Annotated in this window: 46 protein-coding genes and 5 pseudogenes (1 of these 51 running past the window's edge); 42 read left to right on the forward strand and 9 right to left on the reverse strand. The window is 32.5% G+C overall.

What is annotated here, in order from left to right; genetic code table 11:
* From CIW83_RS16495 to CIW83_RS16595, 27 genes and pseudogenes are all read left to right on the forward strand, one after another.
* A pseudogene (locus CIW83_RS16495) lies at nucleotides 1–152 on the forward strand (MOSC domain-containing protein); the annotation flags it as partial.
* A 491-nt stretch (nucleotides 153–643) separates the two neighbouring features.
* Nucleotides 644–2377, forward strand: coding sequence for a sigma 54-interacting transcriptional regulator (locus tag CIW83_RS16500; protein ID WP_201259963.1), 1734 nt, complete (start codon nucleotides 644–646; stop codon nucleotides 2375–2377).
* Between the two features lie 446 nt (nucleotides 2378–2823).
* Entirely contained in the window at nucleotides 2824–4035 is a 1212-nt protein-coding gene (gene dpaL, locus CIW83_RS16505) for a diaminopropionate ammonia-lyase (protein ID WP_094903195.1), read from the forward strand.
* Between the two features lie 29 nt (nucleotides 4036–4064).
* Complete coding sequence (locus tag CIW83_RS16510) at nucleotides 4065–5012, forward strand: YgeY family selenium metabolism-linked hydrolase (protein WP_201259964.1); 948 nt, start codon at nucleotides 4065–4067, stop codon at nucleotides 5010–5012.
* A 12-nt stretch (nucleotides 5013–5024) separates the two neighbouring features.
* The gene (locus CIW83_RS24970; RefSeq protein ID WP_201259976.1) at nucleotides 5025–5258 is read left to right on the forward strand and encodes a M20/M25/M40 family metallo-hydrolase; all 234 of its coding nucleotides are present in this window, start codon (nucleotides 5025–5027) and stop codon (nucleotides 5256–5258) included.
* Between the two features lie 55 nt (nucleotides 5259–5313).
* Entirely contained in the window at nucleotides 5314–6720 is a 1407-nt protein-coding gene (locus CIW83_RS16515; protein WP_094903197.1) for an amidohydrolase family protein, read from the forward strand.
* Nucleotides 6721–6931: 211 nt separating this feature from the next.
* Entirely contained in the window at nucleotides 6932–8290 is a 1359-nt protein-coding gene (locus tag CIW83_RS16520) for a uracil-xanthine permease family protein (RefSeq protein WP_094903199.1), read from the forward strand.
* Nucleotides 8291–8425: 135 nt separating this feature from the next.
* The gene (locus CIW83_RS16525; protein WP_094903201.1) at nucleotides 8426–8896 is read left to right on the forward strand and encodes a (2Fe-2S)-binding protein; all 471 of its coding nucleotides are present in this window, start codon (nucleotides 8426–8428) and stop codon (nucleotides 8894–8896) included.
* A 2-nt stretch (nucleotides 8897–8898) separates the two neighbouring features.
* Nucleotides 8899–11127, forward strand: coding sequence for a xanthine dehydrogenase family protein molybdopterin-binding subunit (locus CIW83_RS16530; protein ID WP_094903203.1), 2229 nt, complete (start codon nucleotides 8899–8901; stop codon nucleotides 11125–11127).
* Nucleotides 11128–11130: 3 nt separating this feature from the next.
* Complete coding sequence (locus CIW83_RS16535) at nucleotides 11131–11805, forward strand: flavodoxin family protein (RefSeq protein ID WP_094903205.1); 675 nt, start codon at nucleotides 11131–11133, stop codon at nucleotides 11803–11805.
* Nucleotides 11806–11982: 177 nt separating this feature from the next.
* A complete protein-coding gene (locus CIW83_RS16540; RefSeq protein ID WP_094903207.1) occupies nucleotides 11983–13338 on the forward strand; it encodes a uracil-xanthine permease family protein in 1356 nt (451 codons plus the stop codon).
* Between the two features lie 193 nt (nucleotides 13339–13531).
* Nucleotides 13532–14686, forward strand: coding sequence for a uracil-xanthine permease family protein (locus CIW83_RS16545; protein WP_201259965.1), 1155 nt, complete (start codon nucleotides 13532–13534; stop codon nucleotides 14684–14686).
* 59 nt (nucleotides 14687–14745) lie between these two features.
* A complete protein-coding gene (locus CIW83_RS23200) occupies nucleotides 14746–14904 on the forward strand; it encodes a hypothetical protein (protein ID WP_201259966.1) in 159 nt (52 codons plus the stop codon).
* 36 nt (nucleotides 14905–14940) lie between these two features.
* The gene (locus CIW83_RS23900) at nucleotides 14941–15102 is read left to right on the forward strand and encodes a 2Fe-2S iron-sulfur cluster-binding protein (RefSeq protein ID WP_235601382.1); all 162 of its coding nucleotides are present in this window, start codon (nucleotides 14941–14943) and stop codon (nucleotides 15100–15102) included.
* On the forward strand, nucleotides 15084–15395 hold the full coding sequence (locus CIW83_RS16550; RefSeq protein ID WP_235601383.1) for a (2Fe-2S)-binding protein: 312 nt from the start codon (nucleotides 15084–15086) through the stop codon (nucleotides 15393–15395). The genes CIW83_RS23900 and CIW83_RS16550 overlap by 19 nt, the downstream gene beginning before the upstream one ends.
* Before the next feature lie 17 nt (nucleotides 15396–15412).
* Complete coding sequence (locus tag CIW83_RS16555) at nucleotides 15413–16195, forward strand: FAD binding domain-containing protein (protein WP_094903209.1); 783 nt, start codon at nucleotides 15413–15415, stop codon at nucleotides 16193–16195.
* Nucleotides 16188–16568 (forward strand): annotated as a pseudogene (locus tag CIW83_RS24975) (aldehyde oxidase); the annotation flags it as partial. The gene CIW83_RS16555 and the pseudogene CIW83_RS24975, both read left to right, overlap by 8 nt.
* 18 nt (nucleotides 16569–16586) lie before the next feature.
* A pseudogene (locus CIW83_RS23905) lies at nucleotides 16587–18499 on the forward strand (xanthine dehydrogenase family protein molybdopterin-binding subunit).
* Between the two features lie 421 nt (nucleotides 18500–18920).
* A pseudogene (locus CIW83_RS24980) lies at nucleotides 18921–19289 on the forward strand (aldehyde oxidase); the annotation flags it as partial.
* Nucleotides 19281–21211: pseudogene (locus CIW83_RS16565) on the forward strand (xanthine dehydrogenase family protein molybdopterin-binding subunit). The pseudogenes CIW83_RS24980 and CIW83_RS16565, both read left to right, overlap by 9 nt.
* Before the next feature lie 10 nt (nucleotides 21212–21221).
* On the forward strand, nucleotides 21222–22532 hold the full coding sequence (locus tag CIW83_RS16570) for an amidohydrolase family protein (RefSeq protein WP_094903211.1): 1311 nt from the start codon (nucleotides 21222–21224) through the stop codon (nucleotides 22530–22532).
* 29 nt (nucleotides 22533–22561) lie between these two features.
* On the forward strand, nucleotides 22562–23644 hold the full coding sequence (locus tag CIW83_RS16575; protein WP_094903213.1) for a 4Fe-4S binding protein: 1083 nt from the start codon (nucleotides 22562–22564) through the stop codon (nucleotides 23642–23644).
* 18 nt (nucleotides 23645–23662) lie between these two features.
* Complete coding sequence (locus CIW83_RS16580; RefSeq protein ID WP_094903215.1) at nucleotides 23663–25243, forward strand: amidohydrolase family protein; 1581 nt, start codon at nucleotides 23663–23665, stop codon at nucleotides 25241–25243.
* A gap of 4 nt (nucleotides 25244–25247) precedes the next feature.
* On the forward strand, nucleotides 25248–26129 hold the full coding sequence (locus CIW83_RS23220) for an amidohydrolase family protein (RefSeq protein ID WP_201259970.1): 882 nt from the start codon (nucleotides 25248–25250) through the stop codon (nucleotides 26127–26129).
* Complete coding sequence (locus CIW83_RS23225) at nucleotides 26105–26641, forward strand: amidohydrolase family protein (RefSeq protein ID WP_201259971.1); 537 nt, start codon at nucleotides 26105–26107, stop codon at nucleotides 26639–26641. Before CIW83_RS23220 ends, CIW83_RS23225 begins: the two co-directional genes overlap by 25 nt.
* 29 nt (nucleotides 26642–26670) lie before the next feature.
* The gene (gene yqeB / locus CIW83_RS16590; protein ID WP_094903218.1) at nucleotides 26671–27552 is read left to right on the forward strand and encodes a selenium-dependent molybdenum cofactor biosynthesis protein YqeB; all 882 of its coding nucleotides are present in this window, start codon (nucleotides 26671–26673) and stop codon (nucleotides 27550–27552) included.
* A complete protein-coding gene (locus CIW83_RS16595; protein WP_094903220.1) occupies nucleotides 27473–28276 on the forward strand; it encodes an XdhC family protein in 804 nt (267 codons plus the stop codon). The genes yqeB and CIW83_RS16595 overlap by 80 nt, the downstream gene beginning before the upstream one ends.
* 42 nt (nucleotides 28277–28318) lie before the next feature.
* Here CIW83_RS16595 and murF read toward each other — a convergent pair whose 3' ends face one another.
* Both murF and CIW83_RS16605 read right to left on the reverse strand, forming a co-directional pair.
* Nucleotides 28319–29695: a UDP-N-acetylmuramoyl-tripeptide--D-alanyl-D-alanine ligase gene (gene murF, locus CIW83_RS16600; protein ID WP_094903222.1), complete on the reverse strand. Its 1377-nt coding sequence runs from the start codon at nucleotides 29693–29695 to the stop codon at nucleotides 28319–28321.
* Nucleotides 29696–29700: 5 nt separating this feature from the next.
* Complete coding sequence (locus tag CIW83_RS16605) at nucleotides 29701–30774, reverse strand: D-alanine--D-alanine ligase (protein WP_094903224.1); 1074 nt, start codon at nucleotides 30772–30774, stop codon at nucleotides 29701–29703.
* A gap of 275 nt (nucleotides 30775–31049) precedes the next feature.
* Here CIW83_RS16605 and CIW83_RS16610 point away from each other — a divergent pair, with 275 nt between their 5' ends.
* From CIW83_RS16610 to CIW83_RS16640, 8 genes are all read left to right on the forward strand, one after another.
* Nucleotides 31050–32444: a sigma-54-dependent Fis family transcriptional regulator gene (locus CIW83_RS16610; protein WP_094903226.1), complete on the forward strand. Its 1395-nt coding sequence runs from the start codon at nucleotides 31050–31052 to the stop codon at nucleotides 32442–32444.
* A 192-nt stretch (nucleotides 32445–32636) separates the two neighbouring features.
* The gene (locus CIW83_RS16615; RefSeq protein ID WP_094903228.1) at nucleotides 32637–34715 is read left to right on the forward strand and encodes a methyl-accepting chemotaxis protein; all 2079 of its coding nucleotides are present in this window, start codon (nucleotides 32637–32639) and stop codon (nucleotides 34713–34715) included.
* A gap of 309 nt (nucleotides 34716–35024) precedes the next feature.
* Nucleotides 35025–36263 carry a M20 family metallo-hydrolase gene (locus CIW83_RS16620; protein WP_094903230.1) on the forward strand — a complete coding sequence of 413 codons (1239 nt, stop codon included), beginning with the start codon at nucleotides 35025–35027 and terminating at the stop codon, nucleotides 36261–36263.
* Between the two features lie 77 nt (nucleotides 36264–36340).
* Entirely contained in the window at nucleotides 36341–36826 is a 486-nt protein-coding gene (locus CIW83_RS16625) for a DUF1097 domain-containing protein (protein WP_094903232.1), read from the forward strand.
* 85 nt (nucleotides 36827–36911) lie between these two features.
* Nucleotides 36912–37448: a hypothetical protein gene (locus CIW83_RS23910; RefSeq protein WP_235601384.1), complete on the forward strand. Its 537-nt coding sequence runs from the start codon at nucleotides 36912–36914 to the stop codon at nucleotides 37446–37448.
* The gene (locus CIW83_RS23915; protein WP_235601387.1) at nucleotides 37415–38311 is read left to right on the forward strand and encodes an amidohydrolase family protein; all 897 of its coding nucleotides are present in this window, start codon (nucleotides 37415–37417) and stop codon (nucleotides 38309–38311) included. The genes CIW83_RS23910 and CIW83_RS23915 overlap by 34 nt, the downstream gene beginning before the upstream one ends.
* Nucleotides 38312–38502: 191 nt before the next feature.
* On the forward strand, nucleotides 38503–39651 hold the full coding sequence (locus tag CIW83_RS16635; RefSeq protein ID WP_094903234.1) for a double-cubane-cluster-containing anaerobic reductase: 1149 nt from the start codon (nucleotides 38503–38505) through the stop codon (nucleotides 39649–39651).
* 88 nt (nucleotides 39652–39739) lie between these two features.
* Nucleotides 39740–40702: an LCP family protein gene (locus CIW83_RS16640; RefSeq protein ID WP_094903236.1), complete on the forward strand. Its 963-nt coding sequence runs from the start codon at nucleotides 39740–39742 to the stop codon at nucleotides 40700–40702.
* Between the two features lie 52 nt (nucleotides 40703–40754).
* Here CIW83_RS16640 and CIW83_RS16645 read toward each other — a convergent pair whose 3' ends face one another.
* From CIW83_RS16645 to CIW83_RS16655, 4 genes are all read right to left on the reverse strand, one after another.
* Entirely contained in the window at nucleotides 40755–42524 is a 1770-nt protein-coding gene (locus CIW83_RS16645) for a M3 family oligoendopeptidase (RefSeq protein WP_094903238.1), read from the reverse strand.
* Nucleotides 42525–42667: 143 nt separating this feature from the next.
* Nucleotides 42668–44224, reverse strand: coding sequence for an ABC-F family ATP-binding cassette domain-containing protein (locus CIW83_RS16650; RefSeq protein WP_094903240.1), 1557 nt, complete (start codon nucleotides 44222–44224; stop codon nucleotides 42668–42670).
* Between the two features lie 267 nt (nucleotides 44225–44491).
* Nucleotides 44492–44656, reverse strand: coding sequence for a C_GCAxxG_C_C family protein (locus tag CIW83_RS22005; protein WP_143598578.1), 165 nt, complete (start codon nucleotides 44654–44656; stop codon nucleotides 44492–44494).
* 81 nt (nucleotides 44657–44737) lie between these two features.
* Complete coding sequence (locus tag CIW83_RS16655) at nucleotides 44738–46501, reverse strand: HD domain-containing phosphohydrolase (RefSeq protein ID WP_094903242.1); 1764 nt, start codon at nucleotides 46499–46501, stop codon at nucleotides 44738–44740.
* 229 nt (nucleotides 46502–46730) lie between these two features.
* Between CIW83_RS16655 and CIW83_RS16660 the strand changes: the two genes are divergently transcribed.
* The gene (locus CIW83_RS16660) at nucleotides 46731–48368 is read left to right on the forward strand and encodes a DEAD/DEAH box helicase (RefSeq protein WP_094903244.1); all 1638 of its coding nucleotides are present in this window, start codon (nucleotides 46731–46733) and stop codon (nucleotides 48366–48368) included.
* Nucleotides 48369–48659: 291 nt separating this feature from the next.
* Here the strand turns inward: CIW83_RS16660 and CIW83_RS16665 are convergent, their stop codons facing one another.
* Nucleotides 48660–49043 carry a helix-turn-helix domain-containing protein gene (locus CIW83_RS16665; RefSeq protein ID WP_094903246.1) on the reverse strand — a complete coding sequence of 128 codons (384 nt, stop codon included), beginning with the start codon at nucleotides 49041–49043 and terminating at the stop codon, nucleotides 48660–48662.
* Nucleotides 49044–49363: 320 nt separating this feature from the next.
* Here CIW83_RS16665 and CIW83_RS16670 point away from each other — a divergent pair, with 320 nt between their 5' ends.
* Nucleotides 49364–51445 carry an EAL domain-containing protein gene (locus tag CIW83_RS16670; protein ID WP_094903248.1) on the forward strand — a complete coding sequence of 694 codons (2082 nt, stop codon included), beginning with the start codon at nucleotides 49364–49366 and terminating at the stop codon, nucleotides 51443–51445.
* A 63-nt stretch (nucleotides 51446–51508) separates the two neighbouring features.
* Here the strand turns inward: CIW83_RS16670 and CIW83_RS16675 are convergent, their stop codons facing one another.
* A complete protein-coding gene (locus CIW83_RS16675) occupies nucleotides 51509–52141 on the reverse strand; it encodes a glycerol-3-phosphate acyltransferase (protein WP_158220154.1) in 633 nt (210 codons plus the stop codon).
* Between the two features lie 175 nt (nucleotides 52142–52316).
* Between CIW83_RS16675 and CIW83_RS24490 the strand changes: the two genes are divergently transcribed.
* The 3 genes from CIW83_RS24490 to CIW83_RS16685 are packed head-to-tail and all read left to right on the forward strand — an operon-like array spanning nucleotide 52317 to nucleotide 55639.
* Complete coding sequence (locus CIW83_RS24490) at nucleotides 52317–52775, forward strand: low specificity L-threonine aldolase (protein WP_201259972.1); 459 nt, start codon at nucleotides 52317–52319, stop codon at nucleotides 52773–52775.
* Nucleotides 52762–53346 carry a low specificity L-threonine aldolase gene (locus CIW83_RS24495; protein ID WP_201259973.1) on the forward strand — a complete coding sequence of 195 codons (585 nt, stop codon included), beginning with the start codon at nucleotides 52762–52764 and terminating at the stop codon, nucleotides 53344–53346. The genes CIW83_RS24490 and CIW83_RS24495 overlap by 14 nt, the downstream gene beginning before the upstream one ends.
* A 37-nt stretch (nucleotides 53347–53383) precedes the next feature.
* Complete coding sequence (locus CIW83_RS16685; RefSeq protein WP_158220155.1) at nucleotides 53384–55639, forward strand: EAL domain-containing protein; 2256 nt, start codon at nucleotides 53384–53386, stop codon at nucleotides 55637–55639.
* 9 nt (nucleotides 55640–55648) lie between these two features.
* Here the strand turns inward: CIW83_RS16685 and CIW83_RS16690 are convergent, their stop codons facing one another.
* On the reverse strand, nucleotides 55649–56416 hold the full coding sequence (locus tag CIW83_RS16690) for a hypothetical protein (RefSeq protein WP_094903254.1): 768 nt from the start codon (nucleotides 56414–56416) through the stop codon (nucleotides 55649–55651).
* A gap of 246 nt (nucleotides 56417–56662) precedes the next feature.
* Between CIW83_RS16690 and CIW83_RS16695 the strand changes: the two genes are divergently transcribed.
* Both CIW83_RS16695 and CIW83_RS24500 read left to right on the forward strand, forming a co-directional pair.
* Nucleotides 56663–56878, forward strand: coding sequence for a heavy-metal-associated domain-containing protein (locus CIW83_RS16695; RefSeq protein ID WP_094903256.1), 216 nt, complete (start codon nucleotides 56663–56665; stop codon nucleotides 56876–56878).
* 28 nt (nucleotides 56879–56906) lie between these two features.
* Nucleotides 56907–57671, forward strand: the 5' portion of a protein-coding gene (locus CIW83_RS24500) for a cation-translocating P-type ATPase (RefSeq protein WP_201259974.1). 60 nt of this gene lie beyond the right edge of the window; only the first 765 of its 825 coding nucleotides appear in the window; its start codon is at nucleotides 56907–56909; its stop codon lies beyond the right edge, outside the window.

Here is a 57671-nt window from a genome sequence, read left to right on the forward strand (position 1 = left end):
TTCAAGAAGTAACCCAAATAGGTAAGGAATGTCATACGGGATGTGCAATATCTCAGAAGGTTGGCAAATGTGTAATGCCAAAGGAAGGAATATTTACTAAGGTTCTAAAAGGTGGAATCATAAAAGAGGGAGATATAATAGAAGTTATATAGATTTATGCAATATATCTCTAGAAAAGGTAAAAAGTAATATCTTTGTACTCAGCAATATAAAGAGCAAAGAGAACAAGCGAACAATATAATGATAGCTGGTAAGATACACTTTCCAAAGGTTCTATGGATTTATTTCATTCTTTAGAACTCTGAAAATATCTATAATCGTAAAAACAAGGATTATCCAAATATAAATTTAGAAGAGTACAAGATATAGTATATATAATAATCGAGATGTCATATTAAGAGACAGTGAACTTTGTATATTTGCAATATTTTAACTTGAGTTATTAGATTATATAGATATATAATAGGGTAGTGAGACACATGCATACTAATGAGACATTATAAATAAATCCTAGAATTAATAGTATGGGAGAATATAAATAGTATATTATAGTATAAAACAGGCTCCTTAGGGAGCCTGAATATTTATCCTAGCAGTCGATTTAATACAATCCATATAATATCCTATTATTGGAGGAGATAAAGTGATATCTTTATTAGAAAAAATTCAAGAGGATGTAAAAAAATATGCTGAAATAATATCCAATGCAATAAAAGTAGATGTAGAAATTGTAGATATAAATATGCGAAGGGTTGCAGGGACTGGAATATTTAAGGAGCAAATTGGTGAAGTAAATAAAGGATCTGTATATAAGAAGGTAATAGAAACTGGAAGGTCTCAAATAATAAAGAATCCACGTGAACATGAGATATGTATAGAATGTATACAAAAAGATAGCTGTATAGAGAAACTTGAAATATCCACACCACTTATTTATGAAGAAGAAATTATAGGAGTAATAGGCTTGATTTGCTCTACTAATGAACAAAAACAACGGATATTAGGTGATCTAGATTCCCAAATGCAGTTTTTATACCAAATAAGTGATTTTATATGCTCTAAGGTATATCAATATAATGAATCTATGATGCAAGAAGAGAGAATGGATGTGCTCAAGAAAATATTGAATAATATAGATAAAGGTGTAATTGCATTAGATGCTGAAAACAAAATAACTATAATTAACAATAATGCTATGAGAGAACTAAAGTTATCTTCCACTGATTTAGATAAAAGGGTAGATCTAATAGATAAAGATGAATACATAATGGGGGGAGAACTTTATGAACTTAAGATAAGTAGGAGAAGCTTCTTTCTCGTAGGAAATATTATACCTATACATTCAATATCGAAAGAATATGCAACAGTATTTATTTTTAACAATATGAACAAGATAAGCTCTGATATATATAAAATAACGACAAGTGAAAGAAGATTAGATATAGACGATATCATAGGTGAGTCGAAAGCTATGAAAATGTTAAAGCAAAAAATAAAGAGAATAGCTCCTACACAGTCAACAGTTCTAATAAGCGGGGAAAGTGGTACAGGAAAAGAATTAGTGGCTAGGGCAATACATGATTTAAGTGATAGACGGCATAAGCCCTTTGTAGCGGTGAATTGCAGTGCAATTACCGAAACTTTAATTGAATCTGAATTATTTGGATATGTAAAAGGAGCATTTACTGGTGCTAATGCAAATGGAAAAATAGGTAAATTTGAACTTGCCAATGGTGGAGTCATACTCTTAGACGAAATAGGGGATATGCCTTTATATATGCAGGTTAAGCTTCTAAGAGTATTGCAGGAGCGAACAGTAACTAGAATAGGATCAAATCAGCCTATTGATCTTGATATAAGGGTTATTGCGGCTACAAATTTGGATTTAGAAGAGCAAATCAGAGAAAATAAATTTAGAGAGGATTTATATTATAGATTAAATGTAATTCCTATAGAAGTACCGCCTCTTAGAAACAGAGAAGGGGATATAGAATTAATAATTGATAAGCTAATTGATAAATATAATGTTCTCTTTGATAAATATGTCAGAGGCTTAGATGAAGAATGCAGAGATATTTTATTGAATTATCCTTGGCCTGGAAATGTACGAGAACTTCAAAATACTATTGAGTTTATGATAAATATTTCAGATGATAGAGAAATCCTAACAACGAAAATGCTTCCAAAAAACATTTTAAATAGTAAAGATATAATAATTAGTCAGAATAAAGAAGATATAAAAACATTGGCTGAAATAGAGATGGAGCATATACAAAGAGCCTTGGATACATTTGGGAGAAGTACAGAAAGTAAGAAGCTGGCTGCGGAAAAATTAGGTATAGGAGTGGCCACTTTATATAGAAAGCTTAAAGAATGATTATCAAATTGATAATTATTATAAATATATATGTATAATTGGTGCAATACAAAGCTAAAAAAATTATCAAAACGATAAATTGATTTATCATTTTGATAATTGAACTATTTTATTCATGTATTAATTATACTAACCAATAATTAAAATTAATATTGCATATATTGAGGAAGATATTGCAAATACTGGATTTCTTACTAGTTTTATTATAAAGATATTAAGATATTAAATTTATTATTAGTTAAAAATATAAATAAAAAGTTGCTGATATTTATCAGCAACTTTTTATTTTGCGTTTTTTAAAAAGATAAAAAAATATCAAAGTGTGTAATTTAAGAGGTTATATATAAAAAATGATTATTTGCACTCTATAATAAATACAAAATGGCATAAAAGTTGCAAATTATAAATATGACAGAAAATATAATTTTGAAGGGAGATAGAATCATATGAGTCAAGTTATAAAGTGGAAGGAGAATATGCTTCCAAAGACTGATATAAAGGGATGTATTAAAATTTTAAATAAAGAAGAAATTGAAAAAGCAAGAACTTTTCATGAAAGTTTTAGTCAATATTCCAAAACACCATTACAAAACCTTGAAGAATTAGCAAAGGATATAGGACTTGGAGGAATTTATTTAAAGGATGAATCATATCGATTTGGATTAAATGCATTTAAGGTTCTTGGAGGTTCTTTTGCCATGGCACAGTATATGGCTAAAAAACTTGGAAAAGACATATCAGAGTTGGGATATAGAAATTTAATATCCCAAGAGATAAAAGAGGCTTTAGGTGATATGATATTTGTAACTGCTACTGATGGAAATCATGGCAGAGGTGTAGCATGGACAGCAAATCAATTAAAGCAAAAATCAGTAGTATATATGCCAAAGGGATCATCTGGTGCTAGGGTTGAGAATATTCAAAAAGAAGGCGCTACTGTTAGTGTAGAAGATATGAACTATGATGACTGTGTAAGATTAGCTGCTAAATATGCCGAAGAAAACAACGGAGTAGTAGTTCAGGATACAGCATGGGATGGATATGAGGATATTCCTACATGGATTATGCAAGGATATGGAACCATGGCATTAGAAGCAGTAGAGCAATTAGAGGAACTGGGAGTGACTAGACCTACTCATATATTTATACAAGCAGGAGTGGGATCTTTAGCTGCAGGAGTTCAAGGTGTGTTTGCAAATATTTACGAAGATCGTTGTCCAATCACAACTATAGTAGAAGCCAATATTGCAGATTGTCTTTATAAATCAGCAGTAGCAGGAGATGGAAATGCTGTAGCTGTTGGTGGTGATTTACAAACCATAATGGCAGGTCTAGCTTGTGGAGAGGCCAATACAATAGGATGGGAAATACTTAAAAATCATAGTTCAATGTTTGTATCATGTCCTGATTGGGTGGCAGCCAATGGAATGAGAATATTAGGTAATCCATTGAAAGAAGACCCTTATATAATATCGGGAGAATCTGGTGCAGTAACTACTGGATTATTGGTAGAAATTATGAAAAATGATGATTATAAACAATTAAGAGAAAGATTAAATCTTAATAAAGATTCTAGAGTCTTATTGTTCAGTACTGAAGGAGATACAGATCCTGATAAATATAGAAGTGTTGTATGGTTTGGAGAATGCACAAGGTAATAAAAATTAAATAAATTAAGGAGGAAAAAATGATAAGCCAAGCAAGAAAGGAAAAGTTAATAAAAATATGTCAAGAACTAATAAGATGCCCTAGTGTTTCAGGGCAGGAAGAAAAGGTAGCAGAAGCAATAAAGAAAAACTTTCAGGAATTAGGATATGATGAATGCTATATCGACAGTTATGGAAATGTAATAGGACATATCAAGGGCAATGGAAATGGTAAAGGGAAAGCTATTCTCTTTGACGGGCATATAGATACTGTTCCAGTAACAGATGAATTAAAATGGACATTTGCACCATTTTCTGGAGAAATTTCAGAAGGAAGAATATATGGTCGTGGAGCTTCTGATATGAAGGGACAGGTTAGTGCCATGATGGCTGCCGCAGCTTATTTTGCAGAAGATACTGGAAAAGATTTTAATGGAGACATTTATATTGCTGGTGTTGTTCATGAAGAAATATTTGAAGGAGTAGCTGCAAGGAAGATAAGTGATGCTATAAGTCCAGATTATGTAGTTATAGGGGAATCCTCAGAATTGAATTTAAAGATTGGGCAAAGAGGCAGAGCTGAAATCATAATAGAAGTATTTGGTAAACCAGCACATTCAGCTAATCCAGAGAAAGGTATTAATTCAGTATATAAAATGGCAAAGATAATAGACAAAATTCAGGGACTTAAACCAACAGTCCACAAAGAATTGGGAGAAGGAATACTTGTACTTACAGATATTAAATCATCTCCATATCCTGGAGCATCAGTAGTACCAGAATATTGTAAGGCTACTTTTGATAGAAGATTATTAGTGGGAGAGACTAAAGAGTCAGTATTAGCTCCGATTCAAAAGTTGCTAGATGAAATGATGAAAGAAGACTCTGAATTGAATGCAAAGGTTTCCTATGCAGTAGGAGCAGAAGTTTGTTATACAGGAGAAACAATAACAGGAGAAAGGTTCTTCCCTGGTTGGTTATTTGATTAGGATGATGAATTCATTCAAGCAGCATACAAAGGACTGAAGGAAGCGGGAATCGATTCAAAAATTACTCATTATTCTTTCTGTACCAATGGCAGCCATTATGCAGGAGAAAAGGGAATAAGAACAATTGGATTTGGACCATCTCAGGAAAACTTAGCTCATACAATCGATGAATATATAGAGATTGATCAATTGGAAAAGGGTGCTAGAGGATATTATGGGATATTGAAATCTGTATTTGGCAAGTAAAAGATTTATGTGTCTACCGAATAGTTAAAAAGCTAGAATATAGGAGGAATATATAATGATGGATATATTGATAAAAAACGCCACCATAGTAACTGTTAATAAGGAAAGAGAAGTATTCTTCGACGGAGCAATAGCTATAAAAGATGATAAAATCGCCGCAGTAGGAAATACAAAGGATATTTTAAAAGAATATAGCGATGCTAAAAAGGTAATAGATGCGGAAGGTAAGGTTATTTTCCCAGGATTTATAAATACTCACAATCACCTATTCCAAACTTTACTCAAAGGTCTGGGAGACGACATGGTTTTAAAGGATTGGTTAGCTACAATGACATTTCCAGCAGCAAAGTTCATAACAAGGGAGGATACATACTATGCAGCAATGCAAGGGTGTATAGAAGGATTGCGTAGTGGAATCACTACTATGGTAGATTATATGTATCCCCATAACAGAGAAAATCTTTGTGACGGAATAATAGATGCATTTAAAGAACTAGGTATAAGAGGAATTCTTGGCAGAGGATGCATGAATACAGGTACTCAATTCGGTGTTCCTACAGAAATAATGCAGGATGTAGAAACTGTAGAAAAAGATGTAAGAAGATTATTTGAAGAGCATCATAATTCGGAAAACGGAAGAATTAAAATATGGGTAGCACCTGCTGCTATGTGGTCAAATACAAAGGAAATGCTTCAAATGTTATGGAAAGTAACTAACGAGTATAATTCTCATTTTACAGTTCACATTTCAGAAACACCTTTTGACAGAGAAGCAACTGAAGAATTACATGGGAAAGTTGATATTGAATTGTTAGAGGAATTGGGAATAGTTGGACCAAATGTAGTGATGGTACATTGCGTATATTTAACTGAAGAAGATATGGAGCTTACTAAAAAATATGATATGAAGGTTTCACATAATACTGCCAGTAATATGTATCTATCATCAGGGGTAGCACCAGTGCCTCAGATGTTAAAAAAGGGTATAACTGTAAGTTTGGGAGTTGACGGAGCAGCTAGTAATAACTCTCAAGATATGATTGAACTTATGAAGCTTACGGCACTTCAACATAAAGTAGCTAACTTAGACCCAGTGGCAATATCGGCAGAAAAGGTACTTGAATTAGCTACTATAGACGGTGCAAGAGCTATAGGAATGGAAAACGAGATAGGTTCTTTGGAAGTAGGTAAAAAAGCGGATTTATTAATATTCAATCCTTTATTAAATCCAAAGGCAATACCCCTTCATAATCCTGTATCTACATTGGTTTATTCTTCATCAATGCAAAATATTGAGGGAGTAATAGTGGACGGAAATATCATTATGGAAGATAGTAAGATATTAACAGTTGGGGATGAAAAGGCAGTTCTTAGGAAAGTACAAGAAATAGCAGACAACCTATGTGAAAGAGGTCATATAACAAATAAAGGCCCTGGACATAAGTGGAACAGCTTATATTAATTAGAAAGAATGAAAGTATCTTAATACCTAAACTTCAATATTTAATATAGATAATAAAAGCGTGATTAGAGAGTTACTTAAATCGTTTCATAAGGTAAAAGTTAAAATAGGGAAAGATACCTTTCCCTGTTCTACCCTAAGATTTATTTTAAAGTAATTTAAAATATATAAGAACACTAAAACTTACAAAGATTATGAGGGGGAAAATTTTATGAGAGACAGAAGTAATACATCAAAGTTTGATATTGACGGAATTCCATCCCTAAGAGAAGCAGTACCTTTAGGATTGCAGCATCTCTTGGCAATGATAGTTGGAAATATGGTTCCGGCAATATTAATTGCAGGTATTGTAGGGCTTTCAGGTTCTATGGCAACTATGTTAATTCAGGGTTCTATGCTAGTCGCAGGCATTGCAACTCTTATTCAATTATATCCGATTCCTCTGTTTGGGGGATATAAAACAGGTTCAAGGTTACCGGTTATAATGGGAGCGAATTATGTATTTCTAGGCGCTTGTCTATCAGTTGTAGGGCAGCATGGAATAGCAGCTTTAGTTGGTGCACAAATCATAGGTGCTATAGCAATGATATTTTTCGGAGTAGTTTCAAAGAAGTTTAGAAGATTTTTTACACCGGTAGTATCAGGAACTGTAGTTACTTGTATGGGACTTGGACTATTTCCTACAGCTGTTAAGAACTTAGCAGGCGGACAAGGTTCAGCAACTTTTGGTGATCCTATTAACTTTTTAGTAGGGATTATTGTAGCCGTCATTATAGTAATGTTAATGAAATTCGGAAAAGGATTATTAAAAGATATAGCAATTTTAGTAGGCATTTTAGTAGGATATATAATTACATTGGCTTTTAATATGGTAGACTTTACAGCGGTTAGTGGTGCTGCTTGGTTTGCATTACCTCAGCCATTAGCTTTTGGAGTAGAGTTTAGACCAGATGTAATTATAACTTTCATATTGATTTATATAATTGCCATAGCTGATATAATGGGGGCCTATACAGTAGCAACCATAGGAGGCTTAGGCAGAGAAGTAACAGACGAGGAGCTATCATCAGGAGTAATAGGGATAGGTATAGGTTCTGTTATATCATCCTTATTTAGTTCTATTCCCGTTGGGGCGTTTAGTCAAAATGCTGCTATAATAGCCATGAATAAAGTTGTAAGTAGATTCGTTGTAGCAATTGGAACTATAGTATTGATTTTAGCAGGTGTATCACCAAAATTAGGAGCATTAATCACTACTATTCCTTCTGCAGTAATAGGAGGAGCTACCCTTGTAATATTTTCTCAAATAGCGATGGCTGGTGTAGGAATATTATCAATTGATCTTACAAATGACAATAAAATAATAGCTGGTGTAGCTATAGCTACTAGTATAGGATTGACATCTGTACCTGGTATTCTTAGCAGCTTTCCAGCTATGGTTCAAACTTTAATAGGAGATTCATCAGTAGTATTGGGAGCAATAATAGCATTTATCTTGCAAATGGTTTTTAATATAAAATCTAAAGTTGAATGTGAAAATTCAGATAAGTCTGCAGAGCTACAGCCATAAAGAAGAGAGACATATGCGGAACAGTATATATTAAAAGAATAAAATCAGTAAGTGGAAGATTGGTTAACAGAAATAAAAGAAATCAAATTTTATATATTGTCTCTAAATGGAGTAGGCTTTAAGGAGGTTACGTGTGTGTTAGTAAAATTAGATATAAATAATTTTTTATATGAATTAGAAATAGAACCAAATGAAACCTTGATAAATGTATTACGTGAAAAGTTAGATTTAACAGGAGCAAAACGAGGATGTAACTCCAATAACTGCGGTGCTTGTAAAGTTTTAATCGATGGAAAAGCCTTTAAATCCTGTAGTACCTTAGCTAAAAATGTAGAAAATAAAAAAATATATACTATAGAAGGATTTGCATCATCAGATGGGAAACTTCACCCTATACAAGAAGCTTTTATAGAAGCGGGAGCTGTACAATGTGGTTATTGTACCCCAGGGATGATTATAACAACTCAGGATTTATTGAATAAAAACAGTTCTCCAACTGAGGAAGAAATAAGAGAAGCTTTTAAGGATAATCTTTGTCGTTGCACAGGATATGTAAAAATTATTAAAGCAGTAAAATTATCCGCTAAGAAATTAGGGGGTGAATAAATATGAGTAAAGAAAAGATAATAGGTAATTGTTATCCTGTTAAGGATGCTAATCTAAAGGTAACAGGTCAACTTAAGTATGTTGGTGATATGAAACTCCCTAATATGCTATATGGAAAAATGCTTTTAAGTCCAGTAGCCCACGCTAATATAAAGAGTATAGATATATCTGAAGCATTAAAGGTTCCCGGAGTGAGAGCAATAGCTACTTGCTTTAACACTCCTCAAACTAAATATAATAGTGCCTTAAGATTTTATGAGCATGATATACCAAATACAGAGGTAGTATTTCCACAAACAGTAAGATTTGTAGGAGATAGGGTAGCAGCAGTAGCAGCAGAAACTGAAAAGGCAGCTAAGGAAGCCATAAAACTAATAAAAGTTGAATATGAAGAATTGCCAGTAATACTTGATGTAGAGGAAGCTATAAAAGAAGAAGCAATTCATATTCACTCTTGCGGAAATAAAGTGATAGAGATGAGAGCTGATGCTGGTGATGTAGATAAGGCTTTTAAAGAATGTGACAGAATATTTGAAGATAGATATGAAGTACCCCCAATACATCATGGAGCAATAGAAACTCATGTAGCCATAGCTCAATATGATTATACAGATAAACTTACACTATGGGCACCGACTCAAAACACCTTTGCATTTAGAATACTTTTGTCTCAAATAATGAATATTCCATTACATAAGGTAAGAGTAATAAGACCGACCATAGGTGGAGCATTTGGTGGCAAGCTTGAAATGACTATAGAGCCAGTGGCAGCAATATTGTCTAAGATGACAAGGCGACCTGTAAAACTTGTGTTAGATAGAACTGAAACTATTATATCTACGAGAGCTCGTCATGGTGCAGTAGTTTATATAAAAACAGGAGTAGAAGAAGATGGAACTATATTAGCCCAAGACATTAAAATGTATACCAATACAGGAGCTTACGCATCTAGTGCATTAAATGTTATGGGTGCCCTTAGCCATAAGATATATAAGGTATATAAGATACCTAATATGAGATTTAGGGGGATTCCTGTATATACAAATACTATTACGGCAGGAGCTATGAGGGGATATGGTTCTCCGCAGGTATTTATGGCACAGCAAACTCAATTAGGGAAAATATCAAGGGAATTAAATATTGATTTAGTAGAATTACAAAAGAGAAATGCTGTTGAACCAAGTGGAGTAGATCAAAGATTTAATTCACCTTTGGGAAATCCAAGAGTATTAGATTGTATTGAAAAAGGAAGAGAACTATTTAAATGGGATGAAAAGAAAAAAGCAATAGGTGCAGAGGACAACTGGGTCAAAGGTATAGGTATGGCCATAGGAGCCCATGGAAACGGAGTATTTGGAGCTCATAGAGATGTTATAACTTTAATTTTAAAATTGAATGAAGATGGAACATTAACTCTCATTACAGGAACCCATGACATGGGGAACGGAACTGTTACAATGCAAACTCAAATGATTGCAGAAGTTCTTGGTATAACTCCTGATAAAGTAGAAACCTTTGAAACAGATACAGATGCTTGTGCTTGGAACTTAGGTGATTATGCCAGCAGAGGTGTATTTGTAGAAGGTGCTGCTGCTAAAAAAACTGCAGAGAAGCTTAAACAACTGATAATATCTGATGCTATGGAATTACTCGAAGTTGAGGAAGAATTAGAGCTTATAGATGGATTTGTTGTAAGCAAGTCTAATCCAGAAAAAAAAGTGTCATTATCTGATATTGCAGTAAATAGCCAAAGAGTAAAGAATAAAGAACTTACTGTAATAGAAGATTATGCATCTCCAGCAGGACTTACATCCTATGGAGCCCACTTTGCAGAAGTTTTAGTTAATAAGGAAACAAGAGAGATAAAGGTTATAGATTTTGTAGCAGTACATGATGTAGGCAGAGTGATAAACCCTATGTCTCTAGAAGGACAACTTGAAGGTGGTATTCAAATGGGATTAGGATATGCATTAAGCGAAGGTTATGTATTTGACGAAAAAGGAAAACCATTGAATAACAATTTCTCCACTTATAAGATGTTTAGAGCTACAGATATGCCAAAAATTACAACATTTTTTATAGAAGAATTAGAAGAAAAGGGTCCATATGGAGCAAAGAGTATTGGAGAATGTGCAGTAGTCCCAGTAGCACCTGCGATCTGTAATGCAGTGGCTGATGCTCTTAATATTGATATAAATCAATTGCCTATAAAAATCAAGAGAGGTGTATAGCTTATGATTAAGATATTAGGAATTAGTGGAAGTCCGAGACATGGAGCCACTGAATATGCAGTTCAAGAGGCACTAAGGGCTGCTAAGGAAACAGTAACAGAAATTGAAACCGAGTATTGGAGTGTAAGAGGTAAAAAGATAGGACCTTGTGTTCATTGTGATGCTTGTATTAGAAATAAGACTATGTGTATTATAAAAGATGATTTACAAGAATTAGAATCTAAAATTTTGGAGGCAGATGCTTTTATCATAGGCTCACCAGTATATGATATGAATATAACAGCTCAGCTAACAGCAATATTCAATAGACTCCGTCCGATTTATTTGGTACATGCTGGAAAACTGCAAAATAAAGTAGGAGCAGCTATTACTACAGGGGGAACTAGATATGGGGGGCAAGAAATGGCTAAACTCCCTATAATAAACTTCTATCTAATGCATGAAATGCTCGTGACAGGTGGTTTAGGTGGATGCTATATCGGAGGAACTATCTGGAGTAAAGATGCAAAGGATCAAGGAGCGGAAGAAGATACAGTTGGAATGGATACCATAAAAAGATTAGGTAAAGGTGTGGCTGAGGCAGTAATGGTTTCTAAACATGGACTAGAAGCATGGAACTCACAAAAAGAAACATTAGGTCTTATAGCTGATGATAAATCACCATTAAGAGATCATTAATCAAAAAAAGTTTCGATATATCAATGATTTTGCGACATTAGAATAATTTTAGAAAAAGAGGTAAATTAAAAATACAGACTGAATAAAATGCGAAATCCATAAACAACAATATTTTAAATCACTAAAGAGAAAGACCGATAGGTAATGAGATAAAATATAATCTATGGAGGGACATTTATGTTGAAAAAGAGAAACAAAAGCAAAAGCATTTCACCTTTCGATATCAATGGAGTGCCACCTATTACCAAAGCATTGCCTTTATCATTACAGCATATTTTAGCAATGATAGTTGGAACAGTGACTGTGCCAATAATTATTGCAGGAGTAACAGGTGCAAGTCCTCAAGAAAAAACATTACTTGTTCAGGCAGCTCTAATAGTTGCTGGACTGGCAACACTATTGCAAATTTATCCTATTGGAAATCTAGGCTCTAGATTACCAATTATATTTGGTGTTGGATTTACTTATGTACCTACACTAACGGCAATAGGCTCAGAATATGGCTTATCAGGCATTTTTGGAGCACAATTAGTAGGAGGTATTTTTACTATATTAATAGGTATAACGATTAGAAAATATATAAAATATTTTCCACCTCTTGTAACAGGAACGGTAGTTACCACAATTGGTTTATCATTATATCCTATAGCCATAAATTATATGGCTGGCGGAATTAACGCTCCAGATTATGGCTCACCATCTAATTGGGCTATAGCTTTATTGACATTAGTTGTAGTAATTATTTGCAGTCAATTTGGAAAGGGATATTTAAAATCAGCTTCAATGATAGTAGGAATTGCTGCAGGATACATTGCATCTTTAGCCCTTAATAAGGTTAATTTTGCTCCTATTGCAGAGGCAGCATTTATTTCTATACCAAAAATAAATAATTTTTCAATGTCATTTCATACTCCAGCCATAGTCAGTATGTTAGTCCTGGCATTAGTAAATGCGTTGCAAACCATAGGAGATTTGTCAGCAACTACTATGGGGGGAATGAATAGGAAGATTACTGAGGATGAATTATCAAGAGGAATTGTAGGTAGTGGAATAGTCACAGCAGCAGGTGTATTGATTGGAGGATTACCCCCATCTTCATATAGTCAAAATGTCGGATTATTAGCTATGAATAAAGTTATCAGTAGGTTTGTAATCGGTATTGCAGGTATATTTATGCTATTAGCAGGTTTTGTACCAAAATTTGGTGCATTAATGACAACCATTCCTACATCTGTACTTGGTGGAGCAACAGTAAGTATATTTGGAATGATAACTATGACTGGATTTAAATTAATAATCCAAGAAGAACTTACTGCAAGAAATGTTACTATAGTTGGACTTGCTTTAGCTATGGGAATGGGAGTTACTACAGTGCCTCAATGTTTAGATCAGTTCCCTGAAATTATATCAATGATATTTGGCAAATCACCTATAGTAATAGCTACAATGGTTGCATTTATACTAAATATTATATTACCGAACAAAACATTACAAGATGAAGAAAATGAGAGAATACAAATGGATGCCAATTAATTATGTTAGAAGTCTGCTCGATACAGAGGTCAGGATAAATGAATATAACAATAACAGTAAATGCAGAAAGTTGGCATTAGATGCTAAAATTTATTAGATACATTTAAAGGTTTACTTAAATCGTTTCATAAAATTTAATATAATTTAGATTTCCAAAATGAGTTATAAACTAATAAACGGAGGAGGAAATTTTATGAGAGACAGGAGTAATACGTCAAAATTTCACTTGGATGGAATTCCACCATTAAGGGAGGCATTTCCATTAGGACTGCAACATGTTATAGCAATGTTTGTTCCAAATCTAGTACCTATGATGCTCGTTTCACAGGCTGCAGGATTAGATCATTTTCATACAACACTATTAATACAATGTGCTATGATAGGAGCTGCAATAGGAACACTATTGCAAGAGTATCCGATTTCATTAGGAAAGGAATATAGAATAGGATCAAAATTACCAGTTATGTTAGGATTAACTTATGTTTTTATGCCAACTTGTATTGCAGTGGCAGGACAACATGGTATGGCCACAATATTTGGAGCTCAAATAGTAGCAGGATTAATATCAATTATTTTTGGTGTAGTCTTTAAGAAGGTTAGAAAATATTTTCCACCAGTGGTAACTGGAACAGTAGTATTGTCTTTAGGACTTTCTGTGTTTAGCTTAGCCATAAACAATATAGCTGGAGGAGCTAGTTCGGCCACCTATGGATCATATCAAAATTGGATTGTAGGTATGACTGTTGTAGTTATTGTATTGTTCTTACAACAGTGGGGTAAAGGCTTACTTAAGGATTCTGCCATATTAGTAGGCATGTTGGCAGGCTATATTGTTGCCTTTGGGTTTAATATGATAGACTTTTCACCAATAGCTGAGGCAGCTTGGTTTGCCTTTCCAAAACCATTAGCTTTTGGGCTGGATTTTAGGCTAGATGTAATTGTAATGTTTGTTTTATTGTATTTTATCGTATCGGTTCAGATAGTAGGAGACTTCTCGGTTTCAGCAATGGGCGGACTTGGAAGAGAAGCAACAGATGAGGAGCTTACTGGCGGGATAATAGGAAATAGTTTTTCAAGTGCCGTAACGGCTTTATTAAATAACTTTCCAACGGCTACGTATAGCCAAAACTCTGGGTTAGTTGCATTAAATAAAGTAGTGAGTAGATATGTCTTAGGTGTAGGGGCAGTGATATTGCTTATAGCCGGTCTTTGTCCTAAAGTGGGAGCAGCTTTTTCCACGATTCCTAATCCGGTGGTTGGAGGAGGAACTCTTGTAGTATTCTCAATGATAGCTATGTCAGGAATAAGTCTTGTAAATATGCAAGAATTTGGTGCTAGATCTAACTGATAGTTGGAATATCGTTAGCATTTGGGCTTGGTGTAGTCAATGCTAAAGAGTCTATAGCTATGTTTCCGGAAACATTTAAGCTATTATTTGGTCAATCTAGCGTAGTATTAGCTACAACTATTGCAGTTATATTAAATCTTATATTCCCTAAGGAAAAGGAAGATGCAATTGAAGTAAGGGATAAAAGTAGCAAAAAGAGTATAGAGGTTTTATCTTAGAATGATTTTATATCTAATATATAGAGGTGAGAATGTATGAATATAACAATAACAGTAAATGGCAGAAAGTTAGCACTAGATGTTAGTCCAGACGAAGTTTTATTAGATACATTAAGAGCCAATGGTTGTTTAAGCGTACAGAGAGGCTGTGATACAAGCTCCTGTGGATTATGTGCAGTATGGTTGATAATCAAGTAGTATTGTCTTGTACTTATCTTACTGTAAGAGCAGCAAATAAAAATATAACAACATTAGAAGGAGTGCAGAAAGAGGCCAAGGAATTTGCAGATTTTCTTGCAGATGAAGGAGCGGACCAATGCGGATATTGTGCACCTGGATTTATAATGACAGTTCTTGCAATGAGTAAAGAATTAAATAAACCTAGCGAAGAGGAAATAAATCATTATCTAAATGGTAATCTTTGTAGATGTACAGGATATAAAGGACAAATTAGAGCTATAAATAAGTATTTGGAATTCAAAAGTAAGTAGGGAGAGGGGGAGAGAAAATGATTACCATAAAGGAATATGTGGCACCTGTAAGTTTAGAAGAAGCATATAAAATTTTAATGTCTGGGAAGACAAACTTAATTCTAGGTGGTTTTGGATTTATTAAGATGGGCTCGAGGGCTGTAAATAAGGCTATAGATTTATGTAATTTGTCTTTAGATTATATTACAGAAACTACAGATGAGATATTAATTGGAGCTGAAACATCATTAAGAACTTTAGAAATTAATGAGATAATTAGAAACTACTGCGGCGGAGCAATTAGTGAAGGTGTTTCAAATATTGTAGGAGTACAGTTTAGAAATATGGCTAAGGTTGGAGCAAGCGTATTTTCTAGATATGGGTTTTCCGATTTATTACCATCCCTATTGGTTTTAGATGCAAAGGTAAGGCTTTATAAAGGTGGAATAATGGATTTAGAGGAATTTTTAGAAAAGGACTTTGAAAGAGATATATTAGTAGAAGTAATACTACCAAAAAAGAAAGGCATGGCAGTATATGACTGCATCAGGAAATCAACTGGAGATTTTCCGATTATAAACGGAGCAATATTTAGGGGAGAAGATGGTCAATATAAGATAGCCATTGGTTCAAGACCTCAAAGAGCTAAATTAGCTGTAAAGGCTGCAAAAGCATTAGAAGATGGTGAAAATATTGAAACAGTTGTAGATATCATACCTGAAGAACTGCATTTTGGAACTAATGTTAGAGGAAGTAAAGAATACAGAGAAGATATGAGCAAAGCCTTAGTGAGCAGAATGTACTGTAAGGTAGGTGCTTAATTTGATAAATAAGAGTGTAAGGAAAAAAGATAGTGAATCTTTATTAAGTGGTAAACCGGTATATATGGAAGATATGATTTTTCATAAAGATGTATTAACACTGAAGGCTTTGAGAAGTCCATATGCCTTTGCAAGAATTAAAAGTATAGATGTGGAAAATGCAAAAAAGGTAAAAGGTGTTATAGATGTATATACTTATAAAGATGTTCCTTACAATAGATTCACAGAGTGCTGTGAGTCCTATATGGAGGCATCGCCTTATGATAGATGCTTATTAGAACCATTGCTTAGATATGTAGGAGATGAGGTTGCCATAATCGCAGCTGAAACTGAGAAGGCTGCTGAGAAGGCATTAAAATTAATAAAGGTTGATTATGAGGTTTTAGAACCTATATTAGATCCAAGGAAATCCCAGGGTCATAGTTCTATAATACACCCTGAGGAAGATATTTTCTGCTCTTTCCCCTATGGGCATGATCATCTGAAAAATATAGTTTCTGAATTTAGTCTTTGCAAGGGTGATGTTGATGAGGAGTTTAAAAGCTGTGATGTAATAATAGAGAGAACATACAGTACTCAAGCTCAATCGCATTGTATGCTAGAGACCCATAGAGCTTATTCCTATATTGATGCTAATGGAAGGATAGTAATCATTTCTCCGACTCAGACCCCATATCATATGAGAAGACAGGTTTGTAGAGCTATAGGCATTCCTGCATCAAAGGTGAGACTTATAAAACCTAGAGTAGGAGGAGGGTTTGGGGGAAAGAAAATAGCACTAGTAGAACCATTTGCAGCCTTTGTTACATGGAAAACAGGAAGACCCTGTAAATTTATATATACAAGAAATGAAACATTTATTGCAACCAATACTAGACATCCGATTATATTCGATGTGAAAATAGGAGCAGATAAGAATGGAAATATTAGGCTATTGAAATGCATGCCCTAAATAATGCAGGTGCCTATGGTGGAGATTCAGTTATAATTACAATGGAGGCAGGACAAAATTCGCTGCCAATCTACAATAAAGTTCCTGCAATTAAATATATTGGTAAAACAGTATATACTAATTTGCAGCCGGGAGGTGCATTGAGAGGCTATGGTGCGACTCAAGGAACCTTTGCTTTAGACTCAGCAGTAAATGAACTGTCAGCAGCCCTTAATATGAATCCTACAGAAATAAAACTTAAAAACTCTATTCGTGCTGGGGAAGTTGGAGGAATAATTAATAATACTATTAGAAGTTTTAATATAGAAGCTTGCATAGAAAGAGGAAAAGAGCTGATATGCTGGAATGAAAAATTTCCAAGGAGGGAAACTGGAAATAATAAAGTCAGAGGTATAGGTATGGCTTTGGGTACACATATTTCTGGAGTGGCTGGTATAGATAAGTCGGGAGTCAGTATTAGACTAGTTGAAGATGGGACTTATATGATGTTAACTAGCTCAGGCGATACGGGAACAGGGTCAGACACAATATTATCCCAGATTGCGGCAGAAGCATTAAATACAAATGTAGATAATATACAAATATATGCAGGAGATACTGATGCATGCCCTTATGACTCAGGAGCATTTGCTTCTTCTACAACATATGTCTCAGGCAATGCTGTTATTAGAGCAGCAAAGGAAATGGAAATCTTAATTTTAAAGGCAGCAGAGAAAAAGTTAAACATACCCGCTGTTACCTTGGAACTAAAAGAAGACAGAGTTTGTCTAAGAGGAAATGAAGATATATTTGTAACATTAAAAACATTAGGGGAAGACTCTCAAGCAGGATCGAATTATCCTATTTTAATGGCTAATGCAAGCTCAGGTATAACTGAAAGTCCAAGACCTATAATGGCGGGCTTTGTTGAAGTTGAAGTTGATAAGACTACAGGTGAAGTAAAAGTTCTGGATTATGTAGCAGTTATTGACTGTGGAACTGTTATAAATCCTGCATTAGCAAGAGTTCAAGCTGAAGGTGGATTAACGCAAGGTATAGGTATGGCAATGTTTGAGGAGGTAATTCATTCCGACACAGGAAAACTTGTTACTAATAGCTTTATGAACTATAATGTTCCTGTTAGAAAAGACATAGGAAATATAAAAGTAGAATTTCAGCCTCAATATGAGCCAACGGGACCTTTTGGTGCAAAGTCTCTTGGGGAAATAGTAACTCACACTCCTTCACCTGCAATAGCTAATGCCATTTATAATGCAGTAGGAGTACAAGTAAGAGATTTACCAATAACACCTGAGAAGGTTTATAGAGCAATGAAGGAAAAGGAAGGTATTGTAAAACAAGAGTTGATATAGGTTTAGCTAAAAAATTTTACGATGGTTAGCAAACCCTGATAAGTAAGTATTGGTCAATAGCCAAGAAACACAGATTAATTTTATTAATCTGTATAAGTTGAACAAATAGGTATTATTAGACTTTATTGAATGATAGGCTGGGGGTTCTTTGTATTCGAAGGACTCGTAGGTTTAGTATGTATATAGATAAAATCTATATCATAAAACTGAAAGGAGATATCATTATGAAAGAAAAATCTAATTATGTGTTTGAGAGGACAATTGTTTCATCGAAAAAGTACATTTTAATGCAGTCCGAATCTTGTACTTGAAATAAGTGTCAGAGTGCAACTAGAACTTAACTATTTTTAAATATAGGGTTTATATTATAATCCTTTCATTATATTTAAGAATAGAAATTATAATAAGATGGGTGATTATAATGATAGGTAAAGGAATAAGAAAGACAGATAGTGAAGCACTTCTAAGTGGAAAGCCTGTTTATACAGATGATCTGATTTTCCATAAAGATGTTTTAACAATAAAACTTTTGAGAAGCCCCTATGCGTTTGCTAAGATAAAAAATATAAATGTAGATATTGCCAAAAAAGTACCGGGAGTAGTAGATATATATACTTATAAAGATGTACCGCAAACAAGATATTCAGAATGTGGTGAATCATTACCAGAGGCTTCTCCTTATGACAGATTAATTCTAGAAGAAGTCGTAAGATATGTAGGAGATGAAGTGGCTATAATAGTTGCAGAGGATGAAAAAGCGGCTGAAAAAGCAAAGAAATTAATAAAGGTAGAATATGAAGTATTTGAACCCTTATTAGACCCAGAAAAATCTGAAAATAGTAGGATTAGAATCCATGAAGATAATAGTATCATTTCCCCCTTTGACTTTGGATATGATAATACGAGAAATATAGTATCCCAATTTAATTATGGACATGGAGATGTGGAGGAAGAATTTAAAGATTGTGAAGTTATAATAGAAAGAACTTATCAAACACAGGCACAATCTCATTGTATGATGGAAACCCTTAGAGCTTATTCTTATCTCGATGAAAGAGGCAGAGTAACTATTATATCAGCAAACCAATCTGTTTATCATATGAGAAGACAAGCAGCCAGAGCAATAGGTCTTCCCATATCAAAGGTTAGAGTTATAAAACCTAGAATAGGAGGAGGCTTTGGCGGAAAGAATGTAGCATCACAGAACCTTTTGTAGCCTTTGCCACATTAAAAACAGGAAGACCATGCAAATTAATATTAAGCAGAAAAGAAACTTTTAGTTCAACCAGTGTTCGTCATCCCATAAAAGTAAGTGTGAAAATAGGTTCTGATAAAGAAGGAAATATAAAAGCTATTCATATGAAAGCTTTAAATAATACAGGAGCATATGGGTCCAATGGGCCAGCTGTAACCATGGAGGTAGGACAAAATTCGTTGCCTTTATATGCCAAAGTACCTGCCATAAAATTTGAGGGAAAAACTGTTTATACAAATATGGTAGCATCAGGAGCTTTAAGAGGATATGGTGCAACTCAAGGAAGCTTTGCTATGGATTCAGCTATAAATGAGCTAGCAATCGAACTGGGAATGGATCCTATAGGACTTAAACTAAAAAATACCATAAGAAAAGGTGCTGTAGGAGGAATTATTCCCCAATCTATTAAGAGTTTCAATATAGAGAAATGTATAGAAAGAGGAAAAGAACTAATAGGATGGGATGAAAAGTATCCTAGAAAAGAAGTATCACCTAACAAGGTTAGGGGAATAGGTATGGCTACAGCTATTCATAGCTCAGGGATTTCGGAAATAGATGCTGCTTCTGTACTGATGAGATTAGAAGAAGATGGAACATACAGACTATTCACTGCTTCTTCAGATTTAGGTACGGGCTCAGATACCATACTTTGTCAAATAGCAGCCCATGCCTTAAATACGGATATGGATGGAGTAAATATTCATGTCGGAGATACTGATGCTTGTCCTTATGATACTGGAGCATATGCTTCATCTACTACTTATGTAACTGGAAATGCAGTAGTTAGAGCAGCAGAAAAATTGAAATTAAAGATAATAGACAAGGCATCTAAAAAGCTTAATATGCCCAGTATAGACTTGGTTCTTGAAAAGGACAGAGTAAGACATAGAGAAGATGAAAGTATGTTTATACTTCTAAGAACAATAGGTGAAGAAGCTGTAGTAGGTCATGATGCAGAGGTTTTAATGGCAGATGCTACCTATGGAAGTAAATATACCCCAAAACCCTTTCTAGCAGGATTTGCAGAGGTAGAGGTAGATACATTTACAGGAGAAGTGGAACTTGTTAATTATGTAGTAGTAGCAGACTGTGGAACAGTAATTAATCCAGCTTTAGCAAAGATTCAGCTAGAAGGCGGATTGACTCAAGGTATAGGCTTGGCAATGTTCGAGGATGTTAAATATACTAGTGAAGGAAAATTAATAACAGACAGCTTCCTTCAATATAATGTTCCTGCTAAAAAAGATGTAGGGAATATAACTGTAGAATTCCAATCAGATTATGAGCCAACAGGTCCTTTTGGTGCCAAATCCATTGCGGAATCTGCAGTACACACGCCACCACCAGCAATAGCCAATGCTATTTATAATGCTGTAGGCGTGTATATAAGATATCTGCCTATAACTTCTGAAAAAGTTTATAATGGTATAAAAGAATTAAGAAACCAAAATAGCTAGGAGGATATTAATGTTAATTATAAAGGGAAAATATTTAATATCTTCATCAGAAGATATATATATAGATCATTCCTTAGTAGTAGAAGGAGAAAATGTAATAGATATATTATCAAATAGTGAAGCTGAAAAAAAGTATCCTAATGTAAAGGTAGTAGATAAATCTGATTCAATTATAATGCCAGGATTTATAAATGCTCATATGCATCAATATGGTATTCTTTCAAGGGGCATACCTGCCAATGTGGAATTTAAAGATTTTGAAGGATTTCTTTGGGATTATTGGTGGCCTTTTATAGAAAATAGAATTGGATTAAAAGAAGTAAAAGCAACTACTAAGGCTTCAGTGATGGAGCTTATAGAGTCAGGTGTCATAGGATTCTGTGATACATTAGAAGCGCCAAAGACTGAAGAGGGTACTTTAATAGAGCAAGGAAAAATTCTTGAAGAAATAGGAATGAAGGCAGTTCTTTCCTTGGAAAGCTGTGAAAGAATAAGTTATGATAACGGAATTAAATGTTTAGAAGAAAATGAATCACTAATACACTGGAGCAGAGAAAACAGTAAAAATATTAGTGGAATCATGTGTACTCATACTACCTTTACCTGTTCAGATAAATTCCTAAAATTGGCTCAGGATAAGGCAAAAGAGATAAATGTGCCATGGCAGTTTCATTTATCTGAGAGTATTTATGAAGTAAACCATTGTCTAAAGGATTATGGAAGAAGACCTGTTAATTATTTAGATGATTTAGGGTTATTAGATAATAATGTTTTAGCATCTCAATGTGTTAAGGTAAATGAAAATGAAATTAATATTTTGAAGGAAAAGGGTGTTAAGGTAGTTCATATGCCTTTAAGTAACTGTGAAGTTGGAGGTGGTTTTGCACCTATTCCAGAACTGTTAAAGGCTGGAGTAGAAGTAGCCCTTGGAACTGATGGTTATATAAATGATTTCTTTACTGTAATAAAAGCAGCGTTTTTATTACACAAGGCTAGTAAGGAGGACGCATCTGTTATGCCAGCTAGTACAGTATTTAGAATGGCTACTGAATATGGAGCTAAGGCATTGGGATGGAATGATACTGGAAGATTAATGGTAGGTAATAGAGCAGACTTTATAATCATGGAGGATGAATTCAAAACCCCTGTTACCTTAGACAATATATTTGACCAAATAGTAGTTCATGGACAAAAGGAATTTATTCATAGTGTTTATATAAATGGAAAATCCGTATTAGAAGATGGAAAGTTAAAGGTCATAAACAAGGAAGAAGTTTCTAGGGAGATGAGAGCTGTAGCGGAAGAATTTTGGAAATTTTAAAGACCACTTAAATATTAGGAGGAAAATATATGTATAATTTGCTAGGAGTTCAACTAAAATCACCGATTATCATAGGCTCAGGCCCTTTATCATATAGTGCGGAAGGTATGAGAATATTATCTGATGCAGGAGCGGGTGCAGTGGTTACAAAGACCATTAGAAAAGAAAGGGCAATAAATCCAGCTCCTCACATGGTAAGAAGCACAAATAATTCTCTTATAAATAATGAAAAATGGACTGATTTTGAGCCGGAAAGATGGATAAATGAAGAACTTCCAAAGTTAAAGAAAATGGGAGTTATAACCATAGCATCTGTTGGCCATACATTGGAGGAAAGCAGTGAATTAGTAGAAAAGGTAGAAAAGGCAGGAGCAGATATAATCGAATTGGTTTCCTATGACTATACTGATCTTATTCCTATGGTTAAGGATACTAAAAATAGAGTGAATATTCCAGTAATAGCAAAGCTTCCACCTATGATTGAAAACATAGGAGATTTCTGTAAAGAATTAGAAGAAGCAGGAGTAGATGCTATTACTGCATGTGACTCAGTAGGACCGGCTTTTAGAATTGATATAGAAACTGGAAGACCATTATTAGGAGGTAATGGTCTTGGATGGTTAACTGGTGAAGTTATAAAGCCAATTACTTTACACAAAATCTATGAGATTAGAAAGAAAGTAAAAGTTCCTATAATCGGTTTAGGAGGATGTATGAGTGGTGCTGATGCTATAGAAATGGTAATGGCGGGAGCTAACTTTATCGGAGTTTGTACAGCGCCTATATTAAGAGGAGAAAGCGTCATAGGGAAGATATTTAATGATTTCAAAGCCTACCTTGAAAGACTTGGATATAATTCAATAGAAGAAGCTTGTGGTGTAGTTCATCAACATATGGGTGATGTAAATGAAAGAATAAAGTTTGAATTTATGTATAATGAAGAGAAATGTACTAGATGTAGTCTTTGTGTAAAGGTATGTGCATATAAAGCAAGAACTTTAAATGAGACCATGGAATTAGATGAAGAAGAATGCAGATACTGCGGACTTTGTGTTTCTGTATGTCCTACTAAGGCTCTTGAGGTTTCAGAATTACAGAAAGCGAATAACTAATATAAAGCTGGTGAGTAAATGAAAATCTTAATTAAAAATGGATTAATAGTAGATGGGAACCTAAATAAACCATTTATTGGAGATGTTTTAATAGTAGATAATAGGATTAAAAAAGTTGGAACTATAGATGAAGAGGCTGACAAAATAATTGATGCCAAGGAGAGAGTAATCTCTCCTGGCTTCATAGATACCCATAGCCATTCAGATCTTGCTATACTTGTAAATCCATATAATGAAATAAAAATAAGACAAGGTATAACCACTGAGATATTAGGACAAGATGGACGATCAATGGCTCCCCTTCCAAAGAAATATATAAAGGAGTGGAGAAAAATCAACGCTGCTTTTAATGGAGATAGTGATGATATAGACTGGAACTATGAGACTACGGAAAACTATCTAAATATGTTGGAAGAAAAAGGCGTAGGACTAAATCAAGGTTATTTAATTCCCCACGGAAATATTAGACTTGAAGTCATGGGACTAGAAAATAAAAAGGCAGATCCTAGTGATTTAGAGAAAATGAGAGAAATTATAAGTAGAGAAATGAAAGGGGGAGCACTTGGACTCTCTACTGGTCTTATTTATTCTCCTTGTGTTTATGGTAGTACAGAAGAACTAATAGAAATATGTAAAGTAGTAGCTGAATTTGATGGAATATTTGCAGTTCATCAAAGATCAGAAGCAGATACTATTATTGAATCTATGAAAGAAGTAATAAGAATAGGGAGAGAATCAGGGGTTAAAATACATTTTTCTCATTTTAAAGTATGTGGGAAAAATAATTGGAAGTATTTAGATGAAGCATTTGGATTATTAGAAGAAGCTAAAAAGGAAGGTCTTAGGGTTTCCTTTGATCAATATCCCTATGTAGCAGGAAGTACTAGTCTAGGAGTTATACTGCCGCCTTGGGTTTACGAAGGCGGAACGGAAAAGCTATTGGAGAGATTAGAAGTCGAGGAGAATAGGAAAAGAATTATAAAAGATATAGAAACAGGAATTCCAGGATGGGATAATTTTGTTGACTTTGCAGGATTAGACCAGATATTTATTACTTCAGTGAATAAGGAAGAAAATAAGTCTTTATTAGGTAAGAATCTTATTGAATTAGGAAAGATAAAGGGTAAAGACCCTTATAATGCTACCTTTGATCTCATTTATGATGAAGGAAATTCTGTAGACATGGTTGATTTCTATGGTCTGGAAGAACATGTTGCAAAGATATTAAAAAGACCAGAGCATAATGTTTGTACTGATGGTATGCCATCTGATAATCCTCATCCAAGATTATATGGTTCTTTTCCAAGGGTATTAGGCAGATATGTAAGGGAAGAAAAGGTTCTTTCTTTAGAAGAAGCCATATATAAAATGACTAATAAGCCAGCAGAAACCATAAAAATTTCCGATAGGGGACAAATAAAGGAAGGATACTTTGCAGATATTGTAATCTTTGATTTTGAAAAAATAATAGATAAGGGAACTTATACAGAGCCAAAGCAATATTCAGAAGGTATAGACTACGTTATAATCAATGGCAATATAGTTATAGAGGAAGGGAAGTATAATAGGATTTTAGCTGGAAGTATATTAAGGGGTTGAAGTTATGGGAATTGTAATAACTAATGGAAAAATAGTGAGCTCAGAGGGGATATTAGAAAAAGATGTTCGTATAGTCAAGGAAAAAATAGTAGAAATAGGATTAAATATAGCTAAGGATGAAGATGAAATAATTGATGCTAAAGGATATTATATAATGCCTGGGGCTATAGATGTTCATACTCATTTTGATTGTGAAGCAGGAGGAATAGTTGCAGATGATTTTAGAACTGGAACTAAGGCAGCTATTATGGGCGGAACTACTACTATTATAGATTTTGCTGAACAAATTAAAGGCGGTACTTTAAGACATGCTTTAGATACTTGGAATGAAAAAGCGAGAAATAAGACCTATACAGATTACAGCTACCATATGACTATATCAGATTGGAATGATAGGACAAGCCAAGAGATGGCCGAAATGGTCAGTGAAGGCATAACCTCCTTCAAGATGTTTTTTGCATATAAAGATTTGCAAGTAGACGATGGTTCTATATATTTAGCATTGAAAAGAGCTAAGGAACTGGGAGTAATAATAGGATTTCATTGTGAAAATGGTGATTTAATAGAAAGGCTTAGAGAAGAAGCCATACTCGAAGAAAATATAGAGCCAATTTATCATATGCTGACAAGACCTCCATCTCTTGAAAAAGAAGCCGTATCAAGATTGATTACTATAGCGGAAATAATAGATATACCTGTCTATATAGTCCATTTAAGTTCTAAAGAAGGCTATGATGAAATAAAGAGGGGGAGAGATAGGGGGAATAAGATAATAGCTGAGACTTGTACTCAGTATCTTCTATTAAATAAGGACTGTTATATACTAAAGGGGAGGATAAGTTTGAAGGAGCAAAATATGTATTGTCTCCTCCTCTTAGAGATATAGAAAGCAGCAAAACATTATGGAATGGATTAAGAGAGGGAGAAATCCAAATAGTGGCAACGGATCATTGTGCCTTTAACTATAAGGGACAAAAAGAATTAGGATTAGAGGACTTTACTAAGATTCCAAACGGAGGTCCCGGTGTAGAGAATAGATTTAAACTTATATACACCTATGGAGTGAAGGAAAATAGAATAGGAATGGAAAAGTTAGTTGAAATTATTTCCGAAAATCCTGCAAGGGTATTTGGATTATATCCTAAGAAGGGAATTATAAAAGAGGGAAGTGATGCTGATATTGTAATATTTAATCCAGAACATGTTTCCCTAATAGAAGCAGAAAATCAAGTTCAAAATGTTGATTATAATTTATATGAGGGCTTCACCCAATATGGAAAATTCGAATATATTTTTTTAAGAGGAAAAATGTTGGTAAGGGATGAGAAACTCATAGTATCTAAACCAATTGGTAAATATCAGAGAAGAAATAGGTTCTGCTTGAATAGCAGATGGTAGCATACTTAGAATATTAGAAGGTGATTGATATGAAAAATCTAATAGTCATAAGAGGTGGCGGAGATTTAGCTACAGGAATAGCCCATAGATTATTTAGAGTAGGCTATAAAGTTGTAATTATAGAAGTAGAGCAACCTTTGGCAATTAGGAGAACCGTTGCATTTTGTGAAGCTGTATATAGCGGAGAAATAATAGTCGAAGGAGTTAAAGCCGTTTTTTCTAGATGTATAGATGATATTAAGCAAGTTCTTAGGGATGGTAATATTCCAGTATATATAGATAAAGAAGGAGATGTAATAGGAGAGTTAAAGCCTTTGGCTGTAGTTGATGCTATTATAGCTAAGAAAAATCTTGGAACTAAGATGGATATGGCACCTATAACCATTGGAGTAGGTCCGGGATTTGAGGCAGGTGTAGATGTGAATTTAGTGATTGAAAGCAACAGAGGACATAATTTAGGCAGGGTTATATATAGTGGAAGTGCAGAAAAAAATACAGGTATTCCGGGAGAAACAATGGGGTATAGGGAAGAAAGGATAATTAGAGCATCAGATAATGGAATAATAAGGTCTTTTTTTAACATTGGAGATATGGTAAGAGATGGAGATGTAGTTTGTAGAGTAGGAAATATAGATGTAAAGGCTCAGATATCAGGTATACTTAGAGGAATGATAAAAGAGGGAATGTCTGTTTATAAGGGATTGAAGATAGGGGATATTGATCCTAGAGGGATAAGAGATTATGCTTTTACTATTTCTGATAAGGCTAGAGCTATTGGTGGTGGAGTTTTAGAAGGAATACAATATTTACAGATGGAAAGGAGGGCTAATTATGGCAGATTTATCTGTAATGAGAAAAGCCTTAGTGGATATAGAGAATGGAGAAGAGTTAGCTATAGCCACCATTACTAGGGCTGAAGGGTCTGCACCTAGAAGGGAAGGAGCTATAATGGCCGTTTTAGAGGATGGCAGTATCCATGGAACCATTGGTGGAGGAGCTCTAGAAAAAAGAGTTATAGAATTATCCCTTGAAGCTATAAAAGAAGGAACTAGCTATAGTATAAATCTTCCTTTGCATACAGAAGGTTTAAATATGATATGCGGAGGAGAAGTGGATATTTTTATAGATGTCTATAAAAGAAAACCAAAACTTTTAATAGTCGGAGGAGGTCATGTAGGGTATTCTATATATCAATTTGCTGGTTTATTAAACTTCGATATAGTAATTTTTGAAGACCGAGAAGAATTTTTATCGGCAGAAAGATTTTCATTGGCTCATGAATTGGTTTTGGGTAATATAAAGGAGAAATTACAGCAATATCCTATAGATAGAGATACTTACATAGTAATAGTTACAAGGGGTCATGCTTATGATGAGGAAGCTTTAGAGGCTGTAGTCAATAGTGATGCTAGATATATTGGTGCTATGGGTTCTAAGAAAAAAGTAATGACCATGATAAGAAATTTGAAGGAAAAGGGAATATCTGAAGAAAACTTAAATAGAGTATATGCTCCTATAGGTATTAAAATATCTGATGGAAGTCCAGAAGCTATAGCGTTAAGTATATTATCTGAAATTCAGCTAGTAAGAAACGATGGAGCCCTTATGCATATGAAGGATGCTTTAAAAAAATAAGATAACTTCCGCTTTTATGGGTTATATAAAAGCGGAAGTTTTTTAATTGATTAAACCCTCTACTACTTCTTCCATTGCTAAAGGTCTTGAAGCCTTTACTAGAACTAAAGCATCGGGTTTTACGATTTCTTTAACTTTTTTAATCAAATCAGATTTGCTGTCAAAAGATAGAACTCGATCTTTACCAAATCGTAGCTTTGCAGTTTCGGCAATATATTTTGCTAGGTCACCAAAGGTAAATACATAATCTATTTTATCAGAGTTGATTTTCATGCCTATATCTTTATGCATATTTATTTCATCATCTCCTATGCCTAGCATATCACCAAGAACAACTATTTTTTGGCTGTATCCCAACATAGAATACATAGTATCCAATGCTGCCAAAACAGAGGAAGGATTAGATTTATAAGAATCATTAAGAATAGTAAACCCGTTTCCTTTAATTAATTCATTTCTCATTCCAGTTTTTTCTACATTAAGAAGGCCTTTCTCAATGTTTTCATAAGATACACCAAAATATCTAGCTACTGCAATGGCTGCGGTGGCGTTAAGTACCTGATGTTCTCCTAACATAGGTAAAAAGAATTGTGGTGAAGAAGGTTCCTTTAAGAAGAAAGAATCTCCAGTTTCATTTACAAAGACTATTTCAGGCTGATAATTATTATAATCCTTAGTTCCATAAGTCATAACTTGATAATTCATTGAAATATGTTCTACTTCATTTCTCAGCAAGGAGTCATCTCCATAATAAAGGAATAGATCATTAGGCTTTAAGCCCTTCAATATTTCTAGTTTTGCCTTTGCAATATTTTCTTTAGTTTTTAAACCTTCTAAGTGAGCCTCACCTATGTTGGTAATTACAGCAGCGTCTGGTTTGGCAATAGAAGTCAATAGCTCAATTTGTCCAAAATTATCCATACCCATTTCAAGTACAGCCATTTCTGTATCCTCATCCATGGAAAGAATAGTTAAAGGCAATCCAATATAATTATTAAAATTACCTAAGGTTTTATGGGTTTTATACTGAGTTTTTAAAAGACTTGCTAATATATCTTTGGTCGAAGTTTTGCCATTACTTCCTGTAATACCTATTACCTTTGTATTTAGCTCTTCCCGATAGGATCTGGCTAATTGTTGTAGGGCTGATACTGTATCTTCTACTATTATAAAGGGAAAATCAAGGTTAGGCTTTGGCTCATTATGGTTCCATAGACTGGCAGCTGCCCCTTTACCTATTGCCATGGTAATAAAATCATGGCCATTAAAATTTTCTCCTACTAGTGGAATAAACAATTGACCAGCATTTACGTTTCTGGAATCTGTAGAAACACCTTGTATCATAAGAGCTTCATATTGTTCTTGTAATCCTGAACCACCACACATTTTTTGAACTTCTTTTAAATTTCTTGTTATCAAAATTTTCACCTCGTATTTACTATAACTTTCTTTTCATTATATCTCTCTAAGGCTAACTGAATTAACCTTTCTATCAATTCAGCATAGGTGGTACCATCAGTGGCTCCCCATAAAACGGGAGTCATACTTACAGCTGTAAAACCAGGCATAGTATTTACTTCATTAACAAATATCTCATTTTCATCTGTAACAAATATATCTACTCTAGCGAGACCATGACAATTAAGTATTTTAAAGGCCTTTACAGCAGTTTCACGTACTTTGTCACTGATCTCTGGCTCTAATCTTGCCGGTATTACAGGTATTAATTTACCATCTATATATTTAGCATTATAGTCAAAAAATGGTCTTTCCATAATAAATTCTCCAGGAACAGAAGCTTTTGGATGATTATTACCAATTACTGAAATTTGCATCTCTCTAGCCACTATTTCTTTTTCAATAATTATTTTTCGATCATAAAGGAAGGCTTCCTTGAAAGAGGACTTTAGTTCTTCTCGGTTTTCAGCTCTACTGATACCAACACTAGAACCTCCGTTAGAAGGTTTTACATAACATGGATAACCTATTTCATTTTCAACTAGGTTGTAAGCATCTTCTTCGTTTTCTTGCCAACTATATAGCCTAAATGAAAGATACTTAACCTGCGGAATATTATATTTTGAAAATAAATCCTTAGTCATTACTTTGTCCATTGCTACAGCAGATGATAAAACTTCATTTCCTAGATAAGGGATATCAAGTAATTCTAAAAAGCCTTGAATAGTTCCATCTTCGCCATTAGGTCCATGAAGGGCAGGGATAACCAAATTCTTTTCATTATTATTAAGAACTTTAGTCAGAAATTCCCCTATTGAAAAAGATACTGTAGAAGAGGTTGCACGCCTTAATTCATCGGGAGCATTAATTTTTTCTTCTAATAAACCTAAATTGCACCATACACCTTCATTAGTAATATAAATTGGATAAACATTATATTTTTCTCTATCTATTGCATTCATTATTGCTGAAGCGCTTCTTAAAGATATATCATGTTCAACTGATTTTCCACCACATAATACATAAATATTTGTTTTCATACTAGACCTCCTATTTGAGACATTAGTTTACTAAATAGATTATATCATAATATCCTTTTAAATAATTTAATTTTATCTTACAATTCAATTACAATTATATTAGTACTATAATTACTTAAATATATAGAAAATAAGTCTAAATTATTCATAGGAGAGTATATAATATTCTAATATTGGGATAAAGTAGTAACTCGATATTTATTTTTACTTATAGTATAATGATTGTTATAGAAATAACTTATATTTGCTAGACATTTTAGATGGGAGCGATATTAATGTATAGTGAGGATATATTGGATTATTATAAGCAAGCCTATGAGGAATTAAAATTAATATTGGATGTGAGTTTCGATCAAATAACTATAGCAGATGGAAATGGTGTATTTACAAAGGTCAGTAAATCCTGCGAACCATATTTTGGAGTTTCAGAAAATGGACTAATTGGATGTAATGCCTTTGAATTAGAAAAAAACGGAGTATTTGATACTTCAGTTACAGCAGAAGTTATAAGAAAAGGTGAAAAAGCAACATTGATACAGAAAACAGGTGCCAATAGGACGTTAATGGTAACTGGAATACCAATGTTTGACGAAGAAGGAAAAATAACTAAAATAATAAATATCTCAAGGGATATAACCGAAAATCAAATGCTGGGTCAGGAGCTTAAGGATATACAAAGTCAATTACAATGGTTTCAAAAGGAGTTAAATAAAAGGCAAGCTATATATGATTCGAAGGTAAATTATAAAAGTGTGTCAATGAATAAAATAATGGAATTAATTCTTCATATATGTGATTTAGATGCAACAGTGCTGTTATTAGGAGAAACAGGAGTAGGTAAAGGATATATTGCTAAAGTTATACATGAAAGTAGCATTAGAAAAAATGAGCCTTTTGTTCCTATAAACTGTGGTGCAATACCAGAAAATCTTTTGGAATCAGAATTATTTGGTTATGAAAGCGGAGCTTTTACTGGAGCTACAAAAGGAGGCAAAAAAGGATTATTTGAAATTGCAGGGAAGGGTACCATATTTTTAGATGAAATAGGTGATATGCCTATGAATCTTCAAGTGAAACTACTTCATGTTTTAGATGATAAAAAGGTACTCCGATTAGGAGGAGAAAAGCCTATAAAAGTTGAGGGCAGGCTAATTGCTGCTACTAATAAAGATTTAAAAAAGCTTATTCAAGAAGGTAAATTTAGAGAAGATTTATATTATAGGTTAAATGTGGTTCCTATAAATATACCATCCTTAAGAGAACGAAAAGAAGATGTACCATCCTTAGTAAAAATGTTTCTTGATAACTATAACAATGAACATGGGACTCATAAGACTATATCAGAGGGAGGTTATAATATATTAATAGATTATAATTATCCGGGGAATATTAGGGAGCTAGAAAATATAATTGAAAGACTTGTAATAACTACTCTGGGTGACATAGTTGAAGATATACAAGTGGCAGAAATAATAGAACCAACAAAAGAAATAAATTATAATAGTGATGAAATAGTTCCTCTCAAACAGTCTGTAGAGGAGCTAGAACGGAGAATATTAATCTCAGCTTTTGAAAAATACAAAACCACTAGAAAGGTTGCTGAAGCTTTAGACATAAATCAATCTACTGTGGTGAAAAAGGCAAAAAGATTAAAAATAAAATATTGCTGATGAAATATTTCTGAGGATTTGATGATAATTATCATCAAATCCTTTTTTAATTGAAACTATTAATGGAGATAACTTCCTAAATATGTATTTTAGCATACATATATAACTGGCATAGGTATTGCAATTGATATAGGCGAATATTAATAATATTTAGGAAAGTAACTGACAATTATTAAGAAAGAGGGGAGATAGTTGAAAAAAATCAGTACAAGAATCATACTAACAGTTCTAAGCTGTGCCATAGCAATGTCTTTAGTGGTGGGAGGTACAAGTATATTCAGAAGTATAAGGGTTATAGAGGAAAATACTAAAGAAAATCTTCTTAGTACAGCACAAATATATTCTGGATATTTTAATGAAGATTTAGTTCTATATGAAGGCACTCATAACGATTTATACCAAGTCTTAAAAGGAACCATGGATATGTCAAGGCTAGATGAAGAAGGATATCTAGTTAATTACAGTGATACCATTCTAAGTCCTATGGTTAGGGGAATAACCCAAGAGACTAGAAAATGTGCAGGGATTTACATAGCAATAGATCCTAAATATACTGGCAGGACTGAAGGATCTTGGGCGGGAATAGATGACAATGGGACATTAACACAATCTTTACCTACAGATATAGCTGGAAAGAGTCCAGATGATCCTTCGGTATCATTCTATTATAATGCCATAAGAGCAGGTAAAGGAACATGGAGTGACCCTTATTTTAATAATGCAAACTTAAATGTAATGACCTATTCAGCACCTATTATAGTTGATAAGCAAACCGTAGGGGTAATAGGGGTGGATTTACGCGTAAAGGATTTAATAAGAGAAGTTGAAGATGTAAAGTTATATGACACTGGTTATGCTTTTTTGCTTAATAAAGATTATGACTTTCTAGTTCATCCTAATTTAGATAAGAATACAAATTTAGAGACTATAGAAAATGGAAAATATGCTTATATTGTAGAAGAAATAAAGAATAAAGAAAACGGAATAATTGAAGATGAGTTTGATGGACAAACTCAAATTATAGCGTTTTCAAAACTATATGACGGCAAAGTCGTAATCTTATCCATTCCTAAAAAAGAAATACTAGCCAAGGTATATACTACTACTAATTTTATAGCCATGGTAATTATAGTAGCATCTATGATTTCAATATTCTTATCTTTTATTTTAGGAAAGAAGATATCTGATCCTATAGTATTTGCAACAGATATATTGAATAAGATATCTAAATTAGATTTAACTGACATAGAAGAAACCAAGAAAATGAAAGTTTTTCTTAATAGAAAAGATGAGGTAGGAGCAATATTTAAGGCCACTGGAGTTTTAAAAGGGGAAATGAGAAGTATTATAAAAGCAATAGAAGATACAACAACAAATATAGTTGAAAATACCAATAGCTTAACTACAGCTACTCATGAGACCACTCAGTCTGTAAATGATATATCAAAAACTGTGGAGGAACTAGCACAGGCCTCTATGGGGCAAGCAGAAGATGCAGAAACTGGTTCAGAGAAATTATATATATTAGCTAATGAAATAAAGGCAGCAGTAGAAAATGGACAAATAGTAGTAGAAAGTTCTACTAGAGCACAAGGGATAAATGAAGAAGGTTCACAGGCAATGGATAGCATGGTTGAAAAATTCAATATATCAAATAAATCTACCCAACTAGTTGCAGAGAACATCAATTCTCTATCAGAAAAATCTCAATCCATTGGAAGTATATTAAATACCATAATGAGTATTTCTGAACAAACCAACCTATTAGCTCTAAATGCTGCAATAGAAGCGGCTAGAGCAGGTGATGCAGGCAGAGGATTTGCCGTAGTTGCAGATGAAATAAGAAAATTATCAGAGCAAACAGGACATGCTACAAAGAGTATAGAAGATATATTAAATGCAATTCAATTTGAAGTTGAAACTACAAAGGTAAGTATGGATGAATCAGAAGAATCATTAAATGATGCAAACAATACTCTAGAACAAGTTAAAAAAGGTTTTGATGAAATATATAAAGCAATATTAATATCTATAGAAGCTATAAATCAGCTAGATGGAAAGCTGGAAATAATAGATAATGAGAAAGAAAATGTAATACTAACTATTCAAAGTATATCTTCTGTAACAGAAGAAACAGCAGCATCTACAGAAGAGTTATCAGCTTCAATGGAGGAACAGGCGGCAACAATGGAGACTATATTAAATAATACAGAAAAATTAGCAGGTGTAATAGAAAAACTAAATGGATTGGTTGGAAGATTTAAATTATAAGAAAAGCTTCTATTGAAGCAGAACCTCATATTTATAATAAAAGAGAGCTGAATCATAGAAATACCTATGATTCAGCTCTCTTTTGATTTATTTCATCCAAAATGAAATGGGAGGGATTTGTAAAATCAAGTTATATTTCAATAATGATGAAATATTTCAAAAGACTTGATGATTATTTTCATCAAGTTCTTTTTTTATTTAAGGTGTTGATGAGAAAAAGCCCTAAAATCCACATTTAAATATTTATTAACAATTGGCATGGGTCTTGCAATTAATATAAGCAAACATAAAAACGAAGGAGGGACAAAGTTGGAATCCTGTATTGAAAGAATAAAAAATGATATAGAAAATGTAACAAGAATTACAGCCACTCCAAATATGGGATGCACAAGATTTTCTTATAGTAAAGAAGATAGTGAAGTTAGGGAATATTTAATTAAGGAAATGAAAGACCTTGGCTTATCTATTAAAGTAGATGGTGTTGGCAACATTAGGGCTAAGTATATAGATAATAATGAAGACAAACCTTCTATAATGATGGGGTCTCATATTGATACTGTTGCCAATGGTGGAAAGTTTGACGGACTTACTGGAGTTGTAACAGCATTGGAAGTCATAAGAGTAATAAAAGAAAATAATGTAAAGATTAACAATCCAATAGAATTGATTGCCTTTGCAGAGGAAGAAGGCTCAAACTTTGGAAGCACTATGGTTGGCAGTAAGATTTTAACTGGTGCATATAAATTGGAGGATTTAAAGAAAATTAAAAATGATGATGGTATCAGTGCTTACCAAGTCATGAAGGATTTTGGATTAGATGTAGATAATGTAGAAAATGAAATATTAAAGAAAGAAGAAGTGAAAGCAATGGTTGAACTTCATGTAGAACAAGGAGGAATACTTGACTCAGAACAAATTTCTATAGGTATAGTACAGGCCATAGTAGGTATGAAAACCTATAAGGTAAAATTGAAAGGAGTTTCTAATCATGCTGGTTCTACTCCAATGTATTTAAGAAAAGATCCTATGGTAGGTGCTGCTGAAATCATTATTCATATGGAAAAGGCAGCAAAAGAAAAAGCTCTAAAGGATACAGTTGCAACTATAGGAAAAATTCATTGTCAGCCTAATGGATCAAATGTTATTCCAGGGCAAATAGAATTTAATGTAGATATTAGAGATGTAGAAACTGAAGGAATGGAAATAGTAGCTAGAGAGCTAATAAGTAAAACAAAAGAAGTAGCAGAAAAACGTGGACTTGAATATAAGGTTGACTTAATTGGTGAATCAGAATGTGTCAAACTTTCATCAAAGATTATCAATATAATCGAAGATACTGCATTAGAAAATAAATATAACTTTATAAAAATGAATAGTGGCGCAGTTCATGATTCAGCTATGTTGCCAGAAATAACAGATGTAGGTATGATATTTGTACCGAGTATTAAAGGACTTAGTCACTGTCCACAAGAACTTACTAAATTTGAAGATATTAAGTTAGGCTGTGATTTATTATTAAAAACAGTAATTAAACTAGCTAATGAGTAAATAAAAAACCTTTTAATGTATGAAAGGTGGATTATTTTAAAATATAATATCATGCATCAAAATATGTAGTAAGGGAGGTGGCTAAAATTAAGAAAAACTTAGGAATTTCTATATCAGTTGGGTTACTATCTGGAATTTGGGTTTTAATTGCTGAAAAGCTTGGAGTGCCTGCATGGCCTGGATTTATTGGTTGGTCTTTATTCTTTTTTACAGGAGGTAATCTAGAAGCTTGTAAAAAAAGTTTTCCGTGTATAGTATTAGGGCCTATTCTGGCATATTTAACTGTTTATACTCAGATGGCATTAAATACTTCAGGAATAACTTCAGCTTTAGTAGTAGTAGCTCTTGGATTTACCATGACAATCGCTCAAAGCTTTCCATTATTTGCAGTATGTTCAGTCACATTTGTAAGTTGTAATATTTACTTTGCATCAGGAAGCCTGTTTCATTCAATAGTAGTTACATCAATAGGTTTAATCATTGGTATAATATCAGTAAAATTTGGTGCCTTTCTTGATTCCATCATATTAAAGGATAAGATGTTCTTAAGAGAGAATAATTAGGATTATTTTATTTAACAGTATTATTAAACTGTTACTAAAAATAAGTGTTGTAGTGAAGTCATAAAATTAAAGGAGGAAATTAAAAATGAGTTTGTTAATTAAAAATGGTGTTATAGTTACTGCAATGGATGAGTATCAAGGTGATATTCTAGTAGATGAAGGAAAAATAATAGCAATTGGAAATAATTTAGATTCTAAGGCTGATGAAGTAATAGACGCTAAAGGAATGTATGTATTGCCAGGAGGAGTTGATCAACACGTTCATTTTTCATTTGAATTTAACGGTTCAAAGGTTAGAGGATTTGAAACTTCAAATGCAGCAGCAGTAGGTGGAACAACTACAGTAATTGAATTTGTTAATCAAATAAAAGGAAAAGGTCTAATTGATACAATAGATGAATATAGAAAAGAAAACGCTGAAGGAATAGCTATGGTAGATTATTCTTTCCATGGTATAATAACAGATCCTTCAACTGGAGTATACGATGAAATTGCGAAGCTTCCTGAAGCTGGATATCCAACAGTAAAATTATTTATGGCATACAAGGTATGTTCTTCCATTGTGATGATGATGTTATTGCTAAGTCAATGCAAAAAGCAAAGGATGCAGGAGTTACTATAATGGTACACGCAGAAAATGCTGACTTAATAGACGTTCTACAAAAAGAATGTGTTGAACAAGGAAATGTTGAACCCTACTATCATGCAGTGTCTAGACCACCAATGGTAGAAACTGAGGCAACTGAAAGAGCAATTAACATCGCTAGGCTTATGGATGCTCCTTTATATGTAGTTCATGTATCTACAAAAGGTGCAGTTGATGCAATAAAGCGTGCTCAAGATGAAGGGATTCCAGTTTACGGAGAAACATGTACTCATTATTTAACACTCGATAAAGAAAATCTTGCAAAACCTAATTTCCAAGGTGCTAAATATGTATGTTCACCTGCACTTAGAGAGCAAGATGATATAGATTACTTATGGGCTTCAATCAAAAATGGATGGTTAAATGCAATAAGTTCTGATCACTGCGGATTTAACTGGGCAGAGCAAAAACATATGGGTAAAGACGATTTTAGAAATATTCCAAATGGAGCACCAGGTCTTGAAAATAGATTAGGAGTATTGTGGACTGCTGGAGTTGAAACAGGAAAAATAACAAGATCACAATTAGTTGATTTATTTGCAACTAAACCAGCTAAAATCAATGGTCTTGGAGATAAAAAAGGACATCTTGGTATAGGATATGATGCTGATATCGTAATATATAATCCAAAGGTTAAGTCAATAATATCAAATGAAACAAGCTTACAAGGAGTTGACTACAACTCTTATGAAGGATTTGAACAAATAGGAAGACCGGAAAAGGTATTCTTAAGAGGTCAATTAGTAGTAGATGAAGGAAAATATATAGGTGAAAAAGGACAAGGAGAGTTCGTTCCAGGAAAACCATATGGTCTTTGCTATGATGGCATAAAGAAATAAACTTAATAAATTTTATATAGAATAAACCACTCCAATTTTAGTGAAAACACTGAAAATTGGAGTGGTTTTCGTTTGTTTTGACAATATCATTTATATCTATATTGAAAACTTAACTATAGAAAATCCTTATTTGATTATCTTTTATTAAATTTTATATAATGATATGAATGATTGTTAAAGGAGTGACATATATGTTAAAATTACCAGAGAATTTTGAGAGCTATGAAGAAGCTAGACGAGAAGGCTTCCTAAAAGTAAAAGCTTTAAAAGAGAGAGGAACTCCAGTTGTAGGAATTTTTTGTACATATACACCTATTGAACTTATACATGTAGCAGGGGCAGTAGCAGTGAGTTTATGCGGCACATCTGATGTACCAATACCACATGCTGAAAAACACTTGCCTAAAAATCTTTGCCCTCTTATAAAATCTAGTTATGGTTTTGCGGTATCAGAAACATGCCCATATTTTTATTTTTCAGATTTAATAGTAGGAGAAACTACTTGTGATGGTAAGAAAAAGATGTACGAATTATTAGGAGAATTAAGGCCAACTCATGTTATGCATTTACCGCAAGGACAAGATAAAGACCATGCATTTAGATATTGGAGAGAAGAACTAGTTAGACTAAAGGAAGTATTAGAAGAAAAATTTAATATAGAAATTACAGAAGAAATTTTGAGAGAAGAAATAAAGGAAAGAAATCATGAAAGAAAAGTGCTTTTGGATTTTTATGAGTTAGGTAAATTAAATCCTTCCCCAATATCAGGACGTGAAGTAAATGAAACAATGGAAGCTTTGGGCTTTCAATTCGATAGGAGATCTCAATGTAATTTTATAGAAGAAAGAACTAGAGAACTAAAGGATAAATATGAAAATGAATTAAAGGGGACTAAGACAAATAGACCAAGGATACTTATTACTGGATGTCCAGTAGGAGGAGTTAGAGAAAAGGTACTAAAGACCATAGAGGATTCAGGAGCAGATATAGTGGCTTTTGAAAATTGTAGTGGAGTTAGAGAAAAGATGGTATTAGTAAATGAAACAATAGATCCAATAGATGCCTTAACAGAAAAATATTTAAATGTTAGTTGTTCTGTTATGACGCCAAATCCAAGAAGATTTCAGGCATTGGATGAGATGATAGATGAATATGAGATAGATGGAGTAATAGAAGTGGTTCTTCAAGCTTGTCATACATTTAGTGTGGAATCTTACAATGTAAAGAGATTTGTGACAGAGAAAAAGAATAAGCCATATTTATATATTGAAACAGATTACTCAAAGCTGGACATGGGACAAATAAATACTAGAATAAATGCTTTCTTGGAGATACTGTAATTACATCACCAAAATATTGACAGAAATATCATATATTGATAATATATAATAAATTGTTTCAAATTCCAACTAAAATTGGGGTGTTTAAATGAAAAAGAAATTTTTGTTATCATTTATTTTATCATTTATATGTTTTGGGTTAGTATTTATGGTTTTTGGGAAAGATGTTTTTTTAGATAATGGATATATACCAACTATAGAAGATAATAATAAACCAGAGATTGATCTAGGTGAGGACAATAAAATAGAACAAAAGATAAAAAATGAAATTCTCTTTTTAATGATGGGTGTAGATGCTAATGGAGTTAAGAATTATAAGGGTATCCGTACAGACACTATGATGCTATTTAAAGTTAATTTTGATACTGGGGAAACAAATATACTATCTATACCAAGAGATACGAGAGTTTTAGTAAAAGGGAAGAAGGATAAAATAAATCATGCCCATTCCTATGGAGGACCAGAGCTTACGATGCGAACTGTAAGAGATTTTCTGGGTATTGATGTAGATTACTATGTAAAGGTAGATTATAACGTTGTAATGGAAGTAGTGGATGCTATAGGTGGGGTGGAAATAGATGTACCCTTTGATATGAAATATAAGGATACTAACCCTGAGATTACTCCCCTTAATATAAATATAAAGAAGGGGTTACAAACATTAGATGGAAAGAATGCCCATGATTTTTTAAGGTGGAGAAAAAATAATGATGGCAGTAAAGTAGAATATCCCGAGGGAGATGTTGGAAGAATTAAAGCTCAGCAGATGTTTATGAAGGAGCTAATAAAGCAAACTTTAAAGTTTAAAAATTTATTTAAGCTACAGAATTTAATAAAAACATATTATAAGAATGTAGAGACTAATATTCCTCTTAATATTATATTAAAGGCTGCAACAAATGCAAAAAAGATTGATATGGAAAATATTAAGACAGATATAATTCCGGGAGAAGGAGAATATATTGGCTCAACATCCTATTACCTCTATGATGAAATAGAAACTGAAAAGTTGATTAAAAACATATTTAATGATTATTTACTTAATGAATAATTAAATTCCCCTTTTGGTATAAAAAACCAAAGGGGGAATTTGTTTTAAGAAATTATTTACTTGCTAATTCTATAAACTTTTCTATATCCTTTTCAATTAATCTCAATGAATTTCTGAAGAACTCTGGGTCGTGAACATCTATGCCCATTCTTAGAGCTACGTCTCTTATATTATTTTTACCTGTAGCGTTTAATAGTTCATCATACTCTTTTACAAACTCTTCTCCTCGTTTTAGATATTCTGCATACAATCCCTTAGAGAATAATAATCCAAAGGCATACGGGAAGTTATAGAAGTTAAGTCCTGCGGAGTAATAATGAGGTTTATTTAACCACATATATGGATGAAGGACATTATGGTCTAATCCATCTCCATAAGCTTGTTTTTGAGCATCCATCATTATTTCTTTCAGTTCATTTACTGAAAGGGCATGTGTCTTTCTTCTCTCAAATAACTCTGATTCAAATAAAAATCTACTATAGATATCTACTATAACTTGACCTGCATCAGATATGGAAGCTTCTAGTATGCTTAGAGCTTCTTCATCACTGGCCTCTCTTAGAGCTGCATTAACCACTATTGTTTCACAGAAGATAGAAGCTGTTTCTGCTATTGGCATAGGATATCTACTATTTAATATAGATTCATTTCTTAAATTAAGTCCATGATATGCATGTCCTAATTCATGAGCTAATGTAGTCATATTTGAAAAACTTCCATTGAAATTAGATAATATTCTACTTTCCTTTATAGGATGCAAATTTGAGCAGAATGCTCCTCCTCTTTTACCCTCCCTAGGTTCTACATCTAGCCAATTATTATCGTAGGCATTTTGTACGAAATCAGCTAGTCTATTAGAGAAGGTCCTAAAATTATCTATTATATATTTCATTGCTTCATCATAAGTAAAGGTTCTATTTACTTCTCCCATAGGCGTAAACATTTCATAGAATGGAAGTCCATTTTCATATCCTAATAATTCTGCTTTTTTTCTATAATATTTATGGAATACTGGTAAGAACTCTCTCATAGCTATAATCATTGCATATAGAGTTTTTTCATCCATTCTAGATTTTACTAAGGTTTCATCTAAGGGAGAATGATATCCTCTTAATTCAGAAGTAGTGATTACTTCACCTTTGATTCCGTTTAATGCAGCAGCTGAAGATTCCTCTATCTTCTTATATGCTTTTAGTTCAGCTTCATAACCTACTTTTCTCTTTACTGGATCTTTATCATATGCAAGGTTTCTAGCTGCTGGAAGTGGAAGCTGTTTATCTTCTCCATCTATATTTATATCTACCAATAAGGTAGATGATACCATATTTTGAAGATTTGACCATGCAGAAGAGCCAGTATTTGACATTTTTGATATAAGTATTTCTTCTTTCTCACTAAGCATATATTTAGTTCGTTCTTTAATTTGCTCTAAATAGAATTTATGCTCCTTTAATACTTCTGATGAATTTGCTATTTCATCTAAGTTATCTATATTTTTCATAAAGCTTTGAAACTGAACATCAGGTTTAGTTAGATCCGAACTTTTCACTCTCAATTTATCAAGATATTGAAGAGCTTTCTCATTTTTAGCCTCTACTGCATTTGTAAGAGATGCAAAGGAGAAAAGTTTTGAAAATAACGTGTTTATGGTACTAGAATATTGTACATATACTTCTATTTTTTCTATGGCATTGTCAGTAGAATTCAAATTATCATTAGCCCATTTACTAAATTCTGATATTAAGCTGTCAAGTTTTTCTAGATCAGAGATGTATTCCTTAGAATCGAAAGAAGTATATAATTCATTTAAACTCCAACGCATATTATCCCGCCTTTCAAAATATTTAGTTAACTATATTATAGCATATATTGGCAAATGAGAAAGAATTATTTTGAGGCTCTAAATAAAGTGTTTCTCAACTTTAAATACAAAAGGAACCTTCTTCAAGAAGATTCCTTTTTACATTAAAATATCTTTGTCGTCCAATTTTCACAGTTCCAAATATCAGTAGCTACATCCTTATAAAAGTCAGGTTCGTGGGATATAAGAAGAATACTCCCTTTATAAGCTTTTAAGGCTCTTTTTAGCTCTTCTTTAGCATCTATATCTAAATGGTTAGTAGGCTCATCTAGTATGAGTACATTGGTTTCCTTATTAATGAGTTTACAAAGTCTTACTTTAGCCTGTTCTCCACCACTTAGAACCATTACTTTAGATTCAATATGCTTAGTAGTCAACCCGCACTTTGCCAAAGCAGCTCTAACTTCATATTGAGTATATCCGGGAAACTCTTGCCAAATTTCATCAATACAGGAATTATTGTTTTTATCCTTGATTTCCTGCTCAAAATATCCTATTTGAAGATTATCACCAAGCTCTACTCCACCGGATACAGATTTAATCTCACCAAGGATACTTTTCAATAAAGTAGTTTTACCTAGACCATTAGCTCCAATTAATGCTATTTTCTGACCTCTTTCCATTGTTAGATTCAATGGCTTAGATAAAGGGTCATCATAGCCTATAACTAAATCCTTAGTTTCAAATATAAGTCTTCCGGCAGTTCTGCCTTCCTTAAAATTGAATTCTGGCTTTGGTTTTTCACGAGCCAACTCTATTATTTCCATTTTATCTAGTTTTTTCTGTCTGGACATTGCCATATTTCTAGTTGCAACTCTGGCCTTATTCCTAGCTACGAAGTCTTCCAGCTCTGCAATCTCTTGCTGCTGCTTTTTATATGCTGCTTCTAATTGAGCCTTTTTAGCTTCATATACTTTTATAAAATTATCATAATCTCCTACATATCTGGTCAATTCCTTATCTTCCATATGATAGATTAAGTTTATAACAGAATTTAGGAAAGGAATATCATGGGATATAAGAATAAAAGCATTTTCATATTCTTGAAGATATCTTTTTAGCCATATTATATGTGGTTCATCTAAATAGTTAGTAGGCTCATCAAGTAATAGAATATCTGGTTTTTCTAACAATAATTTAGCAAGAAGTATTTTGGTTCTCTGCCCTCCAGATAAATCATTTACATCCTTATCAAGACCAATATCATCAAGACCAAGGCCCCTTGCAATGTCTTCTACCTTTGCATCTATTATATAAAAATCATTATGATCTAATATATCCTGTATAGTACCTACCTCTTCAAGTAGAGCAGTAAGTTCATCTTCAGATACATCACCCATTTTTAAATACATATCTTGCATTTCCTGCTCTAAATCGAATAGATACTTAAATGCTGATTTTAGCACATCACGAATACTTTGACCCTTTTCTAGTGATGTGTGCTGATCTAAATATCCAACTCTAACTCTTTTAGCCCATTCTATTTGACCTTCATCAGGTTCTAGTTTTCCAGTAATTATATTCATAAAAGAAGATTTACCTTCTCCATTAGCGCCTATTAGACCTACGTGCTCGCCCTTCAGTAGCCTAAAGGATACATTCTTTAAAATTTCTCTATCACCAAAGCCATGACTTAGATTTGTTACAGTTAAAATACTCATTAGTATCTCCTCTCATTGATAAACTAAGACTCAGTTCAGGGGGAGTTTTAACTCCCTCTGAACGCAGAGCCGTGTTATCCAGAGGCTATGCAATTCCCGACTTTTACTTATAGAAGTGGAAGTCGTGGAATTGTAAGCCATCGGATAAAATCATCTCTAAAGATTATACAAAAAACTAGACCCTAGTCTAGTTTTTATTCTATCATTAATTTATCCGATATTTCAGCAGTTTTTATGATAATATTAGAACAGCCTATATCCCCTTTTCTACATGCCCTTTTTGAGATATCCGTATTGTATACTATTCATTTTTTCCATAAACTCTCTAAAAAGTCTTTGACTCACTTCTTTAACTTTATCACTTTCATGGGCAACATTATTCACATATTTATATGATAATACCATAACTCCAGCAGAGTAAGTGCGCCACATACAGATTCAATTCCCATACCTCCACCAAACCCTATAGACCTCCATAAATTTTTACTATAAATTAGTATAACATTAGAAATTTTAATATTGAAGCAAAATCTTTATAAAGGAATCTACTATATAAGGATCAAATTGAATGCCTTTATTTTCTAATAGGAAATCTATAGCTTCGTCTAAACACATTGCCTTTCTATGGGGCTTATTTTGAGTTATAGCATCATAAACATCTACAACAGAAAATATTCTAGACAGTAATGGAATTTCTTCTCCTTTTAGTTCATGGGGATAGCCTTTACCATCCCAACGTTCATGATGATATAAGATTAGTTCTGCAATGTCAGCTAATTCTGGTATTGACTTAGCAATCCTATATCCTATTTCGGGATGCTTTCTTATTTCATTCCATTCTAATTCATCTAGTTCTCTGGGTTTTTCTAATATTTCTTTAGAAATAGAAATCTTACCAATATCATGGACCTCTGCAAGAAGAATTAGTTTGTTTCTATCACTATTTGATAGATTTAATCTATTAGCTAATGCAAGAGAATAATTTTTGACTCTATCAATATGATATTTGATTTCATAATTTCCATCAAAAAGATACTGTATCATAGATGAGATTATTATATCTCTAACTTTTTTTCCATCTATTATCTTATTTTTGTACATATTATTTTCAGCTTCAACTAAAACCTTCATTATATCCATATCATTGTGGTCCTTAACAGCATATCCTAAAGAAATATTAGCATATTGCATATCTAATTCTCTATCCTTGCAATTGCTGTATATTCTATCAATTATTTCTTCAGTTATTGAACTGGAAGTGTTAGGGAGTAAAATGATAAATTCATCTCCGCCCCATCTAGCTATAATATCTCCTCTTCTACAGGAAACTTTAAGTATTTCAGCAATGGATTGTAGCATTCTATCTCCAGCTAAATGACCAAATACATCATTAATTATTTTAAGACCATTTACATCACCCATAATAATTGATAGAGGTAAGTGACGATTATTATCTAACCTTTTTAACTCTTCTTCAAAGAAAGCTCTATTGTAAAGGCCAGTTAATTTATCATGGTAAGATAGATATATAATCTGTTCCTCTTTTTCAATGATTTCTGTAACATTTCTTCCAACAGCATAAGCAATATCCTCATAAAAACTTAGTTTCCATTCAAGATATAACCATTCTCCACTTTTCTTTAATACTCTAGTTCTCAAAATATAATTAGGATCAAAAATTATACCATTATTAAATGATTCATATATAAACTCTAGATCTTCTGGATGAAGAAAGGACATAAATTGATGTGATATTAATTCATTAATATTATAGCCTAAGACTCTTTCCCAAGCTTGATTTACTTTGATAATACTTCCATTAAAGTTAATTGCTATGACTAAATCAGAAATGGAATTTATTAATTCCTCCAGTTCATTGGATTTTTGTATTAGACTAGCTTCTAGTTTTTTTTCTTTAGTTAGGTCAATGAATTGGGCAATAAAGAAGTTTTTCTTAGGAGAAAATAGATGTATTTTTAGCCATTTGTTAAAACTAGGTATATATACAGAATTTAAGGTATGTCTATTGTGCAAAATAGCATCAGTTACTAATTCAAATAGCTGTGGAATTTCATTTCTAATGCTTGGGAACAATTCCAATATATATTTATCTTGTATTTCTATATTTTTGATTCCAATAATTTCTAGATAAGAAGGATTGAAATCTAATATTTTCAAGTCTATAGGTATATACTTATCATCATAAATTAGCTCATGATATACATATCCTACAGGAGTACTATCAAGCATCATTTGAAAATCTTCTATGGTAAACATAAAATCATCTCCTAGAATGGGTCATAAGACCTAATTTTTCCATATATACCCTATTAAATATTAGTGGAAACTAAATAAAGATAATAAGAGAAGTTTCATAATTAAGGGTATACTATAAAGGAAACAATTATATTTATCAATCAGATATAAACTAATATTTTTCTTGCAATTAGTTAACATTATATGTATACTTAATAGGTTATAGATTAAGGAGGACGATTTTATATACATGGAAAAATTAAGATTTGAGGATATGAATTTATCGAAAGAAGTACAAAAGGGAATTTGTGATATGGGATTTGAGGAAATGTCTCCTATTCAATCCCAGGCTATACCAGTAATATTAGAGGGCAGAGATATTATTGGGCAAGCGCAGACAGGAACAGGTAAAACAGCTGCATTTGGTATCCCTATTATTGAAAGATGTGATCCAAATGGAAATTATGTTCAAGCATTAGTTCTATGTCCAACTAGAGAACTTTCAATACAGGTAGCTGAAGAGATCGGAAAACTTGCAAAATATAAAAAAGGTATATCTGTAGTTCCTATATATGGTGGGCAACCAATAGATAGGCAGATTAAAGCTTTAAAAAAGGGTGTTAATATTGTAATTGGTACACCGGGAAGAGTTCTAGATCATATAAGAAGAAGAACTCTAAAAATAGATAATGTAAGCATGATGGTACTAGATGAAGCGGATGAGATGTTTGATATGGGTTTTAGAGATGATATTGCCCTTGTAATGAATGATTTAAAGGAAGAAAGACAAACCATATTTTTCTCAGCAACTATGCCCCCAGAAATTATGAAGTTTGCTGCAAGTTATCAAGCAAATCCTGAGATCATTAAGGTGGTTCATAAAGAACTTACAGTACCAAAGGTAGAGCAAGTTTATTTTGAGCTAAAACAGCATATGAAAACTGAGATTTTATCTAGACTTGTTGATATGTACAATCCAAAGTTAACTGTAGTATTTTGCAATACAAAGAAAAAGGTAGATGAATTAACTGAAGAATTGCAAGGAAGAGGATATTTTGCAGATGGACTTCATGGAGATTTGAAGCAAAACCAAAGGGATACTGTAATGGGTAAGTTCAGAAAAGGTACCATAGATATTTTAATAGCTACAGATGTAGCAGCAAGAGGAATAGATGTAGATGACGTGGACTTAGTTATTAACTATGATATGCCGCAGGATGAGGAATATTATGTCCATAGAATAGGTAGAACTGCCAGAGCAGGAAGAGAAGGAAAGGCCTTTAGCTTTGTAGCAGGAAGAGATATCTATAAATTAAGAGACATACAAAGATATACTAAAACAAAAATTACAAGAATGGATTTACCAACTCTTAAGGATATAGAAGCAAACTATACTACAATAATGCTTGGAAAAATAAAAGAAGAGATTGACAAAGAAGATTTAAGTAAATATGAAAAGATTATCGAGACCTTACTTGAAGAAGATTATACCTCTTTTGATATAGCAGCTGCACTATTGAAATTCTACATGGCTGAAAACAGACTAGATGGTCACGAAGAGTTAGATATGGTGGATTTTGGAGGGAAGCTTAAAGGAGGCAAACCTACAGGAGGTAAACCTACAGGATTTAAATCATCAGGTTCTTCAACAAGAATTCACATAAATATAGGGAAGAAAAAAGGCATAAGTCCAAGGCATATATTAGCGGCTATAGTTCAGGAGACAGGTATAACTAAAAACCTAGTAGGAAATATAGATGTATATGATAAATTTACATTTGTAGAGATACCAGGAGATTATACGGAGGATGTCTTAGAAATATTAAATGGAGTAAGAATAAAAGGAACAAAGGTTAAAGCTGAAATAGCGAATCCTAAGAGGAAATAGTATTAATAGAGAATAAATTATAGAACAAAATTAAATATATGAGATATTATTAGAATGGAAAAAGCTTAGAAGAATCATAGGACTGAAAAGATGTCTATACTAAAGAGACATAGAATCAGAGTCTTTAGATTTTTTAAGCTTTTTTTGAATTAGAATAAAATATTCTTCAATTAGGAAAAATAAGTACTCTTTTCCAATCAAATCAAAATAGAATTAAAGCTACAAAAATGTTTTTATACTAACTTTCCTAGAGGAGTATGGGGAAAATAATTATTTATTTAAATTTATAAGTTATAATTTCCCATTGATTACTTTTATAAATTTAATAACCTTTTTAATATCTTCCAGAGGCATATTATCAATTTCTAAAAAAAGTTCTTCTAGTACATTTCTTTTAGTAGAATAAGGGCTTTCATTATTTTCCATAAATTGAGGATTCTTTTCCATATCTTGGTTTGGGAGAGAAAGTCTAATATTAGATAAACCTATAAGGTAGTCTAGTGAGACACAAAAAAGTGCAGAAATCTTCACAAGGAGTTGCACATCATTAGGAAAACGCGAACCATTTTCATAATTACTAACAGATTGTCTACTAATATTTAATTTTTTAGCTAACTCACTTTGAGTTAAAGAATTCTCTTCTCTAAGCAGTTTTAAACGCTCTCCAAAAGTCATGGCATCACCTCATAAATATCCTAGCATAAAAACAATCAAATCTATAGGCTGTCTTCAAAAAGGGTCTAAATGCAATAAAATGTCAACATTTGTTGTCAATGATAATATTTTATGCTAATATATAATTATTAATCCTAAGTTTAAATATTTAATTTTCAAATAAAGCTTAGAAGTAGGGCATTAGGAAAATTTAGTATCTATCTAAGTGATATATTAGCTGACTATTCGGTTTTAGATATATAATATTAGATTGATTAATGGTAAATTTAAAGAGATAATTTAAGCAATTTGTAGTATGTAAAAAGCAGAGGTGAGAAATTTTGAAGGAACAATTTGTAGAACACAATTGTAAATATAAAGAAGCCTTTAATAATAGTCTCACACCCATGATAATTATAGATGCTGAAACAGGAAATATTGATGATGCTAATTTAGCAGCATGTGATTATTATTTATACTCAAAAAAAGAATTGCTTTCTATGAATATTTCAGATATAAATATCTTAACTCAAAAAGAGATATCTAAAGAAATAGAGAAGGCAGAACTAGAAAATAGAAAGTTTTTTAGATTTAGACATAAATTATTTAACGGTGAAATAAGAGATGTAGAAGTATTTAGTAGTTTTATAGAAGTTGGAGATAAGAATTTATTATTCTCAGTTATTCATGATATTAAAGAAAAGAGTAAGTTAGAAAAAGACTATATGATCAATCAAATCTATTTTGATAATCTCTTTAATAATTCTCCTGAAGCTATTGCAATGGTTAATGCTGAATTTAGAATATTGAATATTAATGATAAATTTAAGAGGGCTTTTCAATATGATTTATTAGAAATAGTAAATAAAGATATTACAAAAATATTATGTGAACAAACCATATATGATCCTTTTTGTGATTTCAGAGAATCAATAATAGAGGGTAAATGTATACGGAGAGAAGTTAGAATAAAAAGGAGAGATGATAGTACCCTAGATTTACTGTTGCTCATATGTCCTATAGTAGTGAATGGAAATTTTATTGGAGCTTATTTCATCTATTCTGATATATCAGAGACTAAAGAAAAAGAAAATAAGATAAAGATGCTTACTTATAATGACAGTTTAACTGGACTATTTAATATGAAGTTTTTCTTGGATAATTTAGATTATGAAGTATTTAAGAATAATTCTAATGAAAATACTAAGGAAAAGTTAGTAATACTTATATTAAAGGTTAATGAGTTTAAAGAGATAAAGAATGCTTTAGGGCATTTTGCTGGGGAACAGGTATTGAAAGAATTTGCACTAAGATTAAGAGCTAGCGTAGGAATAGAAGATACTGTTGCAAGATTTAGCGAAGATGAATTTGCTATTTTAATGCCTAGAATAGATACCTTGTATGAAGTCGAGAGATTATCTAATAATATTATAAAAAATCTTGAAGATTATTTTTCTGTAGGTAATGGTGAATTTCAAATAACAACTTGTATTGGAATAGCAGTATATCCTGATGACGGAATGGATTCTACTACTTTAATTAGGAAAGCAGATATTGCTATGAATAAATGCAAGATACAAAACAATAATAATACCACTAGATTTGAAAAATCTTTGGATAAAGAAATTCAAGAATATTTTTGGATGAAAAATGATTTATTAAAATTAGGATTAAAAGAAGAATTGTATTTAGATTATCAACCAATATATAGTATTGATACGAATAGATTAGTTGGAGCAGAAGCTTTAATCAGATGGAATCATGGAGAAAAAGGTATAATTCCACCTGCTAGATTTATACCAATAGCAGAAAAGATAGGTATGATACATCCTATAGGAGAGTGGGTATTGCTAAAATCATGTAGTCAGAATAAAGAATGGCAAGAATTAGGATATGATCCTATATACATATCTGTAAATGTATCTGTTTTGCAATTAGAAAAACCTGATTTTACTAAAAGGATAAAAAAGATATTGGAGAAATCTATGCTGAAACCTCAATATCTTCAGTTGGAAATAACTGAGACTTTTTTTACCCAAAACTATGAATTGATTCAGGATACAATAAAGGAGTTAAGGAAATTAGGAATAAAAATAGCCATAGATGACTTTGGTACTGGATATTCTTCCCTAGGACAACTATGTGAGTTGAATATTAATAATATTAAAATTGATAGAATGTTTATCGATGGAGTAGATGGAAATATTAATAAATCTAAAATTGTAAAGGGAATCATATCTCTAGCTGAAAGCCTGAATATTACTTTAACTGCTGAAGGGGTAGAAAGAGAAGAAGAATTAAAGTTTTTAAATGCAAATAGATGCACATTTGTACAGGGGTACTTGTTTAGTAAACCAGTTGAAGCATATAAAATTGAAGAGTTATTAAAAAGGAATGGAAAGAATAAAATTTGTTTATGCTAAAAGGGGCGATTTAAAAGGCATGAATAAATTTTTTTAGGGGCGGAACGGTTGAATAACCGTTCCCTATATATTTTTGATTTTTTTCTTTAAGGTTCCCCTCAGCCCTTTTTCTTCTTTATCTCTTATACGTTTAATATTTGGTATATGAAGATAAATAGCTATAATCACAAGAAGGGCAGATATGATTATTGGACCAAGTCCAAGATTAAAATAAATAGTTGCTAATAATAGAAATAAGTTCATGGCTATAGTACCTAAGGCTATATAGTCAGTAAAAACAGTTATAAGCAAAATTATGAGGAAGCCCAATAAGCCAAATCTATAATCTACGCCTATTAACATACCTAAAAGAGATGCAGCACCCTTTCCACCTCTAAAACCCATAAAGAATGGGAAATCATGACCAAGGATTACAAAAAGACCATTTAAATACAGAAGAAAAACACTTTCACTTAGATGAGAAATTTTAAATAAATATCTGATAACTAAAATAGAAATAATTGCTTTTAATATATCTAAGACGGCAACTAGGACACCCCATTTCCATCCTAGGGATATTACAGTATTTGATGCACCAGCATTTCCAGCACCAAGTGTCCTGATATCCACATTTAAAAAAGTTTTACTAAGTATATAGGACCACTGTAGACAGCCGAATAAATACCCTATAATAATAACGAGTAAATAAGATTTCAACGTATCACCTCCGTCAATACAGTATATTATATCATAAAATGTATTATAATAATATCTCCTATAATATGCCAATGTACCTATTTAGTTTAACTGTCGCATATAGTATAATAATGTCTATAATTGGTAATTTCGTAGCATTGACAGATAGATAAGTTTGATTTAAGGAGGATAAAATATGAAAATGTTTATGAGTGACAATAACTCTGGAGTTCATCCCAAGGTAATGGAAGCTATGTTAAATGTTAACAGCGGTCATGATTATTCTTATGGTAACGATAATACAACTAAAGAAGCCATAAACAAAATAAAAGAACAATTAGGAGCTGATGTAGATGTATATTTTGTAACTACAGGTACAGCTGCAAATGTTATTGGGCTTAGTGGATTATTGATGCCATATGAGGCAGTAGTATGTGCAAATACAGCTCATATAAATGTAGATGAATGTGGAGCATTAGAAAAATTTAGTGGAGCAAAAATATTACAGATACCAACTGAAAACGGAAAGATATGTAGGGAAGGGGTAAAGAGTTTTCTTCATTCTTTAGGAGACGAACATCAATCCCAACCTAGGATAATTTCCATATCTCAAACTACTGAGACTGCCAACACTATATTCAGTGGAAGAAATTAAAAAATTAGCTGAATTAGCTCATGAAAATAATATGCTATTACATATAGATGGCGCAAGGATAGCTAATGCAGTAGTGGCACTCGATACCACTTTTAAAGAGATGATAACAGATACAGGAGTGGATCTTCTATCCTTTGGTGGAACAAAAAATGGCATGATGATAGGAGAGGCTATAGTTTCATTAAATAAAGATCTAAGTAAAGCTTTTAAATTTTATAGAAAGCAAGGAATGCAATTATTGTCTAAAATGAGGTTTGTATCTGCACAATTTGTCGCATATTTAAGTGACGACTTATGGAGAGAAAATGCATTAAATGCAAATAATATGGGTAAATACTTTGCAAGCAGCTTATCTGGAATCTCTGGAATCACCTTAAAATCTGAACCAGAGACTAATATGATATTTGCATATATGGAAAGGGATTTAATTAAATCTCTGCAAGAAAAATTTGATTTTTATGTAATAGATGAAGAAACAAATTTAGTTAGACTAGTTACATCCTTCGATACTAATAAGGAAGATATAGATAAATTTATTAAATTTGCTAAAGAGATAAAGGGGATTATATAGGGAGATTAACGGGGAAATATGATTAAAGGGGATGATTATGAGATCCAAGACGAAGAAAAATATAATAGTATTATTAATAGTACTAACTTTGATTTCCATCCAAAGCCTATTTATAGATAGTAAAAATGTTTATTCTAACAATAGTTCAAAAACTATTAGATTTGCAGGAGATCATAATCATCCACCTTATGAATACATTGATGAAAACGGTAACTATAAAGGATATAATGTTGATATAATAAATGCAATTGCCAATGAGATGGATTTACAAATCGAGATTATACCAATGGAATGGAATGACGCAATACTAGCCTTGGACAGAAATGAAGTCGAGGGCATTATAGGTATGTCCCAAAATGAGGAAAGGCTAGAAAAATATAAATTCACTCTACCTACAGTTGTCAATGAGCAAGTGATTTTTGCAGCGAAGGATACTGTACATATAAACGAATTAGAAGACCTAGAAGGACTAAAGGTAGCTTATCAAAAAAATGATTATAACGAATCTCTAATTTTAGAAATACCTCGCGTAATTGGTTATCCTAAAAATGGTCAAGAGGAAGCCTTGATTGCAGTAGGAAATAAAGAAGTAGATGCAGCTTTAGGAAATAAAATAGTTGGACTATATCATCTGCAGAGAAATAAAATGACAGAATTAGTTAAAGTTGTAGGAGAACCTATCTCTATTGCAAAGTATGGACCAGCTGTTAGAAAGGATAACGAAGAGCTTTTCCAAACATTGGAGAGGGGCTTAGAAACTATTAAAAGAAATAAGGTTTATGATAATATTTATAAAAAATGGTTCGGGGAAGATATGTCCTACATTAAGATGACATATAATGCCTATAGAAAACAAATTATATCTGTAGTGACGATAATATCTTTAATTTTCTTATTTTTGTACTTCTATAATAAAAGACTTCAAAAAGAAGTATTAAAGAGAACTAATGAACTTGAAGTAGCCAATGAAGGTTTAATAAAACATCAAAAAGAAATATATAATTTAGCGTATTATGATCCAGTCACGTCACTTCCCAATAGAGTTTATTTTATGGAAGAATTAAATAGTATATTTGAAAATTTAGAGAAAAACGATGATTTATTTGCAGTGTTACTTTTAGATTTAGACAGATTTAAACATATAAATGATACATTAGGTCACTATGTAGGAGATTATGTATTAAAGATTTTAGGTATGAGACTTAAGAAGTTAGTAAAAGAAGAAGATATCGTAGCGAGAATTGGAGGGGATGAGTACTATATACTACTTAAAGGTATTCAGCATAGTGATGATGCAATGGAATTAGCAAGGATTATCATAGAAGATTTTAAAAAACCATATTATGTTAAGGATTATGAATTATATTTAACTACTAGTATTGGTATAGCATTATATCCAGAAGGAGGACTGGATTCTCAGTCCATAATTAAAAATGCTGATCTTGCATTGTATAAAGCGAAGGATTTTGGAGGAAATGCTTACTATCTTTATGGAAAAGAGATACAGTCTAAAGGTCTTGAGAAGATGATGCTTTTAAATCAATTGAGACAAGCTGTAGAAAATAATCAATTGGTATTACATTACCAACCTCAAATAGATATATTAACAGGAAAAATCAGAGGGGTAGAGGCTTTGGTAAGATGGAATCATCCAGAACAAGGACTCCTATACCCGGATAAGTTTATTTTTTTAGCTGAAGAAACAGGATTGATAATCCAAATGGGAGAATGGATATTAAAGGAGGCGGCAGTTCAAGCAAAAAAATGGATTGATTTAGGACATGATATTATTATGTCTGTGAATATTTCAGCTAGGCAGTTCCAAGATAGAAGATTTATAAATGAAGTAATAAATGCCTTAAATGAGTCAAAACTTAATCCAAGGAATCTTACCTTGGAGATTACAGAGACCACGGCTATATCAGACATAGATTATACATTAAATATTTTAAATATGTTAGAAAACCTTGGGATAGCAGTAGCCATAGATGATTTTGGGACAGGATATTCCAGTTTAAATTATTTAAATGAAATGAGTGTATCTGAGCTTAAAATAGATAGATCTTTTATATGGGATATTGAGAAAAATGATAAAAATAAGATGATTTCAAATACGATAATTGTTTTAGCAAAACAATTGGGTTTAAAGGTAACTGCTGAAGGGGTAGAAAATATGGAACAGTTAGAGATATTAAAGGAAATGAAATGTGATATAGCTCAGGGTTACCATTTTAGTAAGCCAGTATCAAAGGAAAAGATAGATGAGATGATAAATGAAAAAAGCCCTGTATAAGGGCTTTTATTATTTGTATCCTAAAGGTGCTTGGTGGAACATATTTACATCACCATGAGTAGTAAAGTTTACTTTACTAATAAAACTATTGGATTCTTTATCAAATCTATATTCTGTAAGTTTTAAATTTGCCGTACCTGATTGAACTGTAGTTACTACAAAATCTTCACCTTCAAAATATGCATAAAAACTTATGCCGCCTAATTGAACATAATCATTAAAGAGAATATAATCGTTATCAGCATCTCTTGCAACTAGTACCCAATTTTGACCATCATCCCAAGCAATCTCACCATTGTATCTTTGAGCAACTGTGTACAACTCTATAGTTTCTTCTGTTCCATCTTTATTAAAGTCTATATTCACGGAATCAAGCAAAGTTAAGTCATTATAATCAACTTTGTCTGTAGCCTTAATAATTAGATCTCCAGATTCTCCATTTGGTTTTCCATATTTTTCAACTAAATCTTTTATAAATGAATTTGGTTCTATTGATTTCACTATATTGTCCTGATTAAAGGCTACCATATAATATTCATTTACAGCCAGATTATCTACAAGGCTTTTATCTGTTACCTCTAATTTTAGAGTTGTTTCATTTGTAGAAATAGTAATGTAATTTTTTCCATTCTCTGTATTTATTTCACTTAAGAAACCTAGATTTGTAGATATCTTTTCTTCTGCTGCAGGATTGCTCTTAGGAGTACAACCAAAGGAAATGACTAGTACCGTTAATGCTACTAACATTAAAGAGATTTTTCTAATTAAATTTTTCATATCATCACCATCCTTTATAGTATAGGGTAACATAATTTTATATTCTTTACAAGGAACATAGAATTACGAATTGATTACAATGATAAAATATAATAAATCTATCTGATCTAATTAATAATATAAAAATAGGGTAATTATTAAAGAAACTCTCCAAAATAATTACGAAATTTTGACCTAGGTCAAAGTAAATTATTCTATTCTAGCTTATAATAAAGCTACAAACAATAAAAACAGGAGGTAATATATATGATAACAAAAACTTATCAATTAGAAACATTGACTTGCCCAAACTGCGTGGCTAAAATTGAAGGAATGTTAAAGAAGACAAAAGGTATTTCTACAGGAGAAGTTTTATTTAATACATCTAGAGTTAAAGCAACTTTCGATGAATCAATATTAAGCTCAGAAGATATAGTAGCAAAAATTGAAAAATTAGGATTTGACGTTTTAAGTGAAAAATAATAAGTAAAGTTTAAGAGGGGAGAGTATAATGAAATTAACCAAGGCTCAAAGAGTTTGGATATCAGGGATATTAGTAGCAATAGCTTTTATATTAAAGAATACAATAGGAGAGCAAATAATAACATCTGTGGTCATGATTCTTGCAGCCATAATTGCAGGTACTCCAATACTCAGAAATGCAATATCTGCTGCAAGATACTGGATAATAGGAATAGATGCTCTAGTATCCATAGCAGTCATAGGTGCAATGTTTATAGGGGAATACTGGGAAGCAGCAGCTGTAACATTTCTATTTATGCTAGGTGATTACCTAGAATCTAGAACTATAGAAAAAACTAGATCTTCAATTAAAGCTTTGCTGGATTTAGCTCCAGATACGGCTAGAGTAATGAGAGATGGAGTTGAAATAATAATCTCTCCTGATGAAGTAGTTAAGGGAGATCAGGTAGTAGTAAAACCAGGAGAAAAGATTTCTGTAGATGGCAATGTTGTAGAAGGCTCAGCATATGTAAATCAGTCAGCTATTACAGGAGAGTCAATCCCTGTTAATAGAAATATAGATGATAGTGTCTTCTCAGGAACAATAATTGAGTCTGGATATCTAGTAATTGAGGCAACGAGAGTAGGAGAGGATACTACGTTTGCAAGGATACTTCAAATGGTAGAAGAAGCTCAAGATAAGAAAGCAAAAACTCAAAAATTTCTTGAGAAGTTTTCAAGATATTATACTCCTGCTATAATAGTATTAGCAATAGGATTATATCTAGTGACTCAGGATTTGGTATTAGCTCTT

The organism is Tissierella sp. P1, assembly GCF_002266425.1.
GTDB classification, from domain to species: Bacteria; Bacillota; Clostridia; order Tissierellales; family Tissierellaceae; genus Tissierella; species Tissierella carlieri.

What these genes read in the sequence shown, in the direction of transcription:
- dpaL (WP_094903195.1), top strand. Translation starts at nt 2,824, where the DNA reads ATGAGTCAAGTTATAAAGTGGAAGGAGAATATGCTTCCAAAGACTGAT.
- CIW83_RS16510 (WP_201259964.1), top strand. Translation starts at nt 4,065, where the DNA reads ATGATAAGCCAAGCAAGAAAGGAAAAGTTAATAAAAATATGTCAAGAA.
- CIW83_RS16515 (WP_094903197.1), top strand. Translation starts at nt 5,314, where the DNA reads ATGATGGATATATTGATAAAAAACGCCACCATAGTAACTGTTAATAAG.
- CIW83_RS16520 (WP_094903199.1), top strand. Translation starts at nt 6,932, where the DNA reads ATGAGAGACAGAAGTAATACATCAAAGTTTGATATTGACGGAATTCCA.
- CIW83_RS16530 (WP_094903203.1), top strand. Translation starts at nt 8,899, where the DNA reads ATGAGTAAAGAAAAGATAATAGGTAATTGTTATCCTGTTAAGGATGCT.
- CIW83_RS16535 (WP_094903205.1), top strand. Translation starts at nt 11,131, where the DNA reads ATGATTAAGATATTAGGAATTAGTGGAAGTCCGAGACATGGAGCCACT.
- CIW83_RS16540 (WP_094903207.1), top strand. Translation starts at nt 11,983, where the DNA reads ATGTTGAAAAAGAGAAACAAAAGCAAAAGCATTTCACCTTTCGATATC.
- CIW83_RS16545 (WP_201259965.1), top strand. Translation starts at nt 13,532, where the DNA reads ATGAGAGACAGGAGTAATACGTCAAAATTTCACTTGGATGGAATTCCA.
- CIW83_RS23200 (WP_201259966.1), top strand. Translation starts at nt 14,746, where the DNA reads ATGTTTCCGGAAACATTTAAGCTATTATTTGGTCAATCTAGCGTAGTA.
- CIW83_RS23900 (WP_235601382.1), top strand. Translation starts at nt 14,941, where the DNA reads ATGAATATAACAATAACAGTAAATGGCAGAAAGTTAGCACTAGATGTT.
- CIW83_RS16550 (WP_235601383.1), top strand. Translation starts at nt 15,084, where the DNA reads ATGGTTGATAATCAAGTAGTATTGTCTTGTACTTATCTTACTGTAAGA.
- CIW83_RS16555 (WP_094903209.1), top strand. Translation starts at nt 15,413, where the DNA reads ATGATTACCATAAAGGAATATGTGGCACCTGTAAGTTTAGAAGAAGCA.
- CIW83_RS16570 (WP_094903211.1), top strand. Translation starts at nt 21,222, where the DNA reads ATGTTAATTATAAAGGGAAAATATTTAATATCTTCATCAGAAGATATA.
- CIW83_RS16575 (WP_094903213.1), top strand. Translation starts at nt 22,562, where the DNA reads ATGTATAATTTGCTAGGAGTTCAACTAAAATCACCGATTATCATAGGC.
- CIW83_RS16580 (WP_094903215.1), top strand. Translation starts at nt 23,663, where the DNA reads ATGAAAATCTTAATTAAAAATGGATTAATAGTAGATGGGAACCTAAAT.
- CIW83_RS23220 (WP_201259970.1), top strand. Translation starts at nt 25,248, where the DNA reads ATGGGAATTGTAATAACTAATGGAAAAATAGTGAGCTCAGAGGGGATA.
- yqeB (WP_094903218.1), top strand. Translation starts at nt 26,671, where the DNA reads ATGAAAAATCTAATAGTCATAAGAGGTGGCGGAGATTTAGCTACAGGA.
- CIW83_RS16595 (WP_094903220.1), top strand. Translation starts at nt 27,473, where the DNA reads ATGGCAGATTTATCTGTAATGAGAAAAGCCTTAGTGGATATAGAGAAT.
- CIW83_RS16605 (WP_094903224.1), bottom strand. Translation starts at nt 30,774, where the DNA reads ATGAAAACAAATATTTATGTATTATGTGGTGGAAAATCAGTTGAACAT.
- CIW83_RS16610 (WP_094903226.1), top strand. Translation starts at nt 31,050, where the DNA reads ATGTATAGTGAGGATATATTGGATTATTATAAGCAAGCCTATGAGGAA.
- CIW83_RS23910 (WP_235601384.1), top strand. Translation starts at nt 36,912, where the DNA reads ATGAGTTTGTTAATTAAAAATGGTGTTATAGTTACTGCAATGGATGAG.
- CIW83_RS23915 (WP_235601387.1), top strand. Translation starts at nt 37,415, where the DNA reads ATGCAAAAAGCAAAGGATGCAGGAGTTACTATAATGGTACACGCAGAA.
- CIW83_RS16635 (WP_094903234.1), top strand. Translation starts at nt 38,503, where the DNA reads ATGTTAAAATTACCAGAGAATTTTGAGAGCTATGAAGAAGCTAGACGA.
- CIW83_RS16640 (WP_094903236.1), top strand. Translation starts at nt 39,740, where the DNA reads ATGAAAAAGAAATTTTTGTTATCATTTATTTTATCATTTATATGTTTT.
- CIW83_RS16645 (WP_094903238.1), bottom strand. Translation starts at nt 42,524, where the DNA reads ATGCGTTGGAGTTTAAATGAATTATATACTTCTTTCGATTCTAAGGAA.
- CIW83_RS16650 (WP_094903240.1), bottom strand. Translation starts at nt 44,224, where the DNA reads ATGAGTATTTTAACTGTAACAAATCTAAGTCATGGCTTTGGTGATAGA.
- CIW83_RS22005 (WP_143598578.1), bottom strand. Translation starts at nt 44,656, where the DNA reads ATGTGGCGCACTTACTCTGCTGGAGTTATGGTATTATCATATAAATAT.
- CIW83_RS16655 (WP_094903242.1), bottom strand. Translation starts at nt 46,501, where the DNA reads ATGTTTACCATAGAAGATTTTCAAATGATGCTTGATAGTACTCCTGTA.
- CIW83_RS16660 (WP_094903244.1), top strand. Translation starts at nt 46,731, where the DNA reads ATGGAAAAATTAAGATTTGAGGATATGAATTTATCGAAAGAAGTACAA.
- CIW83_RS16665 (WP_094903246.1), bottom strand. Translation starts at nt 49,043, where the DNA reads ATGACTTTTGGAGAGCGTTTAAAACTGCTTAGAGAAGAGAATTCTTTA.
- CIW83_RS24490 (WP_201259972.1), top strand. Translation starts at nt 52,317, where the DNA reads ATGAAAATGTTTATGAGTGACAATAACTCTGGAGTTCATCCCAAGGTA.
- CIW83_RS16685 (WP_158220155.1), top strand. Translation starts at nt 53,384, where the DNA reads ATGAGATCCAAGACGAAGAAAAATATAATAGTATTATTAATAGTACTA.
- CIW83_RS16690 (WP_094903254.1), bottom strand. Translation starts at nt 56,416, where the DNA reads ATGAAAAATTTAATTAGAAAAATCTCTTTAATGTTAGTAGCATTAACG.
- CIW83_RS16695 (WP_094903256.1), top strand. Translation starts at nt 56,663, where the DNA reads ATGATAACAAAAACTTATCAATTAGAAACATTGACTTGCCCAAACTGC.